The sequence below is a fragment of the Thiomonas bhubaneswarensis genome, from assembly GCF_001418255.1.
In the GTDB taxonomy this organism is placed as follows: domain Bacteria; phylum Pseudomonadota; class Gammaproteobacteria; order Burkholderiales; family Burkholderiaceae_C; genus Thiomonas; species Thiomonas bhubaneswarensis.
Genome location: NZ_LIPV01000001.1, coordinates 1 through 54,971 on the forward strand (window position 1 = coordinate 1; position 54,971 = coordinate 54,971).

Consider the following 54,971-nt stretch of genomic DNA (forward strand, 5'->3'; position numbering starts at 1 on the left):
CGAGATAGAGGAGTTTGCTCCTCCGAGCCGGTGGCCACCCCGGGGGAGTTTGCCTGCTCCTCGGCAAAACGCCGCGCATAGGCGCGGATCGTCTTGCGATCGATGCCGGTCACCCGGGCGATCTCTCGCTGGCTGGCACTGCCCTTGAGCAGCGTCCAGATAGTGGTTTGCAAATGCGGCTTCAAGACGTTCACTCCCGTGCCTCTCCCTCGTCGTTGAGGGAGGGGAAGGTAACGTCCTGCCAGACCTCTGGCTGCCGGCACGCGCCGACCCGTCAGCGCCTCATCGCGCCGCGGCCAGGGTGGGGGAATTTAGGTGGCCAAACGTGGGGGAGTTTGGGTGGCCATCGGGGCTGCTTTGTGAGCCGCTGATACTCCTCGAAGCTCATCAGCACATGGGCCGGTCGGCCTCGATCCGTGATTAATACCGGCCCGTTGTTTGCTGCCCGCTTTGCTTCGCTCGCCTTTTGGTTGAACTCGCGACTGGATAAGGTGGTAATGGTCATAACGGCACGTCCGAAATGTAGATTTGTAGGCACGTTACTACGTCACCAGCACAGATAAAACAGCCACGGCGAGCGCCACCACCCGAAACTCAAATCTCGGTCTCCCAGCCCTCCACACAAAGTGACTCGACGCACTCGAACTCAGTGCGGGGGGCGCCCCACTTCAGCGGTCATAGAGCTGGTCGCGCTGCCAAGTGCGGCTTCCAGTCAGCGCCTGGCCTTGCAAACGCTGCAACAACGCCTGGCGCGCCTTGCCACGGCCGGCTTTCGAGACCGCCACCACCCTTGCGACCGAGCGCCCACGGGAGACGATGAGCACATCTTCGCCTTCTCTCACGGTGCGCATGCAAACCATGATCGGATTCTGAGAGTCAAATTTCGCCCTCCCAGTTTTCCACGCGCAGAGATTCCACGCGCGCGAACTCACGCACATTTCGGGAAACAAGAGTCAACCCGCGCGCGCTGGCCTGACCCGCGATGAGCACGTCATATCCACCGATGGGAGTGCCCTGAGCCGCCAGCGCCGCACGAATTTCACCGGCACGGCGCGCATCGTCCTGATCGAACGGCACGACCTCGAAGCGCAACCGATCAACAAGGGCTAGATTTCGCTCTAAGCGCTGGCTCCTGAAAGCCCCGAAATACAACTCGTGCATCACAATGGATGGCAAGCCGATGTCCGCAGGCCGGTACTGCCGGATGCGCTGCGAAACCAAACCCCCTTGCGCATTGAGCAGAGCAATGACAGCGTTGGTGTCGAGCAGGAACAACATCAGGAAAACAGCGCGCTCAAATCCTGCCTTTCCTGGGACGCAGGCTGCTGCGTTGCGGCTTGCACAAAGTCAGCATCAAGCGCACCGCAAAGCGCATCAAGCCAAGCCCAGTCCGTCGGAACAGGTTCGAGAATCACAGACTCACCATGCCGCCGAATGCGGACCTCCTCGCCTTCAATGCGAAATGCTTTGGGAAGACGCACGGCTTGCGACCTGCCAGACCAGAACACCTTTGCCGTTTCCATAGGGCACCTCTTTTGATAGATACCAAAAAGATATGACAAAAAACCAGGAAAGTCAAAGACAATGGCCCAAGGTGGTGCGGCAGCAGGCGGGGCGGTGGATGGACGTCGCCACTTGAGACCAATACCACTTTGTTAGTGGACTTTCAGGAGCATGAATGGGCTGCTCGCTTGAGTGCTATACGCCAATGGCGCATCTCACCCGCACCATCATCTCGGTCGGCAACGGCGGGCGGCCACCGCGTTCACGCCCAGGCCTCGGCGCCGCCTCGTCGATCTCCGCGGCCAGCGCCGCGAAGTCCACATGCTCGGCCAGCTTGCTCAACGCGTCGCCGATCTTGTCCAACCTCGTCTCGCGCTCCTGCTCCGCGAACAGACTGACCTTGATCACTGCCATGCCATCATCAACTCATGCAGTCCACATCATGCCTGCGCCGCCGCCCGTCGACCAGGTTTTTCGAGGCGCCCGTATGGCGGCAACGTGTGCAGACGCGATCAGTCCACCATGGCTCAGTTCAGCCGCGCAGCATCGAATACTGCCTCCCAACTATGCCTTTTAGCAAAGGCAGTATCGAGAGCAGTGGTATCTGCCACGGCACGCGACGCAGTATCTGCCAAATTGCGGGAAACGTCTATCAGGTGAACGCCTGGCATATTTTTCCGGCTAGCCATCTCGCCAAAATCAGTCGAGAGTACTGGCACTCCGAGAGCACGATATTCGTAGTATTTGATCGGATCGACGCTATCCGTGAGTGAATTTCGTTTAAACGGAATCAAACCAACATCGAATTCATTCATAATCTGCAAAGCCAACGCGTGCGGCACGGGCGGATGTAATTCGATGTTGCTGGGCAGGCTCCTATTCGGTCCAACTTCAAGAGGACCAACCAGTCGAATGCGATCTTGTGGCCTTGCTCGTGCCAACGCGAAAATAATGTCCCAATCAAACCAGGCCGCCATTGTGCCAACATAGCCAAAAACCACTGGCGACGCCCGAACAATCGTACGCCTTCTGGGCACTGGCAATAATGCCGGGTCTAGCCCATTCGGAACGAGTTGCACATCACTACGCTGCTTTGACAGACGATGAACGAGTTTGCGGCTTGAAGCCCAGAGCGTATCGACTCTTGCTATCAACTGCATTTCGCGCGTACAGAGAGCTCGCTTAGCTAAGCCTCTATGAAAAGATGGAAAGTCGTCCATCGCGTCGTACATGCTGCAATGCCGTGAGAACTTGGCCAGAATGTCCAGAGCAAGCAATGATGGCTTTCCGCACACGATCATCGCATCGCCTGATCCAATAAACCGAGACACCTCGGCAACAATGCCAGTCCATAGCACCCGATTAAATTGAGCCAAGCCAGGTAACGGTTCGATTGGCAATGCTCTAGGGCGAATTATACTCAGCCAGGGTGGTATTTGCTCAGTGGGATAGGTGAGTGCTAACTGCTTGCGAACTCGTTCCCAATCGCTAATCCGCGGAAAACGCGCCGGATAAGGGTCGATCCAAAGCACGGGGGCTTGCGTGCGCAAGTGATACCAGCGGACGAACTTGTGGGGACGTTGTTCAAAACTAGACCAACTCACCGGAGAAAGATAAACAAGGCGCATCAGGCGAAATGCTCACGCAACGTCTTCACAATACGTTCAGCAGCACGACCATCGCCATAGGGCGACACACCCCGTGCCATGGACTTGTAAGCGGTTTCGTCATCCAGCAAGCGCTGCGCTTCTTCGACAATGCGTTCGTAGTTTGGCCCAACCAACTTGACCACACCTTGCTCAACAGCCTCCGGCCGCTCTGTCTCGTCACGCAGCACCAGCACAGGCTTACCAAGGGCCGGGGCCTCTTCTTGCACCCCGCCTGAGTCAGTCAGGATGAGGTAGGCGCGCTTCATCGCGGCGATGAACGGTGCGTAGTCCAGCGGTTCGCAAAGCGTGAAATTCTGCAGTCCAGCCAAGAACTCGTAGGCCACATCCTTGACGTTAGGGTTGGGATGTACCGGATAGAGGAACTGTACTGCGGGGTTACTCTCGGCGAGGGTACGCAGCGCACGACAAATGTTGCGGAACGGCTCGCCAAAATTCTCTCTACGGTGGGACGTCACCAAGACCAATCGTTTGGTGGGATCCAGCGGGACACCAAGCTCCAGATTCTTCGCAGCTGTCATCAACAATGCGTCGATGACGGTATTACCAGTCACGATAATTTCCGAATCCGGCACGCCCTCCTTCAGCAAATTCTGTCTTGAGCCTTCAGTGGGCGCAAAGTGCCAGCGTGCAAGCTTTCCTGCAATCACCCTGTTGGCTTCTTCTGGAAACGGGTTATGCATGTCCCAGGTACGCAATCCAGCCTCTACATGCCCAATTGGGATGCGGTGGTAGAAGCAAGCCAACGCAACGGTCATGACGGTGGTGGTGTCACCCTGCACCAAAACCGCATCCGGCTTCTCTGCTTGCAAGACATCATCAAGCTCAAGCAGCAACCGCGCCGTCAAAGTTGTGAGCGCCTGGTTCGGGCGCATGATGTTCAGATCGATATCAGGATCTATACCGAAGAACTCGTTTACTTGGTCCAGCATGTGCCTGTGCTGGGCTGTTGCAAGAACCCGTACATTTGCCCAGGCCTCATTTCTTAGCGCAAGAATAACCGGCGCCATTTTGATAGCCTCTGGTCTTGTTCCGATAACAGTTAATATGTTTCTCACGACTTTATCCCATTACTTCATTCAATAAACATTCCCAGTCTCTTACGAAGCGGTTTGCTGAAAAATCAACTCGCAGCTTCCGAAATACATCTTGTGTGTAGGAATGATTATCGATAACGTACTCGATACGGCAAGCTAGGGCGCTTACATCCCCAAGAGGGAAGGTATATAAATCACTAAAATCTCTGAACAAATCCAAATGAGCGTCTATATTAGACAATGCTGATGGCAGTAGCGACGAAATTGCCTCGGCTGCACTAAGGCCAAACGACTCACCCCACGATGGAGATACAAATACGCCCCCAGCCCTTCGTACGGAATCTATTAACGTTGATGCTGCGTGGAACGGTATCGGCGGCAACAAAACGGAAATTCCAGAAAGACCTCTGTTCGCTATTTCCCGCTCAATATCTATTTCAATAGACTTAGGTCCGCAGAATAGCAACATAAACTCACCCTGGCGCCGCCTTTCGATCAATTCAAATGCGTCAAGCAACGAAATTGGGTCTTTTAGTTTATCCATTCGACCAAAAAAAAGAATTGGTCTTCGCGTCCACTCCGGGAGAAAGACGTCTTTGTCGGCTTGATACTCATCTATATCCCAAGGTACGAAATTAGCAAGCTCCAGAATAGGCGCCTGTACTGTGGGAAATTCCTTGCTTAAGAGCTCTCGAAACCGAGCGGACGGCGCAGCAACAGCCCTACACTCACCCGGCAAAGTCGAGAGATACTGTCTGTTTTCGTCATATCCCGTGTGGCACTCAACGATATATCGCTGATTCGCCGCACTTAGCTTCCAGAGGAGCTGAGGGCAATCCACAAGGGACAGGAGATCGTATGAATCATCTAGCGAATGCACAACCGATGCAACATCTTCGAGGTTATATTTTTTGAGCGCAGCGCTAAAACTCTTAAGGCCCCCACCGTCAGAAAGAAATAAGAAGTCTACTTGAACTCCCGGAAGATATTTTTTAAATGCCATTGCACGATTAATAAAAACTCGCTCACAGCCGCCAAATGTTGCCCAAGGGTAAGCAAAGCAAATCTTAGTATTCATACAATACAAAAAGTCCTTTTTTTGCAGATACCAGAGTCATCAAGCTGTCAAAACGGGCTTCCCATGTCGTCTTACTTAGAAACGCCTCGAGCACATCCGCAGTTGTTGTATCAGCAAGCGCCTGAGCAATTACCTCTCGAATAGTCGAACTGGTAGCAAAATAGGTTTTTGGATAATATCTCAAGTGATCAATGCCCGTCACGACCACAGGCAGGCCGAAATATAAATACTCATAAATCTTTATTGGATCGACTGCATCCGACAAATCGCTTTGAACAAACGGAATAATGGCGACATTCCAGCGCGAGACATAAGCGTGCAAATTTGCAGGAAAAACTTTTCCAACCAGGGAAATGTTGTCAAATTGAGCAATTTTTCTTTGAACCCATTCTGGCTCGCCATATCCAATTATCTCAAAGTAATAATCGGCGGACTGTCTGGCCACGGAGAACAGAAGATCCCAGTCAAACCAAGCCTCGGTTAGATGGCCGAAATAGCCAATCACAATACAATCATCATGCCTTTTGCCTGCAATCCCCTTATTACTTACACCCAAAGTGCTTGGGGTATATCCATTGCCAATTACAGCTATATCTGTGCGGATATGCTGAAACTTCTGCTGGAGTTTAGGTGAAACTGCCGATACGAAATCTGCCTTGAGCACCAGTTCCAGTTCAAGGCTTTTATCATACCAAGGCGCCTGTCCTGCTCTGTTAAATTCCTCCCACTCATCCATGATGTCGTAAATAACGATGCCGCCATTTGATCGCCATGCATCAACGGTATTTGTGAATTGTCGAGCAGGCATTGTTATAATATAGTGACCGACTTTATTCTCCAAAGGAATATATCTATAACCCTTGAGAAACTCGTACAACGGCACTTGAATAACATTAGAAAAAACTTCACCCACCCCCTTTGAAAGACTTTCTTCAGGTGTCCACTGCCACGCAACATAAAGCACTAAGAACCCTTTTGCGGAATAGTGCTTTGCAGCGTTTATGGGTCGCTGATTCACCAGTTCATCAAACTCGAAGCCGCATGGAATAACTGCGATTTTGTTTTCTGCCAGTGCCCGTGCAACCCACGGCATCATATATGCGGCATCAACTGATCTCGTTTGGTCTGAAGCAACACAATTTTCTCCAAACGCACATAGACGCCTTGCAACAAAATTATGTCTGGGCTTATTCAGTAATATGCGCAATCGTTCTGGCAACCCCCAATAAATTGACTTTAAGAGCGCGTAGCGGGCGTCTTCGCGCGTAGATGCTAGTATTAACCTTCTCACCTGTCGAACAGGGGCAGTGATGCGCCATGAAGTTGACTGCCTTATTTTCATTACTTCGTGATTAAGTATAGAAATTTGCCCGTCGCGCTCTGCCACTGCATGGTTGAGACTGGCGATCTGCCCGTCGCGCTCTGCCACTGCATGGTTGAGACTGGCGATCTGCCCGTCGCGCTCTGCCACTGCATGGTTGAGACTGGCGATCTGCCCGTCGCGCTCTGCCACTGCATGGTTGAGACTGGCGATCTGCCCGTCGCGCTCTGCCACTGCATGGTTGAGACTGGCGATCTGCCCGTCGCGCTCCGTAATAGTTTGCTGGAGGCTGCCGATTTCTGACGTGTAATCTGTCTGCTCAATAGCTAAATTTTCCAAGGTCAATCCAAAACTATCAACCCAATCCTCCTTCGCAAAAACCAATATTATTTGCTCCCCACTCCATGCAGTGTTTTTAATATTACGACAGTCAATCACTCTTGACCAGACCAATCTAAATCCGTCACCAATTTTTGAGGGAATATTTCCAGGCAAAAAAGTATAAAAGTGCTCGTGATGTCGATCTAACTCACGATAAGGAATCGCAAGAATCAGGGCCTTCGTCGCTCGATTGCAGATTTCTTTAAGTACGGCATATGGCCTGTAGAAATGCTCGAGCGTATTAGAAGAGAACACTACATCGAAGACTGATTGTTTTTCTTCCCGGTCAGTCAGCCAATCCTCACAAAGAAATTGAATAGCTGGATATCGCTGTGCAGCCTGCTCAATCGCAATTGAGGAAAAATCGACCCCCGCAAGTCGCTCAGAGCCTATATAGCTTGCCCAAACATCTGTTCCGTCACCTTGGGCACAACCCCAGTCACACAAAGTCAAAGATTGACGCTGTAACTGGTCAGTCAGCCACTGCGGCAGGTTTTCGATGGCCAAGCGCGCAAAGAAGCGCGACTGCGCAGGTCCTTGGAATGCTTCCCAATTCTCCTCAAATCGATGGTTCCAATATATGCCAGAATTAATATTATTTTCCGCTTTCATATATTTATCTCAAATCACATGAATTAATATAATTTCGCCACGTTCATATTATTCGGCGCTCACGTTTGCGCGGACACCCCAAGAGCATAAGCTTGACCCAAAGGCGCAACAAACTCATGAGGTGCAAAAACCCAAAGTTGAGCGCTGAGTGACTTCTTCGTTGAGTCAAGTGAACAACTTTAGCTGTATCTACACGCCTTATGACCCAGCCGCTGCTCCACATACGCACCCCAAAATCCACATCCTCGCAATACAATCTAAACCCTTCGTCTAAACCACCGAGAGTTTGGTAAACGTCAGAGCGAATCAGTAGAAAGGCACCCACCAGCCATTCGGGCTCTGCAGGTGGCTTGTAGCCCGGAAGTCGGCGCCGAATAAGTTCCAGCGGCGTGACGACGCGCCGGTTGGGCTCGATATGCAGCGTGCCAGGCTGCACAAGGGCGGGCGCTACGGCGCCAATGCGCGAGTCATCGGTCAATGCCTTTAGAAGCACCGGAAGCGGATTGCCGTACTCAAATTTGATGTCGGGGTTCAGCACGCCGAAATAGGGTGTCTCGCAATGCGCGAAAGCTCGGTTGTGGTTTTCCGAGAAGCCAAGCGGCTTGACGTTTTTCAGCTGCACCAGTTCATAGCCTGCTTGATCTGGCTTGTCGAGAATCTCATCCGGCAGGTTGTGAGTGACCACCACCCGCCCCACATGCGCATCCGGAAGGTCCGCGAGCTGCCTCAGCAGCGATGCGACCATGTCCCGATGTCCATGCGAAACCACTGACACGGTGATATGCGGAAATGACAGCATTTTGTCGTGCTCGAGCATCTTTAACACCCTTCGATCCTTGTCAGGTTGGCGTGGTGGCGAACTTACTCTCGCTAGGAACAGCGATGAGCTTCACGCGACTACGCGCGGATTCATGGCGACCTCGTACTCCCCAAGTACCTCGCTGACTTCCCCAAACATCCTTGCCTTTCCCTTCTCCATCCAAAGCGTCTTGTTGCAAGTCTTTCGGATCGCTTCACTACTGTGAATGGCAAGCACCACAATCTCCGCTCGGGCATGCAGGTCTTGCAGACGTTTGTTGGCTTTCTCCTGAAAGCTGGCGTCGCCCACACGGAGCACTTCGTCGAGCAGCAGGATATCGGCCTCCACGGCGGTGGAAATGGCGAAAGCCAGGCGCACGCGCATGCCGCTGGAATAGGTGCGCAGCGGCAGGTCGAGGTAGTCGCCCAGTTCGGTGTAGGCGGCGACGCTATCAGCCTTGTGTTTGAGGCCCGTTTCCGTCATGCGAAGGCGCTGGTTAACTGCATCGAGAAGTCTTGGGGTGTGCCGGGTGCTGCTCGCGCGAGACGGGCCACAAACGGGTACCCGCGCCTCCGGAGAGGATGACTGGGAGGAGTTTTTGACAGGTCGTCATGATTCAGTTGGAAAAACACTCAGTCCGAGAGACTGTGCGGCAAGTGCCAGACGTTTGTCGAACACGGCGAAGACAAGGGCGTGTGATGCACCCAGTTTATGGTGCAACGCTTCGGCGGCGGCAAGGTGTACGGCATCGTAAGCGCGCAGCGATAGAAGATCGGCCAATTCGCCGGCACGGTGTAGCAAGGTTTGCACGGCACCAACGACATCGAGCTTGGGCCAGTCTGCTTCAAAATCGCGCCGCCAGCGCTGCAGGGCGTCTGCATCGGGCGCATCTGTGGCACGTCGCCTGAACGCCGCACGGGCTTCGACATATGCAATGCCGTGGGTCACCACGCGCTCAGCGTTCTCAATGGCATGCCGCACTTGGCCTGAGCCCTGCTCTTCGACGTAGAGCTTGATCAGTGCCGAAGTGTCGAGATACAGAATCAATCGCGCAACTCGCTGATGGTTTGCGCAAGGGAGGGCGTGCCAGCGCGCAGGCTGCTGGGATTGCGTGTGCCCTGCGGTTTTCCGCCCGAGCCAAGGCGCAGCCAGGGAAGTTCTTCAAGCATTGCAAGCGCATCTTTCGGCTCCAGCGCAGCCGCTGGGGGCTCGATGCGGGCGATATGCTTGCCGTGCGAGGTGACCACCATGGCAACGCCCGCGGACACGCGTTGCAAATAGGTGGACAGATGCGCCTTGAATTCCCTTACACCAACTTCTATCATGATTGCATCCGTTGATTGTGGTCACATTTTTGGATTGTAGACTCAAGATCGGCGCATACCCTGCAGATTGTTCACCACGATGCGCGGGTCGAATCAAGCAACGGGCTGAGCCGACTTGGCGCGCGTTTGTTTCCGCCGGGCGAATTGTTGGTTCGCTGTACGTTTGCGCAATGGTGTTTTGGTCTAAGTTTGTGGCGGGTTCATGGCCTCGTCGTAGGCGTTCACCACGTCCTCTACACCGCCAAACATTCTCAGCTTGCCGCGCTCCATCCACAGCACTTTATTGCACGTCTTGCGGATGGTGTCGCTGGAATGGATGGCAAGCACCACGATTTCCGCGCGGGCATGAAGGTCTTGCAGGCGCTTGTTGGCCTTCTCCTGAAAGCTGGCGTCGCCCACGCCGAGCACTTCGTCGAGCAGCAGGATATCGGCCTCCACGGCGGTGGAAATGGCGAAGGCCAGGCGCACGCGCATGCCGCTGGAATAGGTGCGCAGCGGCAGGTCGAGGTAGTCGCCCAATTCGGTGAACTCGGCGATGTCTTCGGTCTTGCGCTTGATCTCGGCGTCGGTCATGCCCAGTAGCAGGCCGCGCAGGCGGATGTTCTGGCGGCCGGTGGACTGGTCGTCCATGCCGAGGGCGATGTCGAGCAGCGGCACAGATTTGCCTTGCACGTCCACCGTGCCGCTGCTGGGCGGGTAGATGCCGGCCATCACACGCAGCAGGGTGCTCTTGCCAGCGCCGTTGTGGCCGATGAGGCCCAGGCGGTCGCCACTCTCCAGCTTGATGCTGAGGTCGTCAATGGCGCGCACTACGACCACGCCGGTGTTGTCTTCGGCAATGCGGTTTCGGCGCCCCATGCGCAGCACGCGCTTCTTGAGCGAAATGGCCGACACATCGAAGATGGGCAGGTCGAGGTGGACGTTTTGGAGGGTGATGCTGGCGGGCATGGGGTTGTTTGGCTCAGGCGTCACACCAGGGTGACGAGATCGCTTGAATACGCAGGCAATTGCCTATCGGCGGTGAGCAAGCGCAGCGGCTCTGAAAGGGCTTGCGCGATGAGTAGCCTGTCGAACGGATCTTTGTGATGATTGGGCAGCGAGCCGACTTTCAGGGTGTGCTGCCAGGTGACGGGTAACTCTTGAAACCCCGCCAAATGAAGCTGCCGGGTCAACTCGGGAATCTCGATCTCGATTTTCCCCAGGCCCGCCTTGATGGCGATTTCCCACAACGAGGCGGCGCTGACATACACCGCGTCTGCGGCTTGCATCTGCTCGCGCGCTGCACCCGACAGACGGGGATCGTCTGTCATGGCCCACAGCATCACATGGGTGTCCAGAAGCAATTTCAAATCTTCTGCCCTTCGGTGAAACCCTGCAGCACCTCGGCGGGCAAAGGATCGTCAAAGTCTTCAGCGATTTGAATTTGCCCTTTCATCAAACCGAGGCGCACGGTCGGCTTTGCTGTGGCCTGCAAGGCAGTCAGCCGAGCCACGGGCCTGCGCGCCCGGGCGATGATGACCTCTTCGCCATGCTCGACGCGCTCAATCAATTGAGACAAGGTGGTCTTGGCTTCGTGAATGTTGACGGTCTGCATGGCATTCGCAATTTTGCACGGAAATTGAGTCTAGTTTAGCCAACCTCAAATCAGATTCGAGCTTTGGAAAAAGTGGCGCACACCCGGCAGCCCCTCGAAGTCTGCGTCCAGAGTTCGGCACTGGCTTGTTGCGCCGTTGCGTCAATGAGGCTGCCTGTCATGGGGCTTTCAAGAGCACACCTCTCTGGATCGGAAGTTACACCCAATACGGAATGCGCCGGTGGTAGCGCCCGGTCATGCTCAGCGCCAGCAGCCAGCCGAGCACGGCCATGCCGATGGTGAGCCCCCAGGTGAAGGGCGGCGGCACTTCGCCCACCAGGGGCTGGCGCACGATGTCGATGAGGTAGGCCAGGGGGTTGTATTCCACGATCCACTGGTGTTTGCCGCTGAGCATGCCGCCATGAAACAGAATGGGGGTGACGTAAAACGCGACTTGCAGCAAGGCGCTCACAATCTGCGGCAGGTCGCGAAAGCGCGCCGAAACGAGGCCGACCACCGCCGCCATCCACATGGCGTTGAGCAAGAAGATCACCAAGCCCGGAATGAACAGCGGCAAGGTGGCCCAACTCTTCACGCCGAAGATCAAAAGGGTGATCAAAACGATGATGAAGTTGTGCGCGAAGATCACCGTGTTGCGCCATGCCGCCTGCAAGATGTAGATCAGCCGCGGTGTGTGCACCTGGCGGATGTAGTTGGCGCTGTTGATGTAGGCGGTGCTGCCTTCGTTGACGATGCTCGAGAACAGCCCCCACATGACGATGCCGATGGCCAGCATGGGCAGGTAATTGCTGAGGTCTTGCCCGAAGAGCGAGCCATACACCACGCCCATGGTGCCCACGAGCACGCCCATGCTGATGGTGAGCCAGAAGGGGCCGACCTTGGAGCGCGCATAACGCTGGCGAATCTCCAGCCAGCCCAGAAGGCTCCACAAACGCCAAGCGAGGATGCTGCGGGTGAGGTCGTCGAAGGCGGTGCGGAGTGCAGACATGTGCGGCAGCTGAGGGCTTGGAAGCGGCGATGTTACGTGACCCGTTAGGCAGTGAGATCAAGAAGCTGCGTCCGTGCGTTGTGGTCTCGCCCGCCGAGTTGAATGATCACCTGCGTACCGTCATCGTCGCGCCCATGACCTCCAAGGGTTTCGCGGCACCATTCCGGGCGCCAGTGACTCATGCAGGCAACTCAGGGCTAATCGTCCTCGATCAACTTCGTGCGGTCGACAAGGCGAGGTTGGTCAAGCGGCTGGGTGCCGTATCGGCAAGGACGCTGAGTGCCACACTGGCCACACTGCAGGAAGTCTTTGCGGTGTAGACCTGCGCAAGCACCTCTCCTGCTCAGCCCGCACTGGATTTGGCCTCGCCCGGCCGAAACTGCATGCGGTGCAGCTGGGCATAGAGCCCGTTTTTCTGCAGCAATTCCTCCTGGGTACCGAGTTCGATCAGACGACCTTCATCAAGCACCGCGATGCGGTGGCAGTGGGCTATGGTGGCCAGCCTGTGGGCGATGACGATGGTGGTGCGGCCTTCCATCAGGCGGTTGATGGCCTGCTGCACGAGGCGCTCGCTCTCGGCGTCGAGCGCGCTGGTGGCTTCGTCGAGGATGAGCAGCGGGGCATTGCGATACAGCGCGCGCGCGATGGACAGGCGCTGGCGCTGGCCGCCCGAGAGCTGCGAGCCGTTGTGGCCCACGGGCGCGGCAAGACCACCGGGCAGGCCGCGCACGAAATCGCCCAGCGCGGCAGCGTCGAGCGCGGCCCAGGCGCGGCTTTCGTCCACCTCGGAACCAAAGCTCACGTTGGCGCCAATACTGTCGTTGAGCAGCACCACGTCTTGCCCGACGTAGGCGATCTGTTCGCGCAGGCTGTGCAGACTCCAGTCGTGCAGCGGCACGCCGTCGAGGAGGAGTCGGCCCTGGGTGGGTTCGAGCAGACGGGGCACGAGGCGCATGAGCGTGGTCTTGCCCGCGCCTGACGGGCCAACCAGCGCCAGACTCTCGCCCGCGTGAACCTGCAGCGACACGCCGTCGAGCACGGGGCGATCCATCGCGTCGAGGGTGACGCCCACATCGTCGAAGGTCAGTTCGCCGCGCGCACGCTCGAACGCATGGGAGCCGGTGTCGCGCTCCTGCGGCGCATCGACGATGGACTGCAGCCGTTTGAGCGAGGACAGCGCCCGCACCATGGGCTGCACGATGTCGGCCACCCGGCGCAGCGGCGACAGGGTCATCATCATCGCGGTGATGAAGGCCACGAATCCACCCACGCTGTGCTGGCCCGAGACGTCGCTCTGCCACATGGCAAAGACGATGACCACCGACACCGCCAGCGCCGACAGCCACTGCGACACCGGCGTGGTGGTGGAGCCCGATACCAGCGTCTTCACCGTGGTACGGCGCAAGGCCTGGTTGATGCGGTCAAAGCGCGAGACGAACACGCCCTGGGCGTTGTGCACGCGGATGACCGGCGCCGCCAACATGCCCTCCTCCAGCGCGTAGGAGGTTTCCTCCGCCGTCTTCTGCATCTGCGCATTGAGCCGCTTGGCACGTCGGCTGATGATGCGCATGGTGAAAATCAGCGGCAACAAAATGCCCAGCGTCAGCAGCGTCAGGCTCCAGTTCACCCAGAGCAGATAACCGAACAAGGCGATGAGCGTGAAGCTGTCGCGCACCAGCGTGAGCAGCCCGGGAAAGATCATGCCCAGCGCCAGCTGCGCCTCGTACACCGAGGCGCCAATCAGGCTGCTGGCGCTCTCGCGCTGGAGTTGCGCGAGTTGCGCATGCACAATCTGCCCGTAAACCAGCTCACGCACCCGCGCGAGCACGTTCTGCGTCAACCACTGTGTGAGAAACTGCGAGGCCAGCCACGCCAGCCCACGTACCGTGAACAGCCCCATGAGAACGGCCGGCACCGCCCACAACGGAAAGTCTCGCTTCGCCGTGAAGCCGACATCGAGCACATGCTTCATCAGGGCCGGAAGTACCGGCTCGGTCGCTGCCACAATCGCGGCAAACAGCACGATGAGCAACGCCGCCGCTCGGTTGCGCGGATTGGCGTTGAACAGTTGCCTCAGCAGGCGCAACGCCGTATCTGGCGGTCTCGTATTTTTGCTGAACATATGGACCATTCATGTTTACAAAACAACGGAGCATAGCGCTCGGCAGTTCAAATGAAAATTCAACGTTTACGACTTTTGCGATTGTATTTGCCGCTGCTTCCACCCCACTTCCGACCGCGTGGGGTTCGATCTCGTTAGTCTTGCTTCTGGTGGCCTATTTTGCGCAGGCGTTCAAAAGCAGTACCTGGCTAAACATCAGCAATAGTCCGCTTTCATGGGCGTCCCTCGGCATTATGGGAGCGCTGGCAATCGGAATGCTCTATGGCAACACGCCTTTTTCGCAAGCATTTGAATTTTGGACTAAATATTTGAAACTTCTGGTCGTTCCCCTGATCATTGGCCTAGCCCCCAACGAAAGAACGAGGCATCTGGCAATCAATGCCGCACTTCTGGCAGTCATGGCATCAATCGTCGTTTCTTATGGCCGATATTTCGGCCTTGTCGCGCCATTTCCAGACCCCAATCAATCAAATATTGGATTTCAAAATCGAATTACTTTCGGTCTTTACACCTCTATCGCGAGTTATATATTTGCCTACCGCGCGCTGAAGCACAAACACAAGAGCACTCGATTGGCATATGCATTCCTTTTTATAATAACCTCATTCAATACACTGGCAATCAACAACGGGAGGACGGGCTACGTCATTTTTCTCGGCCTTGCCATTCTATTTCTTTATCGAAATGCGCGGCCCACATGGAGATTAGCCTCTATCGGCCTGACAGCATTCGCGATCATTGCGACATTACTGGTTTCCCCTGCATCACGCGACCGACTGGAGAGAACCCTTTCCAACGCCGAAGCATTACACAAAAACGACGCAAACAATCAAAGTTCGATCGTGATTAGATGGCAATTTTTAATCAATAGCCTGAACATCATACGAACCGCACCGATTTTTGGTCATGGCACCGGAAGTTTTCAATCAGAATATGCCAAGCGCATCGTTGGCAGCAATCAGGTTGGAAGCTCCAATCCACACAACGATTACCTACTAATTGCCGCCCAGCTTGGATTATTTGGACTGATTTTTGAATTTATATTGATAGGCATTATTTATAATGAGGCAAGCAAGGCGAGTGGTGACGCAAAGGAATTTGCCTACGCATTGCTAACTGCATTTATTTTATATTCCGCCCTGAACTCCACTTTACTGAATGCAGGCGAAGGGAGGTTTTTTCTTATCCTATTGGCGATCATTTTATCGACCAACACAAAGAGGGCAACCCACCCAGATGCCGCAGAACAATTTTCCCGCAAATGAAAAAATCAGAAAAATTGAGCCTTATAATAATCACAAAAAACGAGGCAAGAAATATTAGAAACTGCATTCATTCCGCAAGCGGCTTGGTTGATGAAATCATTGTATTTGATTCCGGCAGCACAGACGGCACACAGCTGATTTGCCGCGAAATGGGCGCATCAGTTTATGAGACCGACTGGCCCGGATTTGGCGTACAAAAAAACCGCGCACTAGAAAAGGCGACAGGTAATTGGGTATTATCGCTTGACGCAGATGAACAACTCAGTCAAGAATTGAAGAACGAAATCGAGAAAATACTATCCATCGACTCCGACGCCGCAGATTCATATTCAATTCCTCGAAAATCAAGCTACTGCGGTCAGTTCATGAAGCACAGCGGGTGGTGGCCCGACAGGGTTGTACGCCTCTTCAAAAAATCATCTGGAAGATTTAGCGACGACATAGTCCATGAAAAATTCATCTCCCCAGGAAAAACTGGCAGACTGAATAGCCCCATCATACACCACGCCATAACCAGCGTTGAGCAGTCCATTCAGAAAATGAATGCGTACTCCACAGCAGGGGCCGAAAGAATTTTTGCACGTGGTGAGCGTACATCCGTTACGAGGGCTTTCCTCAAGGGACTTTGGTCTTTTTTAAGAACCTATATTCTACGACTTGGCATTTTAGATGGCCGCATGGGATTGATACTAGCCATTGCCAACGCGGAAGGAACGTATTATCGCCACATCAAATTGTGGCTTAAACAGCGTGGTGAACATGGCGCCGATAAAACATAAGGCGAGCATCATTGTATTGACCTACAACCGCCCTGATGCACTTTTTGCTGTACTTTATGGTTTGGCACATCAGATCTTGCTCCCATGGGAAGTAATCATATCCGATGATGGCTCAACATCTGAAAACAAACAAGCGACCCTGACGCACCTTCAGAAACATCAATGGCCTTTCAAGATCAAATATCTTTGGCACCCTGATATCGGCTTCACAGCCTCCCGCGCCAGAAACCAAGGGGTTTTTTATTCGTCCGGCAACTATATCATTTTATTGGACGGAGATTGCGTACCAAGGCGCGATTTCATTTTCCAGCATCTACACATAGCAAGAGGCGGGGCCTTTGTCAACGGCAGCAGGATTTTATTAAATGCCAATCTGTCAAATATAGTCATTTCTTCGCCCCAGATCGTTGAAAATCATTCATTTTATTGGATGCTCCAAAAAGTCATGGGCAAAGCGAACAAATGGCCGATTCCACTTGTTAAAATCCCTAATCGCCTTCGCAAGGCTTCAGCTTCATTCCACTGGAAGGGCATCAGAAGCTGCAACTTCTCTCTCTGGCGAAGCGATTTCGACAAGATCAATGGATTTGATGAGTCATTCGTTGGATGGGGGCACGAAGATGCGGACTTCGTCTGGCGATTGCAACGAACCGGTTGTCGGCGTATCAACGGGTTCTGGGCAACAGAAGTGTTCCATCTTTGGCACCAAGAGGCCAGTCGAGATCGGGAATCTGCCAATGCATCTCGCTTGCATGAGCGCATGACCCGGCCTGATTCAAGCTACCTGGCTGCCAGGGGGATCAAGGATTCGACTTACGACGACTGTGAACTGGTCTACGCCAACTGAAGTGAGCAGGAACCAATCCCCCATTTGCAACTCAGTCTTCTCGTCGTCAAGTTCTGCTTCAATTGCGCAATGCAGCAAGACTTGCGAATTTTTACTCCGGCTGGGCACCTGCCCTTCTTAGAATTTCAACGCTGTGAACGCTTCGGCTGTGCTGAAGCGGCGCGGCCTTTCTCTTGAGACTCCATGCAGCGACGCCGATTCGTTTTAGGTTCTCTCTCTGCTCCGCTTCTGCGCGGGGCGGGTTCATTGGTCGGGCTTGCGGCGCTCTCCGAGTCGGCGCAGGCGCAGTTCAAGGTGGATGTCTCGGGCATCGGCGCCACGCAGATTCCGGTGGGCATCGGGGCGTTTCAAGACCCGAACCACTGCCCGCAGCCCATTGCCGACATCGTGCGCGCCGACCTGACGCGAAGCGGGCTGTTCGCCGTGAGCAACCTCGGCGGGCAGACGCTCACCCAGCAGGGTCCGCCCAACTTTGCGGCGTGGCGTTCGCAGAATCTGGAAGCTGCGGCCGGGGGCAGCGTGGTGCAGGTGGCCGGTGGACGCTGGCAGATTCAGTTCCGCCTGTGGGACGCGGTGAAGCAGGCCGACCTCGGCGGTCTGGCGCTGACGGTGATGCCGGGCGATCTGCGATTGGCAGCGCACAAGATCAGCGACTACATCTACCAGAAGCTCACCGGACAGCGCGGGGTGTTCGCCACGCGCATCGCCTACATCACCAAGGCCGGGCAGCACAATTTTTCGCTCAACATCGCCGACAGCGATGGCGCCAATCCGCAGTACGCGCTGCGCAGCCGCGAGCCGCTGCTGTCGCCGGTGTGGTCGCCCAACGGGCAGGATCTGGCCTATGTGTCGTTCGAGACGGGCAAGCCCGTGGTGTTCGTGCAGAACGTGCGCACTGGCGCGCGGCGCGCGGTGGCGAACTTCAAGGGCAGCAACAGCGCCCCGGCCTATTCGCCCGACGGCGGTACGCTGGCCGTGGTGCTCACGCTCACCGGGCGTTCGCAGATTTATCTGATGCCCAGCTCCGGTGGCACGCCGCGGCAACTGATGCGTTCGTATTCCATCGACACCGAGCCCGTGTTCGCGCCCGATGGCCAGAGCCTTTATTTCGTCAGCGACCGCGATGGCGGCCCGCAGGTTTACAAAGTGGGCCTCAACGGCGGCGGTGTGCAGCGCATCACCTACAGCGGCGGCTACAACGTCAGCCCCGCCATCAGCCCCGACGGCAAGACCCTGGCATACATCTCGCAGCAGGGCAACAGCTACCAGCTTTGGTCGATCAACCTCGCCAGCAATGCCACCCAGGTACTCGACGACGGCAGCGACTGCGGCCACCCCAGTTTCGCCCCGAACGGGCAGATCGTGCTTTATTCTGCGGGCGGGCGTGGCGGCGAAGTGCTCAAGACCGTGTCCATCGACGGTCGCGTGCGTTCCACCTTGTCGCAGGCCGGTGTGCAGGTGCGCGAGCCCAGTTGGGGGCCATGGACACCGGATCGCTGATCCGAACCGCCTCGCTGGTGCCACTCTTTCTTTCTTGTTTGAACCCTTTTTCCCACAACCACGTTTCGATCGGAGAAACTCGTGAACATGCGCTCAACCCTGGTTTTCACCGCTCTCGCCGCCGCCCTGGCTCTTGGTGGCTGCGCTTCACCCGTTCCTGTCAAGCAGGCGCCGGTCGAGTCCAAGGCGCCGACTGCCGTGGAGGGCAGCACCGCGGGCGCCAATGCCAATGGCGCCGGTCAGAATCAGGTCGCCGCGGTGCAGGCGCCTGCCGAAACCAACGCCGGTCCGGGCCCTGACGTACCCAAGAGCGTCTATTTCGCCTTCAACAGCTACACCGTCGAGAGCCAGTACACCCCGGTGCTCAACGCCAACGCCACCTACCTGACGCAACATCCCCAGGCCCATGTGCAACTGCAGGGCAATACCGATGCGCGCGGCAGCCGCGAGTACAACCTCGCCCTCGGCCAGAAGCGTGCCGACGCGGTGATGAAGGGCATGGAACTGCTCGGCGTGAAGCCCTCGCAGATGGAGGCCATCAGCTTCGGCAAGGAAAAGCCCAAGGCGTTGGGCAACACCGAGGCTGACTACGCCGAAAACCGCCGCGTCGACATCGTGTATCAGCGATGAGCGTGGGCCAGAAACCTCTGCGCGCCCTGCTGCCGGCCTCGCTGCTGGCGGCGGGTCTTGCCATCGGCCTAGCCGCGCCGGCCAGGGCTGACATGTTCCCGGACAACGAGGCGCGCCGTGCCATACTGGATCTGCGCGCGCAAGTGACGCAAAACCAGCAGAGCACGCAGAACCAGCTCGCGCAGCAGGCCCAGCAGATCCAGCAGATCCGCAATTCGCTGCTCGATCTGTCCACCCAGATCGAGCAGATGCGCAGCGAAATGGCGCAGCTGCGCGGCAAGCAGGACGCGGCCACGCAGCAGCTCAACGATGCGCTGAGCAAGCTGCAGACCAGCCAGCAGCAGCTCACCCAGCGCCTCAAGCCGCTGGAGCCGGTGCAGGTGCAGATCAACGGCCAGACCTACACGGTGCAACCCGCCGAGAAGGCCGCGTTCGATCAGGCGCTGGCCACGTTCCGCAACGGCGACTTTGCGGGCAGCGCCACGCAGCTCAAGGCGTTTCTGGCGCAATATCCGGCCAGCCCCTATGACGCCGATGCCCAGTATTGGCTGGCCAACGCCCAGTATGCGCAAAAGCAGTACAAGGACGCGATCGCCACGTTTCAGGGCCTGATCCAGAACAGCCCGAACAACCCGCGTCTGCCTGAAGCCATGCTGGGGCTGGCGAACTGCCAGATCGAAGTGCGGCAGATTTCCGCCGCGCGCAAGACCCTCAACACCTTGGTGCAGACCTATCCGCAGTCTGAAGCGGCCCAAGCCGGCCGCGACCGGCTGGCCAAGCTGAAGTGAACCCGGCTCACACCACGGCGGCACCTGCGGCCGTGGTGTTGCTTTCGGGCGGGCTGGACTCGGCCACGGTGCTGGCCCTGGCCCGCGAACAAGGTTTGCGCTGCTACGCCCTGTCGCTCGATTACGGCCAGCGCCACCGCGCCGAACTCGACGCGGCACGGCGGGTGGCCGCAGCCCTGGGCGCCGCCGGGCACGAGATCGTGCGGCTGGATCTGAGCCGCTTCGGCGGCTCGGCCCTCACCGATCATGCGCTGGACGTGCCCACGGACGGCGGCCACGATGGCATTCCGATCACCTATGTTCCGGCGCGCAATACCGTCATGCTTTCGCTCGCGCTGAGCTGGGCGGAAGTGCTGGGCGCGCAGCATTTGTTTTACGGCGCCAATGCGGTCGATTACTCCGGTTACCCCGACTGCCGACCGGAGTATGTGGCGGCGTTCGAGCGCATGGCCAATCTGGCGACGAAGGCAGCCATCGAAGGACGGCCAATCCGGGTGCAGGCGCCCATCATCGCGCTCCGCAAAGCCGAGATCATCCGCACCGGCCTGCGCCTCGGTGTGGACTACGCCATGACGGTGAGCTGCTATCAGGCCGACTCGCAAGGCCGTGCCTGCGGGCGCTGTGACGCCTGCCGCATCCGCGCCCAAGGCTTTACCGAAGCCGGGGTGCCCGACCCTACGCCTTATCAGCCATAACGAGCCATTACGCTGAGCAAGCGCGGGCTGCCGTGGAACAATAGCGCGTTGGCGAAGGACAAACGAGTCCCGCCCTTTTCCCGCAGCCTCCATGCCCTCCGTTTCCATTCCCGCCATCAACGCCACGGTTCTGTGGGGCGGCTTCGCCCTGAGCCTGGTGTTCGGCGCCATCATGCAGCGCACGCGCTTTTGCACCATGGGTTCGGTGAGCGACATCGTCAACATGGGCTCGTGGATGCGCATGCGCATGTGGGTGCTGGCCATCGCCACGGCCACCATAGGTTTCAACCTGCTGGCGGCCGGGGGCGTGATCGATGCGTCCCAGACCATCTACACCACCTCCAGGGTGCTGTGGCTCTCGGCCCTGGTGGGGGGATTGCTGTTCGGCTTCGGCATGGTGCTGGCGTCGGGCTGTGGCAGCAAGACGCTGGTGCGCATCGGCGAGGGCAATCTGAAGGCCGTGGTCGTGTTCGTGATGATCGCGGTGTTTGCCTACATCACCCTGCGCGGCATCACCGCCGAGGTGCGGGTGCGGCTGTTCGACAAAGTGGCGGTCAACCTCTCGGGCCCGCAGGATCTGCCTGCCATCGTCGCCCACGCCACCGGCCTGCCGCTGCCGGGCCTGCAGTTGGCGCTCGGTCTGGGCGTTGGGCTGTTGCTGGGCATCTGGGCCCTGAGCGCGCGCGAGTTTCGCACCGCGAACAACCTGCTGGCGGGCTTCGGGCTGGGCGCCGTGATCGTGGGCGTGTGGTTCGTGTCGGGCAAGCTTGGCTTCCTGGCTGAAGACCCGCATACGCTGCAGGCTGCCTACATCGGCACGCAGAACAACAAGATGGAATCGCTGAGTTTCGTCGCCCCGCTGGCCTACACCCTCTTCTGGTTCATGATGTACAGCGATGCGAGCAATGTGCTCACTCTGGGCATCGTCTCGGTGTTCGGGGTGATTGCGGGCTCGGCCGGCATGGCGCTGATCACCCGGCAGTTCCGCTGGGAGGGTTTTCGTGGTGCGGAAGACACGGCCAATCATATGGTCGGCGGGGCGTTGATGGGCATAGGCGGCGTCACGGCGCTGGGCTGCACCATCGGCCAGGGCATGAGCGGCGTGTCCACGCTGTCCATCACCAGTTGGATCGCCTTTCTCTCCATCGTCGGCGGCGCGGTGCTGGGGGTGAAGTACCAGGCCTGGCGTGTCGAACGCTCGGCCTGAAGCCTTCGGCCCGATGTCCACTTCCGCCCCATCCATTTCCGCGGCTGAACCCGAAGCTCCCGACCTGAGCCGACGCTTCGGTGGCGTGGCCCGCCTTTACGGCGACGATGGCGCAGAGCGCATCGCCCGCTCGCATGCGGTCGTTGTCGGCGTCGGTGGCGTGGGGTCGTGGGCGGCAGAGGCCCTCGCCCGCTGCGGTGTGGGGCGGCTCACCCTGATCGATCTCGATCATGTCGCCGAATCCAACATCAACCGGCAGATCCAAGCGCTGGACGGCACCCTGGGCCAGTCCAAGGTCATCGCACTCGGGCAGCGGTTCGCGCAGATCAACCCGGCCTGCCACATCACCTGCGTGGAAGAATTCGTCGATGCCGACAACGCAGACACGCTGATTCCGCCGCAGGCCCAACTGGTGCTCGACTGCTGCGATCAGGTGCGCGCCAAGGCAGCCATCGCCGCGCTGTGTCTGCAACGCCGACAGCCCTTGTTCATGGCCGGGGCAGCCGGCGGCAAGCGGCACGCCGACGCCCTGCAATGCGCGGATCTCTCCGAGGTCACGCATGACCCGCTGCTGGCCAATGTGCGCTACCAGCTGCGGCGCCAGCATGGCGCGCCCCGCAGCGGCCACATCGGCGTGCTCTGCGCCTTCAGCAAGGAAGTCATCGTCCGCCCGAAATCGCAAGCCTGCTCCGCGCCGGGGGAGGCTAGCACCCAGCCCGACAACAGCCTGAACTGCGCAGGCTTCGGCTCCAGTGTGATGGTGACCGCCTCCATGGGCATGACCTTGGTCGCCCGCGCGCTCGACGCCGTGCTATGATTTTGGGCTTGATTTCTGTGGGGGTCGTTAGCTCAGTCGGTAGAGCAGCGGACTTTTAATCCGTTGGTCGCGTGTTCGAGTCACGCACGACCCACCAAAATGGGGTTTGCGCGGCGTCAGCTAAGATCACCCCAGTGACGAAATCGTAGCCAATACCGGGTTGTTAGCTCAGTTGGTAGAGCAGCGGACTCTTAATCCGTAGGTCGACAGTTCGAGCCTGTCACAACCCACCAATTCATGAAAAAGCCCGCTGCAGCGGGCTTTTTCATTCTCGGCGCGGCTTTCCCGCCAAGGTCATTCAGCGGGCGCGATCCCGGGTCAGGTATTGCCGGATACCGTACACGGCCCCGCCAATCAAGCCCATTTTCAGCAGGCGGGCGAAAAGCGAGCGCGCCAGGCGCTTGCGCAACAGCAGCGAGAACACAGACCCCATCAGTGAGCCGAGGTAGGGGTGACCGCGGGAGAAGTCGAGCAAGCGCAGCACCACGCTTGCGGGGTTGAGCGAGCCCAGCATCGAGCGCGATACGGCCTTGCGCACCATGCTCGCGGGGCGGATGTTGTCGCGGAATTGTTCGACGGCCTGCACGAACTCGACCCGCTCGACGGCGATGCGCGCCACCAGCAATTGCTTGCGTACCGAGGGCGGCAAGGTGCGGGAGAATTCGGAGGAAGGCATGATCTTGTAGGCGAGAGCCTCAGGAACGGGAGCGCCACACGGCCGCATCCTTCGCCAGTTCGGCCCGGGTGGTGGCAAACGGCACGGGCGCGTGCAGGGTGGCCTGGCGGATGCGATACAGACAATAGGCCGCCACGCCAAAGTAAAGCACGCAGAGCGCCGTGAGCACCGCCCAGTGGCTGCGATCCCAAAAGAGGATGACCAGCAGCGCTGTCAGACTGCCCACGGCGAGCAGGCCGAACAGCACGGCAACCGCGCCGAGCACAGCCAAGGCAAGCAGCCGCTGGCGCTCCTCAGCCAGCTCGATGCTGGCCAGCTCGATGCGGCTTTGCAGCAACGACGCCGCGCTTGCCGTCAGGCGCTGCCATGCCGCGCCCAGGCCATCGGGCTGGCTGCTGTGCTCGTCGTTGGACATGGCCTCGCGAGGTCAGCGGCCGCGGTTGATCAGCAGGCCCACAGCCAGGCCGATGGCTGCCGCCATGCCGATGGCTTTCCACGGATGGTCGTGGACATAGTCGTCGGTGGCCTGAGCGGCGGCCTTGCTGCGCTCGACGACGGCATCCTGCAGATCCTGGGCCTTCTCGGCGGCCTGGCGCAGCAGATTCATGCCGCGACGCTGCAGTTCGGCAGCCTGCTCACCGGTCGTTGCCGCAGCCTGTTTGAGCAGATCTTCGGCATGGTCGATCACGAGGGCGACGTCGGATTTGATCTCTTTGGCGGACTTGGTCATGGTGAGCTCCTTGAAAGGGTGAAAAAACGCGTCTTGCTGCAAACATGGTAAACCGCAATGCAACCAAGGGCATGATCCACGGCAAGACTCACGGCCGCAGTGCGGCAACCAGTCTTTGGGGATGCAGGAACAGGTCGAGCGCGGCTCGAATATCTGGCACGACGATCTGCGCCGCCGTCAGCGCCTGGGCGTGGGCGCCCTCCGGCCCGAGCACGGCCACCCCGAGGGTGGCCAGGCCGAGCATGTCCACATCGTTGCGGCCGTTGCCCACGGCCGCCACCCCGGACGCCACCAAGGCGCGAGTGCGCGCGGCCTTGTCGGCACCGGAGACCACCACGGTGTGACGCACCGGCAGGCCCGCGAGCGCGCGCTCGACCGTGCCGTAGGTGTCGCCCGTGAGCACCTCGATGTCGAGCGTCGCACTGAGCGCGATCAGGCGCTCGGAGACGCCGTCGATCAGGGCGCCGTCATAAGCCAGCGTGCCGTTGAAATCGAGCAGCAGATGCCGCAAACCCAATGTCGCCGCTCCAGGAACGGCAATGGTCAAACCTGCGCGCGTCATCATGCCGACCCGCCGCGAATGCGCTCGACCAGCGCGGTGGTGGAGCGGCCTTCGACAAAGGGAATGGCCACGGCACGCCCGCCCCAGGTCTGCACCAGCGCGGTTTCGGCCAGGGTGGCCATGTCGTAGTCGCCGCCCTTGACGTAGATGTCGGGTCGCACGCGCTCGATCAGCGCCAGCGGCATGCGCTCGTCGAACAGGGTGACGAGGCTCACGCTCTCCAGCGCGGCGAGCACGGCGGCGCGGTCGTCCTGCGTGTTGAGCGGTCGCTCGGGCCCCTTGCCGAGCAGGCGCACCGAGGCATCGGTGTTCAGCCCGAGCACCAGACTGGCACCGAGCGCGCGGGCTGCAGCCAGATAAACCACATGGCCCCGGTGCAGGATGTCGAATACCCCGTTGGTGAACACCATCGGACGCGGCAGGGCTGCAAGCCGGGTGTCGAGTTGGTCTGCGGAAACGATGTTGTCGAGAAAGTGCATGGCACGAAGCTTAGCCGCAGCCCGTCCAGTCGGTCGAAAGCCCCGTCACGATTGTTCACGCCTGCGCGGGGTGGATGCCGATATGATTTTGATCGATCCATATGTCATCATCCATCGACAGGCCTGCAAGTCAGGCCCATCGGGAAAGTGAGTCCCCCTGTGACGTCCGCCTTGCTCGGCCGCCTGCGTCTGTTCTGGCACAACCTCGATCCCATGGTGCCCATGACCCTGGTCGGCGCGCTGGTCGGGTTCATCAGCGCCATCGCAGTCGAGGGCTTCCGCCAGGCGATGTACGCCATCATGCGGCTCTATTCGGAGCAGGAGCATCTGGTGGCCGCCGCAACCGGCCTGCCGCTATGGGCGCGGGTGGTCATCCCCACGGTGGGCGCCACGCTGGGCGGACTGGTGATGTGGGCCGGACATCGCTGGATCAAGCGGCCGCGCGGGCCTGAATACATGGAGGCGGTGCTGGTGGGCGACGGAAGGCTGCCGCTGGGGCCGAACCTCACGCGCACGCTGTCGTCGCTGGTGGGGGTGAGCAGTGGCATCACCATCGGCCGCGAGGGCACCATGATCCAGTTCGCGGCGTTGGTGTCGTCGCTGCTCGGGCGCATCGGCAAGACCGATGCCGCGCACCGCCGCCTCATCGTCGCCTGTGGCGCGGCTGCGGGTTTTGCCGGCGCTTATCACGCCCCGATCGCCGGCACCCTGTTCGTCGCCGAGATCATTCTGGGCGGGCTGGCGCTGCGCGAGATCGCCGCGGTGCTGGTGGCCGCGGTGATGGGCGAACTCACCACGCAGGCACTGTTCGCCACCGGGCCGCTGTACCTGTCGCACACCATTCCCGTGGTGGGCTTTTCTGATCTGCTCGATGCGGTGTTCATCGGCCTGATCGCCGGCCTGCTAGGCCCGGCGTTTCTGTGGCTGCTCGACAACGCGCGCCGTCGCTACCAGCCGCTGATCGGCTTTCTGCCGCTGCGCATGGGACTGGCCGGACTGCTCATCGGCCTGCTGTCGATGATTCGCCCCGAGGTCTGGGGCAACGGCTACAGCGTGGTGCAGTCCATGCTGGTCGATCACTGGGCGCTGTCCACCCTGGCTCTGGTGTTCGTGCTGCGCATCATCGCGGTGACGGCGGCCAGCGCGGCGGGCATTCCCGGCGGCGTGCTCACCCCCACCCTGATGCTTGGCGGCGCCATCGGCCTGATGGTGCAGCACACCCTGCTGCTGGGCGATGCCACGCATGCGCAGGCGCTGTGGGTGCTGGTGGGCATGGGCAGTCTGCTGGCGGCCACCACGCATGCGCCGGCCATGTCGGCCATCATGGTGTTCGAGATCACCCGCAACTACAACGTGGTGCTCGCGGCCATGCCGGCCTGCGTGGTGGCCTCGGTCATCGGCAGCCTGCTGCACGAGCGCTCGGTGTATGCCGAGGCGCTGGGGCTGAAGGAGGAGCAGGGCGGATCGAAGACGTCGCTGTTCCAGGCCATCACCGGACGCAAGCCCGCACCGCAAGCGCCGGACGACGCGGCCGAAGGCCCACCGTCGGGCCTCGACCCGCAGCGGCCCGTTCAATCGCGCGACTGAGGCGGCAGCAGCAGATCGGTGGTGGACGGGCTGCGGTGGCGCTCGCGCCAGTCGTGCACCGCGGGCGCCAGATCGCTCAGCGACGCCGTGACTCGCACCCCTTCGGGCAGGCGCTTGCGCAGCGCCGGGTTGGAGCCGCCCACCCAGAGCTCCACCTGCTGCGGCAGACGGCTGCGCAGATCGGCCACGGCGTCGAGCACCTGCGCGGGCTGCAGCAGGGACGAAAAGCTGAGCACCAGCACGTCCGCCGCATGGGCGCGCACCGCCCTCGCGATGTCGCTGAGCGGAAGCTGCGCGCCGAGTTGCACGCAGCGGCAGCCCTCCAGCGCCAGCATCGCCTCGGCCATCAGCAGGCCCAGAACATGCGGCTCCTGCGGCACCGTGGTCATCAGCACCCTGGGGCGTGACTGCGCGGCATCGGCCAGCGGTATGGCGCTGATGGCGGTGCGCATCGCGCGCTGGATCACCTCGGAATACAGATGCTCTTCGAAGACTTCGAGCGTTCCGCGCATCCACGCCTGGCCGACGCCGGTGTTGAGCGGGGCCACGATGTCGGTGACGAAGCGGTCGAGGCCCATGCGCATGACGTCCTGCTGCAGGGCGCGGCGCAGGCGCTCGGCGTCGTGCTGCTTGATCAGCGCGATGTAGGCGCTGACCAGTGGGCTGTCGGCGGGTTCGGCCGTGAGCGCGCCGGTTGCGGCAGCCGAGCTGGCCTCGGTCAGCAGCCCGGCGCCGCGCGTCAGCACGTCGAGCCTCTCGAACGGCAAGGACACGACCTGCGCCGGACGGTGCCCGGCATCGAGCAGACGCTTGATCAGCCGCAGCCGCTCCACCTGCTCCGCCGGATAGAGGCGGTCGCCCGCAGCGTCGCGCTCGGGCTGCGGGAAGCCGTAGCGTCGCTCCCACACCCGCAGCGTGTCCTTGCCGATGCCGGTCTCCCGCTCGACGGCGGCAATGCCCAGCGGCTTCGCTGGGTTGAGGGTGAGGTCATTCATAAAAAGTCATGTCTTGGACAAGAACGGATTGAATTGCAGAGCCCGGCCTCACCAGGCCCTTGAAAACCCGCTGAATCCGCTCTGCGTCGCTTGTCGTATGACTATGTTAAGCGGCCCGCTGAAAATCTGATAACCCTGATGTTGTCCAGGACAAACAGGGCGATGCTTGGTCTGTTCATGGAACTCAAGCATCATTGTCCTAGACAAACCGAAATCACTACTGGAGTTGTCCATGTCTCTCTTTGCCTCCTTCCGCCCCTTCCCCGCAGCGCTGTTTGCGGCCGTGTCGTTCACTCTGGCGCCCGCAGTCAAGGCCGCCGAGCCTGCACCCGCGGCGCCAGCCACCTGCCCCTCGCTGCTCAACAAGACCTTCCCCCGGCTGCAGGACGACAAGCCCGAAAGCCTTTGCCAATACGCGGGCAAGGTCATCCTGGTGGTGAATACAGCAAGCTATTGTGGCTTCACGCCGCAATACAAGGGACTCGAGGCGCTGTACCGCGAGTACGGCAAGCAGGGCCTGGTGGTGCTGGGCTTTCCGTCGAACGACTTTCACCAGGAGATGGACAACAACGCCAAAATCGCCGCGTTCTGCAAGGACACCTACAACGTTCAATTTCCGATGTTCGCGCCCTCGCATGTAACCGAGCCCAAGCCCAACGCGCTATATGAAAAGCTCATCCTGGCCACCGGCGATCAGCCCAAGTGGAATTTCTACAAATACCTGATCGGGCGCGATGGCAAGGTTGTCGGCGTCTATCCCAGCCTGGTCACGCCGGACAACAAAGACTTCGTCGCCAAGATCAAGACCCTGCTCGCGCAGAAGCCCTGAGAGTTTCGCCCCCCGCCGCATCTCCTCCTCACCCCGCCTGAAAGGTCCGCCATGAACGCCCCGGAAAAACTGTTTACCCAGGCCGCAGCCGCCGCCATCCTTCCCGACGTGCAAGCCACGCCCGATCTGCGCCACATCGCTATTCAGCAGGTCGGGGTGCGCGATGTGCGTTACCCGGTGCAGATCCGTTCCGCGCAGGGCGCGCAGCCCAGCGTGGGCACCTTCGAGATGACGGTGGCGCTGCCGCCCGAGGTGAAGGGCACGCACATGTCGCGCTTCATCGAAATGCTCGAAGCCCACCCCGAGCCGCTCGACGCCCGGCAACTCGGCGTCTTGCTGCAGCACATGCTGGTGCGCCTGCAGGCCACCGAGGGCGCCATCACGGCGAGGTTCACCTACTTCGCCCGCAAGGCTGCTCCGGTCTCGGGCGTGGAGAGTCTGATGGACTATGAAGTCACGCTGCGCGCCGAACAAAAAGCCGGGGCGACGACGCTGGTGCAGAAGGTGCAGGTACCGGTCACCAGCCTGTGCCCGTGCTCGAAGGAAATCTCCAACTACGGCGCGCACAACCAGCGCTCGCACGTCACCATAGGCGCCACGCTGCGCGGCGACCTGGGGCTGGACGAGCAGATCCGCATCGCCGAGACCGCGGCCTCGTGCGAGCTGTGGGGCCTGCTCAAGCGGCCCGACGAAAAGTACGTCACCGAGCGGGCCTACGACCATCCCAAATTCGTCGAAGACCTGGTGCGCGACGTCGCGGTGGCGCTGGAGCGCGACGACCGCGTGGCCGCCTACACCGTGGAATCGGAGAACTTTGAATCCATCCACAACCATTCGGCGTATGCCTTGGTGGAAGGCCGCAAACTCTGACGACGCGGCCCGGGAGCCAAGATCATGCGCATTGCCATCATCGGAACCGGTATTTCAGGCCTTGGGGCGGCGTGGGCGCTGCGCCATCGTGCGCAGATCACGCTGTTCGAGGCCGGCTCGCATTTCGGCGGCCACACTCACACGGTGGATGTCGACCTGCCCGGCGAGTTGCCCTTCGCCGTGGACACGGGCTTTCTGGTGCTCAACGAGCGCACTTACCCCAGGCTACAGGCGCTGTTCGCCGAGTTGAATATTCCACTGGCAACGTCCGACATGTCGTTCTCGGTGCAGACCCCGCTGGCGGGCGGTGACACGCTGGAGTGGAGTGGGTCGAATCTGGACACGGTGTTCGCCCAGCGGCGCAACCTGGCGCGGCCTGCCTTCTGGCGCATGCTACGCGACATCCTGCGCTTCAACCGCGAGGCCACGGCGCTGGCGCGGCGTCCCGACGCCGAACTCGACGCCGATCTCACCGTGGGGCAGTACCTGCGGCGCGAAGGCTACGGCGACACCTTTCTGCACTGGTATCTGCTGCCGATGACCGCGTGCATCTGGTCGTGCCCCCCGGGGCAGATGCTCGACTTTCCGCTGGCCACCCTGGTGCGCTTCTGCGACAACCACGGCCTGCTGCAGGTCAACGACCGGCCGCAGTGGTTCACCGTGCGCGGCGGCGCCCGGCAGTATGTGCAGGCCATGCTCGCCCAACTGCCCGACGCGCGGCTGAACACGCCCGTCCACCGGGTGACGCGGCATGACGACGGCGTCGAGGTCCACACCCATGAAGGCCCGATCTGGTTCGACCGGGTGATCTTCGCCTGCCACAGCGATCAGGCGCTGGCCCTGCTCGATGCGCCCAGCCCGGCCGAGCAGGAGGTTCTGGGCACCATACGCTACCAGCCCAACCGCGCCCTGCTGCACACTGACACCCGCCTGCTGCCGCGAGCGCGTCGCGCCTGGGCCTCGTGGAATTACGAAAGCGGCGCCGCCACGGGCGCGCAGGCGCCCACCGTGTGCCTGCACTATCTGCTCAACAAGCTGCAACCGCTGCCCACCCAGCGCCCCATCGTCGTCTCGCTCAACCCGCTGCGCGAACCGGCGCCGCACACCGTGCTGCGCGAGATTAGTTACGCCCATCCGATCTTTGACCGGGCCGCGATCACCGCGCAGCGGCGCGTGCCCGAGCTGCAAGGCCGACAGCACAGCTATTTCTGCGGCGCCTGGTGCGGCTACGGCTTCCATGAAGACGGCCTGAAATCGGGCTTCGAAGCCGCGCAGGCCTTGCTTTCCGACCTGGATGCGCAGGGCGCGTACCGGGCTCTTGCAGCGTGAGGGCAGCCGCCATGATCTCGGCCAGGACCATGCGCAGCGGGCTGGAAACCAGGCCTGCGCCCAGCCGTTTGAGCAACGATGAGCCCACGCCGCTGCGCCAGGACATCGCGTTGAACCGGCCGCTGCTGGGCAGCGGGCCGGTGCGGCACCGTCGGCTGCGGCCGGTGGAGCATGCGTTCAGCTATCGCGCGATGTTCCTGTTGTTGCCCATGCGCAGTCTGGCCCGCGATGCAGGCCTGCTGCCCATCGCCCGCAACCGCTTCGGCGCCATGAGTTTTTACGACGCCGATCACGGCGATGGACGCAGCGACAGTCTTGCGTGGATCGAGTCGCTGCTGGCCGCCGAAGGCATCACCGACGCCGACGGCGAGATCTGGCTGCAGACCTTTCCGCGCGTCTGGGGCTATGTCTTCAAGCCCGTGAGCCTGTGGTACTGCGAGCGCGCCGATGGCAGCCTGCGTTGCGCGGTGGCCGAGGTGAATAACACCTTCGGCGAACGCCATTGCTACCTCCTCACCCCCGAGCCGGGCAGCGACCGGCTGCAATGGGGCGCGTCCTACACGGCCCGCAAGGTGTTTCACGTGTCGCCGTTTTGCACAGTGGAAGGCGCCTATCGCTTTCGCTTCCTGCGCAGCACCACGACCACGCCGCCGCGTCTCATCCTGCGCATCGACCATGACGACGACGCAAGCCCGCTCATCGAGACCAGCCTCAGCGGCGAGCTGACGCCGCTTACCAAAGCGAGCGCCCGCAAGGCCCTGCTGCGCCACCCGCTGCACAGCTTCGGGGTCATCGCCCGCATCCACTGGCAGGCGCTCAAGCTGTGGCGCAGCCGCGTGCCCTTTCATGCCAAGCCTCTCCCTCCAGACTCCTTCACGACCTGATCATGAGCGCCAGCGACCGCACCCTCTCTTCGCTTTCCCCAGCCCCCGCGGGCATGTCCGCCGCGAGCCGCAGAAGGCCGAAGCCGCCGCTTGCCGCGCGGGGTGTGCTGCGTCTGCTCGAACGCCTGCAGATCGGTCGGCTCGACCTGTTCGGGCCCGACGGCGTCTGGCGTCACTACGGCCACGACACAGGCGGGCTGCATGCCCAAGTCACGCTGCACGACTGGCGGGTGATGGCCGAGGTGCTTCGCCGCGGCGACATCGCTTTCGCCGAAGCCTGGATGCGCCGCGCCTGGGACACGCCCGACCTACCCGCCCTGCTCGAATTGCTGGTGGCCAACCGCGACATCATCGCCCGCGCCCTGCACGGCAGCGCACTCGCGCGGCTGCCCGACCGTATTCGCCACCTTCTGCGCCGTAACAGCCGCGCCGGCAGCCGCGACAACATCCACGCGCATTACGACATCGGTAACGCCTTCTACCGTCTCTGGCTCGATCCGAGCATGACCTATTCCAGCGCCCTGTTCAGCGGCAACGCCGCGCAGACGCTGGAACAGGCCCAGACCGCCAAATACGAGCGCGTGCTCGACCAGCTGCAACTGCAGCCCGGCGCGCGCGTGCTCGAAATCGGTTGCGGCTGGGGCGGGCTGGCCGAGGTCGGCCAGCAGCACGGGCTGCACATGGACGGTATCACCCTGTCCACCGAACAGTTGGCCTACGCACGCGACCGGCTCGCTGGCGGCAGCCCCAGGCCGCGCCTGGAACTGTGCGACTACCGCGACCTTGACAGGCTCGCGCCGCCCGAGGGATATGACGGCATCGCCTCCATCGAGATGTTCGAGGCTGTGGGCGAGGCCTATTGGCCGGGTTTTTTCCGCGCCTTGTCGCGCCATCTCAAGCCCGGAGGGCGCGCCTGCATTCAGACCATCACCATCGCTGACGACCTGTTCGCCGACTACCGTCGCGGCACCGATTTCATCCAGCGCTACATCTTTCCTGGCGGCATGCTGCCCTCGCGCATGGCCTTCATCGCCCAGGCCGAGGCGGCGGGGCTGGAAGTCGTCGAGGAACTGGCCTTCGGCACCGACTATGCGCGTACCCTGGCCTTGTGGCGCGAGCGCTTCACCGCCCAGCTCGACGCGGTGCGCGCCCAGGGTTTCGACGATCGCTTCGTGCGGCTGTGGACCTTTTACCTCGCCTACTGCGAGGCCGGTTTCAGCCGGGGCTCGACCAATGTCTGGCAGTTCACCCTGCGCCATGCCCGGCCGCAATGAGTCTCATCGCCTGAACCTGACGCGCCGCGGTCTGCTGCAGGCCGCTGCCGCGTGCGCGCTGGCCTTGCCCAGCCTGTCGCGCGCCGCGACCGACATCCCCGCCGAGGTTCTTGCCGCGATGCCCGACGCCCGGCTTTCGGGCAGTGGCGAGTTTCGCTACTTCGGCTTTCTGGTTTACCGCGCCACCCTCTGGGTCGGGCCGCAAGGGCTGGGCTCACGCCTGGGCGAGACGCCCTTCGCCCTGCAACTGCGCTACGCCCGCAGCCTCGACGGTGGCGACATAGCCGCGCGCTCGGAAGAAGAGATGCGCAAGCTCGACGAAGGCAGCCCGCAGCAGCGCAGCGCCTGGCTGGCCGCCATGCAACGCATCTTCCCCGACGTGACCGACGGCGACACCTTGACCGGCGTGTTCACCCCCGGCGGTGATGGCGCGGCGTCGGCACAGACCCGCTTTTACTTCAACGGCAAGCTGCGCGGATCGGTGCCCGGCACCGCTTTCGCCCGGGCGTTTTTCGCCATCTGGCTCTCGCCCCGCACACCCGCGCCCGGGCTGCGCGACGACCTCCTCGCCAAGGCCTTCAGCGCGGCCAGCACCCCATGAACCCGCCGCCCTGCAGCCTTCCCGCCAACGTAATGGGCGCAGCCGGTTCCGCCCCGCTGCATGCCCTGGCGCTGCTGCGCTACGGGGCGCCGAGTCTGGCGTTTGCCTTCGTCGCGCTGCCGCTTTATGTCTACCTGCCCGAGCACTACGCCACGCGCTATGCGGTGCCGCTGGGCTATCTGGGCGCGGTGCTGCTCATCACCCGGTTTGCCGATGCGCTGTTCGACCCCTGGCTGGGACGGCTGGCCGATCATCTGCTGCGCCACGGCCTGGCCAAGCCCGCGCTCACCGCCGCCAGCGTGCTGATGTTCACCGGGTTTGCCGCGCTGTTCGCCCTGCCCGCGCTGCTGCCCTTCGAGGCCGATCCGGCGAGATTCACCCTGGGTTTCGTCGGCGCGCTGCTGCTCACCTATCTGGGCTTCAGCGCCGCGTCCATCGTGCATCAGGCCTGGGGCGCCATGCTGGGCAGAAACGAGACCGAGCTTGCCCGCACCGTGGCCTGGCGCGAGGGTCTGGGGCTGGCCGGGGTGCTGCTGGCGGCCCTCGTGCCGCAACTGGGCGGAGCCCCCGCGCTGGTCGTGGTGTTCGCCTTCGCGCTGCTGGCCGGGCTGGTGCTGTTGTGGCGCGCGCCCGATCCGGCACCGCACCGCGCGGCAACGCATGCGCTGCACTGGCGCAGCCTGCTTGCGCCGCTGCACAACCCGCGCTTCGTCGCGCTGCTCGCGGTGTTCGTCACCAGCGGCATCGCGGCGGCGATTCCGGCCACGCTGGTGCTGTTCTTCATCCGCGACCGGCTCGATGCGGCGGCGCTGGCCGGCGTCTATCTGTTTGCCTATTTCGCCGCGGCCGGGCTGCTGGTGCCGCTCTGGTTGCGCGCCGTGCCCCGCCTGGGCGCGGCGCGCTGCTGGCTGCTGGGCATGGCAATGGCGGTGGCGGCCTTCGTCTGGGCCGCGCTGCTGCAGCCGGGCGACCGCTGGGGCTATGCGCTGGTGGTGGTGCTGTCGGGCGCGGCGCTCGGCCCCGATCTGGTGATGCCGCCTGCGCTGCTGGCCGGGGTCATTCGCGCGGGTGGCCACGGCAACCGGTTCGAAGGCGCCTACTTCGGGCTGTGGAACTTTGCGACCAAGCTCAACCTCGCACTGGCTGCGGGGCTGGCGCTGCCGCTGCTGGCGCTGTTCGGCTACAGGCCAGGCACGCTGGAGACCGGCGCGCTGCCGCCGCTGGTGGTGGCGTACTGCCTGCTGCCGTCGCTGCTCAAGCTGGTTTCTGCCGGTCTGCTCTGGCATTTTTTCGTCCGCGGTCGGCCGGGTCTGGCCGCGTCCGCTTCCTGAATGGAGAGTGTTCCCATGTTGTCGTCCACCTTGCGTTCCTGGCTGTCCTTTCGCCGTGGCTGGCTGCTCGCCGCCGTTCTGGGCATCAGCCTGCTGTCGGGCTGCGCCAGCGTCACGCCGCTGGACTACCGCGGACAGACGCCCACCTTCGATCTCAAGCAGTATTTCAACGGGCGGCTCACCGCGGTGGGCATCGTGTTCGACCGCTCGGGCAAGATGACGCGGCGCTTTCACGTCACCATCGACGCATCCTGGAAGGGCGATGTCGGCACGCTCGACGAGCATTTCGTCTACCACGACGGCGCCAAGCAGGAGCGCATCTGGACCATCCGCGAGCTGCCCGAGAAAGACGGCGAGAAGCGCTACGTGGGCACCGCGGGTGACGTGATCGGCGAGGCCATCGGCCGCGCCGCCGGCAATGCGCTGAACTGGCACTACACCCTGGCGCTGCCGGTCGATGGCACGATCTATCACGTGCAGTTCGACGACTGGATGTACCTGATGGACGACCACACCCTGCTCAACCATTCGGTCATCACCAAGTTCGGCTTCAAGGTGGGCAGCGTATTCCTGTCCTTCCACAAATCCTGAGCGCCATGCCGCTGAACCCGCGCATCGAGGGCTGGAAAGGGCGGAGGGTCTGGGTGATCGGCGCCTCCACCGGCATAGGCCGCGCCTGCGCGGTGGCGCTGCTGCAGCGTGGCGCCCAGGTGGCCGTCTCAGCGCGCGATGCGCAGGCCCTGCAGACCGTAGGCGGCGCATTGGCCTTGCCGCTGGACGTCACTGATACCGCGGCGCTGCAGGCCGGCATGCAGACCCTGCAGCAGCAATGGGGCGGACTCGACCTGCTGCTCTATTGCGCCGGCACCTACCGCCCCATGCGCGCCACCGCCTTCGACCTGGCCTCGGCCCTGCAGCATGACGAGGTCAACTACCGTGGCGCGCTGCGCGCCCTCGGTGCGGCGCTGCCGGTGTTCAACGCGCAGCGAGCGGGCCATGTCGCCCTGGTCAGCAGCGTGGCGGGCTTCGGCGGATTGCCGCAAGCGCTGGCCTACGGCCCGACCAAGGCGGCGCTCATCAACCTGGCCGAAACGCTTTACCTCGATCTGCGCCCCATGGGCATCGGCGTGAGCGTCATCAACCCCGGCTTCGTCGAAACCCCGCTCACCCGCCAGAACACCTTCGCCATGCCCGCGCTCATCACCCCGGAGCAGGCAGCTGGCGCCATCGTCTCCGGCCTGGAAGCGGGACGCTTCGACATCCACTTCCCCCGCCGCTTCACCCTGTGGCTCAAGCTGCTGCGCCTGCTGCCGCGCGGACTGTATTTCCACATCGTCAGCCGCTTCACCGGGATGTGAGGCGGCATACCCTTGGCTGTATGCGATCCCCAATGGGGCGTCATGTAGGTTTTCATTAGTCTTTGTTGCACAACGTAACGGGCCGCGACCCCAGGCGACGGCCTTTCCATCCCGAGGAGGAAGACCCATGAACCTACGCATGCATCGCCGCGAGTGGCTGGCGCTTTCCGCTGCAGGCGCTGCGGCCTGGATGACCCGCCCGGCCTGGGCCGTGGTGGCCGCACAGGCCGAAGACCCACTCGTTTCGTTCACTGGGCCGCAGGCCAATCCGTACTGGAACAATGTCGGGCCTTACGTCACCTACCCGCAGAAGGCACCACTGCTGCGGCTGACCGATCGCCCCATTCAGCTCGAAACCCCGCGGTATTACTTTCGCACCGCGCTCACGCCCAACGAGGCGTTCTATGTGCGGTACCACCTGCCCGACATTCCCAACGCCATCGACCTGAAGCAGTGGCGGCTGATGCTGTCGGGCAACTTCAAGAAGCCACTGGAGCTGAGTTTCGATCAGCTCCAGCGCGAATTCCACCCGGTCACGCTGGCCGCGGTGAATCAATGCTCGGGCAATTCGCGCAGCCGCTTTCAGCCGCGGGTTCCGGGCGGGCAATGGGGCAATGGCGCGATGGGCTGCGCCGAGTGGACGGGAGTCAGGCTGCGCGACGTGCTCGATCGCGCGGGCATAGCCCCCGGCACGGTACAGATCCAGTTCGAGGGACTCGATCACGGGCCTGGCCCGCAGGGCAAGGGCTCGCACCGTTTTCTCAAGTCGTGGGAGTTGCATGAGGCGATTCTGAACGAATCCATCATCGCGTACGCGATGAATGGCCAGCCCCTGCCCATGCTCAACGGCTTTCCGGTGCGGCTGGTCATGCCGGGCAAGTTCGCTACTTACTGGACCAAGCATCTCACGCACATCCGCGCCCTGACCGAGCCCGACACCAATTTCTGGATGAAACCGGCTTATCAAGTTCCGGACACGCCGGGCGGCAACACCACGCCCGAAGCGCTCAAGGAGGGCAAGGTGAAGATGGTGCCCATCGGCCATGTGAACATGCCGGTGCGCAGTTTCATCGTCGATCCCGACGACAGTGTGGCGGTGATGCGCGGTCACCCCATGGTCGTCCGTGGCATTGCGTTCAGCGGCATGGGCGGCATCCGCAAGGTGGAGGTTTCCACCGACGACGGCCAGACCTGGAAGCCGGCGCGGCTGGGCCGCGACCTCGGCCGACACGCGTTTCGCGAGTTTCAGTTTGTCTGGACGCCCACCTTGGCGGGCTTGCAGACCATCGCCGTGCGCGCCACCGACTCCACCGGACACACCCAGCCGGATGCCGGGGTCTGGAACCCCGGCGGCTACCTGTGGAACAAGATCGAGCGCCAGCAGGTTCTGGTGCTCTCGGCCTGAGAGGAGACAGCATCATGCGCAAATTTCTCGTCCTCACGCTGACCGCCCTGGCCGCGCTGGTCGGCTCCGTTCAGGCCGACACGCCACGCCCCGGCCTACTCGATTCAGGAGACTACGCCGGTGGGCCGCTGGGCAGTGCGCTGCAACCGGCGCGCGTCATCCCCGGCAACGGCGATGTGTACAAAGTGGGCAAATGGCCGACCTACACCGCCGAGTTGGCCGCAGGCCCCGGCCGGGATACCGTGCTGGGTCACTGCAGCATGTGCCACAGCGTCACCTACATCACCATGCAGCCGCCATTGCCTGCGGCCACATGGGACGCCGAAGTCCACAAGATGATCAAGACCTTTGGCGCCCCCATCGACGAGGCCACGGCCAAGGACATCATCGCCTATCTGCAAGCGCACTACACCCCGCAGACGCGCAAGCAATAAAGAGCCTCGGCCCGCCGCTGCGATCAGCCGTTGTTGATGCGGCTGACCACCGCGGCGGTGAAGGCCTCTGTATTGGCCCGGCCGCCCAGATCGCCGGTGCGGATGTTGTCGATGTTCAGGGTGTCCGATAGGGCCTGGCGCAGGCGGCCCGCCTTGTCGTGCTCGCCGACGTGGTCGAGCATAAGGGCTGCGGCCAGCATCAGCGCCGTGGGGTTGGCGATGCCCTTGCCTGCGATGTCGGGCGCGCTGCCGTGCACGGCCTCGAAGATGGCAGCATCCTGGCCGATGTTGGCGCCGGGCGCCATGCCCAGGCCGCCCACCAGCCCGGCGGCCAGATCCGACAGAATGTCGCCGAACAGATTGGTCGTCACCAGGGTGTCGAACTGCCACGGGTTGATGACCAGCTTCATGCAGCAGGCATCGACGATCACGTCGTTGAGTTCGATCTGATCGGCGTACTTTTCCTTGTGCAGCAGATAGGCGGTTTCGAGGAAGATGCCGGTGAGCGCCTTCATGATGTTGGCCTTGTGCACCACCGTGACCTTCTTGCGCCCCAGCGCGATGGCGGTGCGGAAGGTGTAGTCGAGGATGTTGCGCGCGCCCTGCCGCGTGTTCACCCCCGTGGCGATGGCCACGGCGTGCGGATCGCCGTCGATGGGGATGTAATGTTCATAGCCCATGTACAGACCTTCGACGTTCTCGCGGAACACCAGCAGATCGATGTCGTCATAGCGCCCGCCGGGGATCAGCGTCTTGGTCGGGCGCATATTGGCATAGAGCTTGAACGCCTCACGCAGCCGCACGTTGCTGGAGCGGTAGCCGCCGCCTGAGGGCGTTTCCAGCGGCCCCTTAAGCGCCAGCCGGGTGGTGCGGATGCTTGCCAGCGTGGCCGCGGGCAGCGGGTCGCCCGCAGTCTTCACCCCACCCAGCCCGGCGACCTGCGAATCCCACTCGAAGGGCGCGTCGAGCGCGTCGAGCACCTCCAGGGTGGCGTCCATGATTTCGGGGCCGATGCCGTCTCCGGCGATCAGGGTGGCGGGAATGCGCATGCTCATCGAAGTCTCCGGTCGAGGGGGGTCATCCCATCTAGCAAGGGTCGTGCCGTGTGGCGTGTGATTCCCTAAACTGTAGCGAACCCAAATCGACAAAAGGGAGCCGACATGAATCTGCGAAGTGGCCTGGTCATTCTGGTGATGGTGCTCATCGCCGCGTTCTCTGCACTGAACTGGAGCGTGTTGATGGCGCCCACCGATCTATCGCTGGGCTTTGCTCCGGTCAAAGCCCCGCTGGGGCTGATCATGCTCGCGCTCATCGTGGCACTGGCCGCCGTGTTCCTGATCTACATCGTGGTGCTGCAGGCGGGGATGATGAGTGAATCGCGCCGCGTGGCCAAGGAACTCAAGGCGCAGCGCGAACTTGCCGACAAGGCCGAAGCCTCGCGCTTCGACGAGTTGCGCCAGTTGCACAGCGCCGACATGCAAAAGCTGCTGGACCGCATCGACCAGCTCGACCGCGAAATGCGCAGCGCCATCGAGGCCAACGCCAACGGCATCAACGCCACCCTGGGCGAGCTCGACGACCGGATTCAGCGCGCAGGCACGCCGCGGCTGATGGGCTGACGGGGCTGGGGCCTGTTAACGCTATGGAGTGGTTTGGGGTGGAGCAACGGCAGGCGCGGCCAGCGACATCACGCTTGGCGCCAGGCAAGTCATGGCGTTGCAGGCCTGCACCCGCAGCGCCAGCTTGTTGCGTTGTGCGGGCGACAGGGCGGGTAACTCCAGGCTCACCTGCCCTTCCCACACCGCGATGCCCTGCGGCGCGAAAGCGGGGCGAAACGACTGCGGCGACGGGTAACGCACCCCAGCCAGCGACTGCCCCTCGGCCAGCACGGTGGTGGCGATCAGATTCGGCGCCGAAGCCGGGTTGGCGTTGATGTGAAAATCCGGTGCGATACGCAGTTGCAGCACCCAGCCCGTCGCGGTTCGCCTCCACTGGGTCTGCACACGGTCTGCAGAGCATGCACCCTGCGGCAGGTCGGCACAGTCGGCTGGCCGTACCGGTGACGCGGCAGGCGGCTGCGACCAGACCGCATGTCCGGCAGCACTGTCCAACGTCTGCAGCAGATCGGGCCAGTCCAGCGGGCGGGTGGAGACCTGCAGGGCCATGGGCCGCAACGCGCGCCGCGCCGCGTCGGCCCAATGCGGCTGCCCCGTTTGCTGCGCCAGATCGACCAGCACCGCGATGGCCGCGCTCTGCCCGGACGGCCGGTGCACATCGCCCTGCAGCGGCGTGGGAAAGGGCAAGGCATCGGACGTCGGCGCAGACCGCAGGCTGCCGTCGGGTGCGGCAAAGCGCGCCAGCATCGCCTCGGCGAGTTCGCGGGCGCGCTGGCTCCAGCGGGCGTCATGCTGGGTGCTCGCCAGCACGAGGTAGGCGCGGGCGAGTTCGGCGTAGTCGTCGAGAAAGCCGGGGTTGCCTGCGCGCCCGCCGGCCCACTGGTGCAGCAGCAGGCGCTGCTGTGGATTCCAGGCATGCTGCCAGACCCAATCGGCCGCGCGCACCGCGGCTTGGGTCAGAGCCGTATCGTCCAGCACCATGCCGGCCTGTGCCAGCGCGCGAATGCCCAGGGCGTTGTCGGCAATGACGATCTTGTCGTCGCGCCGGGGCTGCGTGCGACGCTGGCGTGCGGCCAGCAGGGCGCGGCGCTGCGGGGCGAGCTCCTGCAGCCGCGCGGCCAGACGCCCTTCGCGCAGCAGCGCCTCGGCCACGTCGCGCCGCTGCCGCAGCACGCCCTCGGCGCCGCCCGGATGCAGCGGGGTGAGGGCATAGAGCGCAAACCATGCGTCGGCCCCGCGCTTGCCGAGCACGCTGTCGATCTGCGCGCGCGTCCACAGATCGGTGGCGCCTTCGACCCCGCCGGTTTCGGCGGCGATGGACGTGGCGAACACGCCCTGAGGCAGGCGCAGATCGCGCAGCAGGGAGTCGGCGGTGCGCTGCGCGGTCCAGCGCAGATCGGGCAGCCGGGTCTGCGCGTAGGCCCGGGCGTAGGCCGCGAGCAGCTGGGCGTTGTCGGCCAGCATCATCTCGAAATGCGGCACCGACCAAGCGGGATCGACGGCATAACGACGGAAGCCGCCGCCGAGTTGGTCCATGATGCCCCCCTGCGCCATGGCCTGCAGCGTGAACACCGCCGCATGCTGCGCCTGAGGGTGCCCAGCCGCACCGCGCGCCAGCAGCCAGGCCAGCAGCGGCGGCTGTGGAAAGCGCGCAGCCGAGGTGGCCGGGGAGAACCCGCCGTCGAGGGCATCGAAGCGCCGCAGGGCTTCGGTCTGCGCGGTCTGCGTCCAGGCGGCAACGTCGATCGGCACCTGGGCATCCGACCCGATCGCCGCCGACTGCATGGCCTGCGCGATCTGCGAGGCGATGCGCTTGACCTCGGCCGGATGCTCGGTCCAGTTCTTGTGCAGCGTGGCCAGCAGAGTGGGAAAGCCCTCCTGCTGCGCCGTGGCTTTGGGCGGGAAGTAACTGCCGATGTAGAAGGGCTGAAGATCGGGAGTGAGAAAGACGTTGTTCGGCCAGCCGCTGTCGCGCGTCATGATCTGCCGCGCCAGCATGTAGATGTGGTCGATGTCGGGCCGCTGTTCGCGGTCGACCAGCACATTGACGAACCAGCGGTTCATCAGCGCGGCGATTTTCGGGTCGCGGTAGAGCTCGCGCTGCGCCACATGGCACCAGTAGCAGGCGGAGTAGCCGATGGACAGATAGATGGGCTTGTTCTCGCGCCGCGCCCTATCCAGCGCCTGCGGGCCCCACGGATACCAGTCCACCGGGTCGTGGGCGTGTTCGAGCAGATAGGGGTCGTGCGTTTCGGCCAGACGGTTCGCGGCAACGGCCTGCTGGCTCGCAAGAGTGCCGCAGCCTGCAAGACCCAGCAGCAGCGCTGCCAGCCGCAGCAAGTTGCGCATCAGCCTTGCTCCGCGGCCGCGAGCTGGTGCGCAATGGCCTGTTCGCGCGCAGCCTGCACCGCCTGCGCAATGGCTGCGGCCTTGCCGCCCGATCGCGCGACCTGCTGCGCGATCGCCCCGGCATCCACGCGCTGTGCCGCCGCCAGCGCGTCGAGCAGCCGCGCGCGTTGCGGATAGGGCTGCTGCGGAAAATCGCCGCCGCGTCCGCGATGATCGGCTTCGCAGGCCAGCAGCGTCAGGGCGAAGCGCTCAGGTCGGCGCAGCGCGTCGCAGCGCTGCAGCAGGCGCAGCGTGGCCTCAGCGCTGAAATCCAGGCAGCGGTGGATGTTGCCGTGTTCGGCGGCGACGACCGCGGCCAGCTCGGCGCAGTCGGTCGGCACCCGCAGCCTACGCGCCACCGCCGCCGCCAGCGCCACGCTGCGCTGCTCGTGACCAATGTGGCGCGGCAGAACCTCCGGCGGCGTGGAGCCCTTGCCCAGATCGTGCATCAGGCAAGCCCAGCGCACCGCCAGAGGTGCATCGAGGCCCACTGCGGCCTGCAACACCATCATGACGTGCACGCCGGTGTCGATCTCAGGGTGATAGTCGGCGCGCTGCGGCACGCCCCACAGGCGGTCGAGTTCCGGCAGCAGCCGCGCCAGCGCGCCGCAGTCGCGCAGCACCGCGAACAGGCGCTGCGGCTGCGGCTCCATCAGGCCGCGCGCCAGCTCCTGCCAGACCCGCTCGGGCACCAGCGCGTCCACCTCGCCGACCTGCACCATGTGGCGCATCAGCTCCAGCGTTTCCGGGGCGACGGAAAAATCGGGCAAGCGTGCGGCGAACCGCGCCAGCCGCAGAATGCGCACCGGATCTTCGGCAAAGGCCGACGACACATGGCGCAACACCTTCGCCTGCAGATCGCGCTGACCGCCGTAGGGATCGATCAGCGTGCCGTCGGCCGAGCGCGCCATGGCGTTGATGGTCAGATCGCGGCGCAGCAGATCGTCTTCGAGCGTGACCTCCGGCGCCGCATGCACCACAAAGCCCCGATACCCCGGCGCCGTCTTGCGCTCGGTACGCGCCAGGGCGTATTCCTCGTGGGTCTGCGGGTGCAGAAACACCGGAAAGTCGCGCCCCACCGGCAGGAACCCCGCATCGAGCATCTGCTGCGCCGTCGCCCCCACCACGACCCAGTCGCGGTCGCCATGCGAGCGCCCAAGCAAGGCATCACGCACCGCCCCGCCGACGACGTAGGGCTGACCGGGGGGATGAACGGCAGAAGAAGTCATGACGTTCAGTGTAAGAGCCGACGCCGAAAACGACGCAGGCCGCGCGAGGCGGCCTGCATCAATTCAAGTCAGGCAGACATCACGGCAAGGTAGCATCCCACTTCCCGAAGTCCGTATTCTGGCTGTTCTGCCACGTCCCCGCAGCAGACTTGTTCGTGGCATCAAATTTGCCGATGTAAGTCGCGCCGGTATTCGTCGTTCCAACGAAATACCCTTGGTCGTTCAAGGCACCGGTCAGTGTGAATGATCCCGACAGATTCGACTTGCAGTTGTCCAAATTCTGCGAGGGGTCGATCACCCCGGACGTATTCACCACAACTGTGCAACTGCCTGAGTCTCCCCCTGTCAACGGCGATGTGTACGTCGCCGACCAGGTTCCCGCGAAAGCAGCAATCGACGAAGTGGTCCCGGGATTCAGATTCACTCCGGTCGCGGGCTGACCGGGTGTCCAGCTGTTGACCACGGTGCTACCGCCCGCCGGGGCTGTGACGACCACGGCGCCTCCCCCGCACGAACTGGTCGACAAGCTGTAACTGCCGTCGCTGCCGGTGACGCTCGTCGACGTGGAACACACCTGACCTGTGGTCGGATTGGTGGCCGTGACATACACCCCTGACACACCGCCGCCAGATCCGTCCGAGACCTGACCTGAAATGCAATCCGCCGTGCATGTCGCAGCAGTCGATCCGCCGCCCCCACCGCACCCCGCCAGCAAGGCCACCAGGCCCAGCGCGGCTGCGTGTCGGTAACGCCATAGTCCGTTGTTCATATTCCCCTCCGAGAGTGTTTGGGTCTTTGTTGCATCATCCCCGAGCGAATCGGGGACGTTGTGCTGAGCATTGTCCAACTTTGATCCAGGCTGTTTTTCGGCCGTTTCAAAAATTGACACTTTTTTGTGAAATCGTGCGCAATAAGCCCGCTGCGGTGTGGCTTGCTTTAGACTTTACAAATGCACATCTGCTTATATGAATGAAGTTGATGCTCGCGCCGCCGAGCCATCAGCCGTCTCACTTCCGCACCTTTCAACAGGACATTACGGCGCATGGCATCCGACAACCCGTCTATGAAGGCTCAATCCTGGTGTCATGACATTGCTCGGTGGGCGGAACATTTGCCGTTGATGGCGGCCTGCTTCGATGCGCAGAGCAGCCTGTTGTATTGCAACACCGCCTATGCCCACTGGCTGGGGCGTTCGCCCGATGCTCTGCATGGCCAGTCGCTGGAACAGTTGGTGCCGGCGGCGGAGATGCCATCCATCGCGCCGCACGTCGAAGCGGTGCTGCGTGGCCAGATCAGCCAGTACGAGCGTCAGTCGGCTCTGACCGGTCTCCAAGGTGGCGCCTGGCTGCAGGTGCGGCTGGTGCCCTTTCCGCCCGATGAACACGGGGCGGTGGACGGCTATTTCTGCTTCATGCAGGACACCACCCGCCTGCATGCCAGCGATTCTTCGCTCGACCTGCTTCGCACCAGCCCGGGCCTGACCATCTGGGATCTCGATCTGCTGAGCGGGCAGCTGCACGCCGAGCAGAACTGGCTCGACGAAGCGCACCGCTACCAGCCCAAGACCTTCACCATCCCCGAATGGATGGGCCATGTGGTGCCCGCCGACCTGCCGGCGCTGGAGCAGGCCATCGCCCGCATCAGCGCGCCCGGCGGATTTGCACAGACGGTGGAGACGCGCTTCATCCGCGTCGATGGTCAGATGGTGACGACGATGAACCACGGCATGGTGCGCGAGCGCAACGCCGACGGCGTGGCCACGCGCATCTTCGGCCTGACCTGGGACATCACCGAACTGCGGCAGACGCAGAAGCGCCTGCACCGCAGCGAGAGCCGTTTTCGCATGCTGGCCGAGCTGTCGAACGAATGGTTCTGGGAGTCGGACGCCGAGGGCGTGCTCAGCTATATCTCGCGCAGTTCCCGGCGCTCCGAAGCATCGCCCCTGGCCCGCCTGAACCTGATCGGTGCCAACCTCGCTGCGCTCTACCCAGGCCAGGAGTTCTCGCCCGAGTGGGCGCAGTTGCGTTTTCTGATGGAGGAGCGCGAGGAGATCCGCGATCTGATCGTGCCCTTCCGACTGGAGACTGACGCCGCTCTGCTGTGGTGGCGCATCGACGCCGCGCCCATCATCGATTCCCTCGGCTTGTTCCAGGGCTACCGGGGTGTGGTGCGCGACGTCACGCAGGCGCATCAGGCTGAGGAGAAACTCGAACTCGCCGCCTACCGCGACGCCCTCACCGGCCTGGCCAATCGCACCCTGTTCGAGAAGCACGTCGAAGACGCCATCGCCGTCACCCCGCCGGGACAGAGCTTCGCGGTGCTGTTCATCGGCCTCGATCGTTTCAAGCTGATCAACGACGCCCTGGGCCATGCGGTGGGCGATCAGACCTTGATCGAGACGGCCAAGCGCCTGGTGCAGCTCGCCCGCCCCAACAACACGGCCGCCCGCTTTGGCGGCGATGAATTTCTCATTCTGGCGCGGGACGCGCACGATGCGGCGCAAGCCATGCAACTGGCGAAATGGGTGCAGGACACACTTAGCGAGCCCATCGAGCAAGGCGGACGTACTCTGCAGTTCAGCGTCAGCATCGGCGTGGCGGTGTTTCCGCAGCATGGCACGACCACCGCCGAGTTGCTGGGCCGGGCCGACGCGGCGCTGCACGAGTCGAAGACGCTGGGGCGCAATCGCGTGGAGTCGTTTTCGCTTGCGCTGCAACTGCGCAGCGAGCGGCGCTCGCAGCTCGAAGAGGAATTGCGCGCCGCCATCGCCCATCATCGTTTCGAGGTTCACTTCCAGCCGATCTGGTCACGCAAGCAGAGTGTGCTGCTGCACGACGAGTCGGCCAGTGTCGAGGTCCTGCGCGGCGCTTATCAGATCACCAGCTTCGAGGCCCTGGCCCGATGGACGCGCGGCAACGGCGAGCGCGTGCAGCCCGATGAGTTCATCTCCATCCTTACCGACAGCGGCATGCTCGACAGCTTCGGCCCGGTGATGATGGAGATCGCGCTGGAAGGTTTCGCCCGGCTGCGCAAGGAGCAGGGCTTCGAGGGCACGATGGCGTACAACGTGTCGCCGCGTCAGTTGCACGTCAACGCCTGCGTGCCATGCTTGTCGGGGGCGGCAGAGGGTCTAGGCATCCCCGCGGACAGGCTGGTGCTCGAACTCACCGAAAACGTGGAGATCGAGCACAACCCCGACCTGCTAGCCGTGCTCGATGCGTTCCGGGGCCTGGGCGTGCAGCTCGCGCTCGACGACTTCGGCGCGGGCTATTCCAACCTGGGCTATCTCACCCGCCTACCGGTCAACCAGATCAAGCTCGACCGAGCCATTGCCGCCGGGGTGAGCACCGACCGTTTCAAGGCGGCGATCGCGCGCGCCACGCTCACTATGGCCAAGACGCTGAGTCTGGAAGTCGTGGCCGAAGGCGTGGAGACCCTGGCCGATCTGCTGTGGCTGGAGCGCGCCGGTTGCCCCTTGATTCAGGGCTGGGTGTTTTCGCGCGCGCTCAACGTGCAGCAGGCGCTGAACCTGCTGCGCGAGCTGCGCGAACCCAAGTCGCTCTGAGTGCCCCCAGGGTCGGCTCTCCGACCCGCCCCCCGTGGGGGATGAGGCCCGCGGCTCCAAGCTGCCCTGCGGCAGCTTGGACGGAGCCGAATCCGAGCGGCTTGCAAGCCGCGAGGTGGACAAGGAAACTTGGGGCGGCCCTGCGTTTTCTTCAGAGAGGTTATGACCACCGAGCGACCTGCCCGGTTCACGGACGCAGTTCTCGCCGCAGGATCTTGCCCACCGGCGTCTTGGGCAAATCGCCGCGGAATTCGATGAATTTCGGCCGCTTGTAGCCGGTAAGCTGGTCGTGCAGAAAGTCGCGCAGCTGCTGTTCGGTCAGCGCGGGGTCTTTCTTCACCACGAACAGCTTCACCGCCTCGCCGGAATTCGCATCGGGCACGCCCACGGCGGCAGCTTCGAGCACGCCCGGGTGCATCACCGCCACGCCCTCGACCTCGTTGGGATAGACGTTGAAACCCGACACCAGAATCATGTCCTTCTTGCGGTCGATGATCTTCACATAACCCTGGGCATCGACCTCGCCGATATCGCCGGTGCGCAGAAAACCGTCGGCAGTGAAGGTCGCGGCAGTCTCGTCAGGGCGGTTCCAGTAGCCGCGCATGACCTGCGGTCCGCGCAGCGCGATCTCGCCGGGCAGGCCCGGAGCCACTTCTCGACCAGAGTCGTCCACCAGTTGCAGCTCGGTGGACGGGATCGGCATGCCGATGGTGCCGCTGTAGCGGTCGGTGTCGGTGGGGTTGCAGATCGCCGAGGGCGAGGTCTCCGACAGGCCGTAGCCCTCGCAGATCGGGCATCCGGTGCGCTGCAGCCAGCGCTGGGCCACGGCTTCCTGCACCGCCATGCCGCCGCCCACGCTGAGCATCAGCGTGCGCCAGTTCACCTTGTCGAAGTCGGGGTGGTTGAGCAGGCCGTTGAACAGGGTGTTCACCGCGGGGAAGGAATGCACCTCGTATTTCGCCAGTTCCTTGAGCGTGGCCGGAAGGTCGCGCGGATTGGGGATCAGAATCATCATGCCGCCCTCATAGGCACTGAGCATCATGATGACGGTGAAGGCGAAGATGTGATAGAGCGGCAGCGCGCAGATGGTGTTGAGCTGCTGTCCCTTGGGCAGCTTACCCAGCGCCGGGCCATACCAGGCCGCCGACTGGACGATGTTGGCGACGATGTTGCGGTGCGTCAGCGTCGCCCCCTTGGCCACGCCGGTGGTGCCGCCGGTGTATTGCAGCAGCGCCACGTCGTCCGCACTTATCAAAGGAGGGTTGAACGGCCGTTGTGCGCCCGCTTTGAGCGCCGCTTTCCACATCACATGGCCGGGCAGCGACCAGGATGGCACCAGCTTCTTCTTGTGTCGCACCACATAGTTGACGATGGCCCCCAGAGGAAAGCCCAGCGTTTCACCCATGCTCGCCACTATCACATGCCGCACCGAAGTGCGTGCGATGACCTGCTGCAGGGTGTGGGCGAAGTTCTCCAGGATGACGATGGCCACCGCGCCGCTGTCCTTGAGCTGGTGTTCGAGTTCGCGCGGAGTGTAGAGCGGGTTGACGTTGACCACCACGAAGCCCGCACGCAACACCGCCGCCACCGCCGCGGGGTATTGCGGCACGTTGGGCATCATCAGCGCCACGCGGTCGCCCTTGTTCAGGCCGAGCGACTGGAAATACGCCGCCAGCGCCCTGCTCTGCTGATCCCACTGCGCATAACTGGTTTTGTGCCCCATGAAGGCGTAGGCAGGTCGATCGGCATAGGCCTTGAAGCTGCGCTCGAGCAGCGCACCGACATTGGAAAAAAGGTCGGGATCGATGTCCGCAGGCACGCCTGCGGGATAGTTCGCCAGCCAGATCCGCTCCATGAAGAGTCTCCTGCGTTTTGTGGATTGCAGCGTAACGGGAAAAAGCACGCCCGTTCGTTTTTTCGGAACATAGCCGATTCGGGGCGTTTCGGCTAGGTCTGGCCCGCACCGATCAGGGTTTCGCCTCAGCACTCTCCTCGGCAGCCGCCCCCAGACGACTGCGCAGGGCGGCGATGCGGGCCATCGCGGCATCCTTGTTGCTCACCTTGGGCTGGCCGGTCTGCATTTCGTCGATGAAGCGGCTGGGCGTGCGCCCCGCGGCGCCGCGGCCCTGCTTGCGCTTCTGGCACCAGCTCAGCACCAGGGTCTGGCGAGCCCGGGTCACGCCCACATACATCAGGCGGCGCTCCTCTTCCAATGCCGCAGGCGTGAGCGGGCGATCCTCGGTGAAAAACGGCAGCAAGCCTTCCTCGCATCCAGCCAGCACCACGTGCGGCCACTCCAGCCCTTTGGCAGCGTGCAGGGTGCACAGGGTCACGGCGTCGCGCTGGTCGCCGCGCTCCTGCAACTGGGTGATGAGCGACACGGTCTGGGCGATCTGCGTCAGGCCGACCTTGTCTTCTTCGGCCTTGCGCTCGATCCAGCCGCAGAAGTCGTCGACGTTCTTCCAGCGCTGCTCGGCCTCGCGCGGGTTGTCGCTGTGCTCCTCCAGCCAGGCGCGAAAGCCGATGGTCTCGAGCATTTCGCGCAGCAGTTCACCGGCCGGCGCGGTGCGGGCACGCCACTCGATGTCGTGCAGCAGACGCCCGAACTCGCGCAGATGATCGGACGGGCGCGCACCTACCGCAGCGGGCATGGAATCGCGGGACAGCGCCTCGAACAGCGAGATCTTCCATTGCCCGGCAAAGCTGCTCAGCGCCGCCAGGGTCTGCGGCCCGATACCCCGGCGCGGCGTGGTGACGGCGCGCAGAAAGGCGGGATCGTCGTCGGGATTGGCCAGCAGCCGCAGATAGGCGCAGACATCCTTGATCTCGGCGCGGTCGAAAAAGCTCTGCCCGCCGCTGACCACATACGGAATGTTGGCACGGCGCAGCGCCTGCTCCAGCGGGCGCGACTGGTGATTGGCGCGGTAGAGCACGGCGATGTGCGCCAACTCGGCGTTGCGCCCGCTGCGCAGCGCCTGGATGCGCGCGGCCACCATCTGCGCCTCTTCGTCTTCGTTCTGCGCGGCGCGCACCTCCACCGCCTCGCCCTCGCCGTGCTCGCTCCACAGACTCTTGGGATAGAGCTTGGGGTTGCTCTGGATGATGGCGTTGGCCGCCCGCAGAATGGCGTTGGTCGAGCGGTAGTTCTGCTCCAGCTTGATGACTTCGAGCGTGGGCCAGTCCGTCTCCAGACGGCGCAGGTTGTCCAGCGTGGCGCCGCGCCAGCCGTAGATGCTCTGGTCGTCGTCGCCCACCGCGGTGAAGCGCCCCTTGTCGCCCACCAACAGCCGCAGCAGGTCGTACTGCGCGGCGTTGGTGTCCTGGTATTCGTCCACCAGCAGGTAGCGCAGCTTGCTCTGCCAATGCTCGCGCACCTCGGCATGCTGCTGCAGCAGGGTGACAGGCAGCCAGATCAGATCGTCGAAATCGACTGCCTGATAGGCCTGGAGCATGTCGGCATAGCGCGCGTAGACCTTGGCGGCCACGCGCTCGTCGTCGTTCTCGGCCACGCGCGCCGCCGCCTCGGGCGTGAGCATGGCGTTTTTCCACAGGCTGATGGTCCACTGCCAGCGACGAGCCTGGGCGTTGTCGGTGGTGGCGCCGGCATCGCGCAGCAGACCGGTGACGTCGTCGGCGGCGAGGATGGAAAAGCGAGGCTTGAGCCCCAGCGCCTCGCCGCTTTCGCGCAGCATGCGTACGCCCAGGGCGTGGAAGGTGGAAATGGCGAGCTTGCCGGCCACGCCGCGCTTGTCCACCAGTTGCGCCGCACGCTCGCGCATTTCGGCCGCGGCCTTGTTGGTGAAGGTGATCGCCGCGATCTGCTCGGGCTCAAGCCCGGCGCGCAGCAGCCGCGCAATCTTGTGCGTGATCACCCGCGTCTTGCCGCTGCCCGCCCCGGCGATGACGAGGCAAGGCCCGGAAAGATGGGCGACGGCACGTTCCTGGGCGGCGTTGAGCATGGGGCTGTGGGTGAGGCAAAGCGCAGAAGTCTAGTCGCAGCCTCTTCCCCTCACCGCCTCCCCTGCGGGGTGGGGCGTCTTTAGCTTTGGCGGTAAGGCTCGTGCTCAGGCAGAAACACCCGCTCGGCCTTGCCCTGTTGCACCCAGGCATCCACCGCCGGATGGGCCGCCACGGCCTGCACATAGGCCCATGCCCAGTCCGGCAACTCGGGCCGGTAGGTGAGAAAACGCATGCACACCGGGGCGTAGAACGCATCGGCCAGACCGAAGGCGCCGAACAGGAAGGGGCCGCCGCTGGTCTGCAAGGCGTCGTGCCACATGCGCAGGATGACCTCGATGTCGCGCTGCACCTCGGGATTCCAGCCTCGTCCGGGCAGCTCGGCCTCGATGTTCATGTTCATGCGCTCGCGCAGCGCCATGAAGCCGCTGTGCATGCTGGCGCACAGGCTGCGCGCACGGGCGCGGGCCGCGGTCTCGCGCGGCCAAAGAGCGTGCTGCGGGGATTGCTCGGCCAGATGTTCGACGATGGCCAGTGAATCCCAGATGCGCAGTGCGCCGTCTTCCAGAATGGGCACCCGAGCCACCGGAGAGAGCGGCGCCAGCCCGGCGGCGAACCCAGGCGTATCGAGCCAATGCAGGCGCTCCTCGAAGGGAATGCCAAAGGCGGTCATCGCCACCCAGGGGCGCATGGACCAGGACGAGTAATTCTTGTTGCCGATGTGGAGAATGAGCATGACGATCTGCTGCTGACGTGAGAGGCCGCCATTCTCCCGCGACGCCGAACGGTTGCCAAACCGGTTTTTTGCATGGCCGCCATGAGGACGGCGCATGCTTCGGTGTCGGCTTCAGCGCCCGGCGCTCGCCCTCATCTGGCCGTATTCCGACTCCTGACGCCTCGGGTCGATGTAGGTGGGGGCGATGGCTTCCAGCGACTCGGGGTGCGGCACGCCAAGCGCGGGCACGAAGCCGGGCAAGGCGCCGTTGCACACGCTGTCGACCTTCATGGAGTCGAGGTTGTCGCGGCTCATGAGCGGCTCGCCGGGAGCCAGCTCCATCAACATGGCCTGCAGACGCCCGAGCGCGTCGGGCAGGGCGATGACCGGCCGGCCGCAGCCCCCGTCCACCCGGGCCCAATGACCCGCCAGACGCACCAGTTCGGCCAGGGTGTAGGTCTTGGGGCCGCACAGCTCGTAGGTCTGACCCAACGTGTCGCGCACCTGCGGCCCGACCAGACTGTTGACGAAGGCCGTGACCACGTCGCCCACATAGACCGGGGCGAAGCGGGTTTTCGCCCCGGCCAGCGGCACGATGGGAAACACGCGCTGCAGGCGGGCGAAGGTGTTGAGGAAGTTGTCTTCAGGGCCGAACACCACCGAGGGCCTGAACACCGTGAGGTCCAGCCCCGATTGCGCGCGCAGCGCGGCCTCACCCGCGCCCTTGGAGCGCAGATACATCGACGGTCCATCGACATCTGCGCCCAGCGCGCTCATGTGTACCAGCCTGCGCACACCGTGCTGCGCGCAGGCTGCGGCGAGGCGGCGCGGCAAGTCCACATGCGCGCGGGCGAAGTCTGGGCCGTAGGGCTGGCCGCGCCTGCCGTGCAGAATGCCCACGAGGTTGACCACGGCATCGCGCCCGGCGACCAGTTTGGACAGCTTGACGTCGTCGTGCACATCGCACTCGACCACATCGACCAGCGGCAGTTGCACCAGATGGCGTGCACGCTGGCGGCGGCGCGTGGGCACGGTGACGAAATGATTGGCCAGCGACAGGGCGTTGACCAGACGGCTGCCGATGAAGCCGCTGCCGCCGATGACGAGGATGTTCCGTTGCATGAGAGAAGTCCGGGAATTCAACGACAGCCCAAGTTTGCCAGAAGCAAGCCGCAAAATACCTGTCTAGGCTCAGACAGTCCGTTCATCGCTGATTGCTCGCCAGCATGGCGTCGGGCGATCCGACATCGCCCAGGCGGGCCTTGAGCGACTGCGGCTTGCCGCTGAGGATGGCCGCATACACCGTGGCATTGGCCAGCACCCTTTTGACGTAATCGCGGGTTTCGGGAATGGGGATGTTCTCGGCAAAGACGGCCCCCGGCAACAGCGGCCGATCAGGCAGGCCCATATTGCGCCAGCGCAGGGGCCGCCCCGGCCCGGCGTTGTAGCCCGCCGCGGCGAGCGCCTCGGAACCGTCGAACTGTCGCAGCAAACCGCCGAGGTAGGCGCTGCCGAGCTGCACGTTCACGCCCACGTCGGCGATCTGGTCATGGCTGTAGTCGGTCAGGCCGATCTTGCGCGCCACCAGTTTGGCCGTGGCCGGCATGAGCTGCATCAGCCCCGAAGCGCCCACCCACGACTTGATGTTGGCGATGAAACGCGACTCCTGGCGGATCAGGCCGTAGAGGAAAGCCTCGTTCACGTCCTCGGCCTTGGAGGCCTTGCCGATGGCCTCTCGATACGGCATGACGTAGCGCTGGGCGATATCGACCCCGCCCTTGACCCGCTCGCTGGTGTTGATGCAGCGATCCCAGACCTGCTGCTGGCAGGCCAGTTCGGCGGCCGCCTGCATCTGGTTGTTGTCGAGCCCGCGCAGCGAAAAATTCCACTCACGCACGGCATCGAAACGCAGATCGAGGCCGAACAGTGCCAGCGAACGCTGCAGCCCCGGACGCGAGGCCTGCTGCGCCACAGCAGCCATCGGCGCGGGCGGCAGCGAGGCGGGCAGGCTGACCTTCATGCCCAGGGCGTCGGTGGCGAGCTGGCCGTAGAAATCCCAGGGGTTGGCGATCTCGGCCAGCAGCGCGCGGCCCTCGATGGGATGTCCCAGTTTTTCCAGCGCCATGGCATGCCAGTAGGGCCAGGCCGGATCGGAGTCGCCCCGGTCGATCAGGGTGCGGGTGGCGCTACGCACTTGCGCCCAGTCTTGCGCCCGCAGCGCGGCGCGGGCCTGCCATTGCAGCACCGTGTCTGAGGGCGCGTAGGTCGGATCGGCCTGAGCCATGCGGGCAAACCAGCCGACCGCCTCGGGCTGCAGACTGAGCGCGGCCGACAGACCGATGCGGCCCCAGATCTGCGCCCGGTCCGGCGCGGGCAGTGCGGAGAAGCTGTCCTGCAGCAGCCGCGCGGCCTGACCCGGGTCTTGCCGCGCCATGCTCAGCAGCGCCAGCACCAGGTATTGACGCTGATCGGCGTTGGCGATGGCTGCCTGTGGGCCGCGGCGCACCAGGTCGAGCAGATAGCGCACTGAATCGGTGTCGGTCTGCGCCAGGATGCGCCAGCTCCCGGGCGGCAGGAAGGGTGCGAGCAGATCGCGCGCCTGCTTGGCGCGGCCGTCGTCGTAGAACCGCCGCATGCGCTGCCACAGCATGTCGCGCGGCATGGCGCCGTCCTCCAGCAGGGCAGAGGCCGCGCTGTTGCAGCCGGGGCCGCCGGTGCGCTGATCCATCCACAGCTTGAACACCTGCGCGGTCACGTCGGCATGCTGGGTCACGTACTGGCTCTGCAGGTCGTAGCACTGCACCTGCGGATCGTCGCGCATGATGAAGTGCGGATAGACGCGGTTGAAGTCGGCCCAGTCCTGGCGCCTGCCCAGTTCGAGCAGCCAGTCGTTGCGCAGGCGGTCGAGCACATAGGTATGCGGGTAGGCGCGGGCGAAGGCGTCGAAATCCTGCTGCGTGGCCTTGGTCAGCGTGGGCTTGATCGCCCAGTAGGCCACCCACGGTTCGAGCAGCGTGCCCTTGAGCTGCGGCAGGGCGTCGAGCGCGGGCTGCGGGTCGCCGCGCTGCGATGCCTTTTGCGCTGCCACGATCAACTGTGCCTGATCGACGGGAATGACCGGCATCGTCGGCATGACCACCGGCCGCATCGCCACACTGGCCTGCGCCACCGGAGCCGCGCCACTGGCAGCGACCGGTGCCGA

Annotated in this window: 56 protein-coding genes, 2 tRNA genes and 3 pseudogenes (1 of these 61 running past the window's edge); 26 read left to right on the forward strand and 35 right to left on the reverse strand. The window is 62.8% G+C overall.

Features of this window, described 5'->3' with window-relative positions:
* The 19 genes and pseudogenes from ASC45_RS00005 to ASC45_RS00075 form a co-directional block, all read right to left on the reverse strand.
* Positions 1–194: pseudogene (locus tag ASC45_RS00005) on the reverse strand (IS21 family transposase); the annotation flags it as partial.
* A gap of 152 nt (positions 195–346) precedes the next feature.
* Positions 347–505: pseudogene (locus tag ASC45_RS15340) on the reverse strand (type II toxin-antitoxin system Phd/YefM family antitoxin); the annotation flags it as partial.
* Positions 506–668: 163 nt separating this feature from the next.
* Positions 669–851 (reverse strand): type II toxin-antitoxin system Phd/YefM family antitoxin, encoded by a 183-nt coding sequence (locus ASC45_RS00010; protein WP_055448999.1) that lies wholly within the window; start codon positions 849–851, stop codon positions 669–671.
* Between the two features lie 25 nt (positions 852–876).
* On the reverse strand, positions 877–1,278 hold the full coding sequence (locus tag ASC45_RS00015; RefSeq protein WP_055449000.1) for a type II toxin-antitoxin system VapC family toxin: 402 nt from the start codon (positions 1,276–1,278) through the stop codon (positions 877–879).
* Positions 1,278–1,523 (reverse strand): antitoxin, encoded by a 246-nt coding sequence (locus ASC45_RS00020; protein WP_055449001.1) that lies wholly within the window; start codon positions 1,521–1,523, stop codon positions 1,278–1,280. Before ASC45_RS00020 ends, ASC45_RS00015 begins: the two co-directional genes overlap by 1 nt.
* 175 nt (positions 1,524–1,698) lie before the next feature.
* Positions 1,699–1,917: a transposase gene (locus ASC45_RS00025; protein ID WP_055449002.1), complete on the reverse strand. Its 219-nt coding sequence runs from the start codon at positions 1,915–1,917 to the stop codon at positions 1,699–1,701.
* A 113-nt stretch (positions 1,918–2,030) separates the two neighbouring features.
* Positions 2,031–3,131 carry a glycosyltransferase family protein gene (locus tag ASC45_RS15345; protein WP_072242926.1) on the reverse strand — a complete coding sequence of 367 codons (1,101 nt, stop codon included), beginning with the start codon at positions 3,129–3,131 and terminating at the stop codon, positions 2,031–2,033.
* Positions 3,131–4,228, reverse strand: coding sequence for a non-hydrolyzing UDP-N-acetylglucosamine 2-epimerase (wecB, locus tag ASC45_RS00030; protein ID WP_072242927.1), 1,098 nt, complete (start codon positions 4,226–4,228; stop codon positions 3,131–3,133). The genes ASC45_RS15345 and wecB overlap by 1 nt, the downstream gene beginning before the upstream one ends.
* A gap of 4 nt (positions 4,229–4,232) precedes the next feature.
* Positions 4,233–5,285, reverse strand: a complete 1,053-nt coding sequence (locus ASC45_RS15350) for a glycosyltransferase family 4 protein (protein ID WP_072242928.1) — start codon at positions 5,283–5,285, stop codon at positions 4,233–4,235.
* Positions 5,275–7,599, reverse strand: coding sequence for a methyltransferase domain-containing protein (locus tag ASC45_RS15355; RefSeq protein ID WP_072242929.1), 2,325 nt, complete (start codon positions 7,597–7,599; stop codon positions 5,275–5,277). Before ASC45_RS15355 ends, ASC45_RS15350 begins: the two co-directional genes overlap by 11 nt.
* Before the next feature lie 43 nt (positions 7,600–7,642).
* The gene (locus ASC45_RS00040) at positions 7,643–8,416 is read right to left on the reverse strand and encodes a glycosyltransferase family protein (RefSeq protein WP_055449005.1); all 774 of its coding nucleotides are present in this window, start codon (positions 8,414–8,416) and stop codon (positions 7,643–7,645) included.
* A gap of 72 nt (positions 8,417–8,488) precedes the next feature.
* Positions 8,489–8,842, reverse strand: a pseudogene (locus ASC45_RS00045) (ABC transporter ATP-binding protein); the annotation flags it as partial.
* Between the two features lie 52 nt (positions 8,843–8,894).
* A complete protein-coding gene (locus tag ASC45_RS16215; RefSeq protein WP_072242930.1) occupies positions 8,895–9,011 on the reverse strand; it encodes a sugar phosphate nucleotidyltransferase in 117 nt (38 codons plus the stop codon).
* Positions 9,008–9,445: a type II toxin-antitoxin system VapC family toxin gene (locus tag ASC45_RS00050; protein WP_055449006.1), complete on the reverse strand. Its 438-nt coding sequence runs from the start codon at positions 9,443–9,445 to the stop codon at positions 9,008–9,010. Before ASC45_RS00050 ends, ASC45_RS16215 begins: the two co-directional genes overlap by 4 nt.
* Positions 9,442–9,723 carry a type II toxin-antitoxin system Phd/YefM family antitoxin gene (locus ASC45_RS00055; protein WP_072242931.1) on the reverse strand — a complete coding sequence of 94 codons (282 nt, stop codon included), beginning with the start codon at positions 9,721–9,723 and terminating at the stop codon, positions 9,442–9,444. The genes ASC45_RS00050 and ASC45_RS00055 overlap by 4 nt, the downstream gene beginning before the upstream one ends.
* A gap of 183 nt (positions 9,724–9,906) precedes the next feature.
* Positions 9,907–10,671 (reverse strand): ABC transporter ATP-binding protein, encoded by a 765-nt coding sequence (locus ASC45_RS00060; protein WP_055449008.1) that lies wholly within the window; start codon positions 10,669–10,671, stop codon positions 9,907–9,909.
* 20 nt (positions 10,672–10,691) lie between these two features.
* Positions 10,692–11,072 carry a type II toxin-antitoxin system VapC family toxin gene (locus ASC45_RS00065; protein ID WP_055449009.1) on the reverse strand — a complete coding sequence of 127 codons (381 nt, stop codon included), beginning with the start codon at positions 11,070–11,072 and terminating at the stop codon, positions 10,692–10,694.
* Positions 11,069–11,317, reverse strand: coding sequence for a type II toxin-antitoxin system Phd/YefM family antitoxin (locus ASC45_RS00070; RefSeq protein WP_055449010.1), 249 nt, complete (start codon positions 11,315–11,317; stop codon positions 11,069–11,071). Before ASC45_RS00070 ends, ASC45_RS00065 begins: the two co-directional genes overlap by 4 nt.
* A 196-nt stretch (positions 11,318–11,513) precedes the next feature.
* On the reverse strand, positions 11,514–12,305 hold the full coding sequence (locus ASC45_RS00075; protein WP_055449011.1) for an ABC transporter permease: 792 nt from the start codon (positions 12,303–12,305) through the stop codon (positions 11,514–11,516).
* Between the two features lie 29 nt (positions 12,306–12,334).
* On the opposite strand from ASC45_RS00075, the gene ASC45_RS00080 reads away from it, so the two are divergent.
* Positions 12,335–12,625 carry a type II toxin-antitoxin system PemK/MazF family toxin gene (locus tag ASC45_RS00080; protein WP_055449012.1) on the forward strand — a complete coding sequence of 97 codons (291 nt, stop codon included), beginning with the start codon at positions 12,335–12,337 and terminating at the stop codon, positions 12,623–12,625.
* 23 nt (positions 12,626–12,648) lie between these two features.
* Here ASC45_RS00080 and ASC45_RS00085 read toward each other — a convergent pair whose 3' ends face one another.
* Positions 12,649–14,427 carry an ATP-binding cassette domain-containing protein gene (locus ASC45_RS00085; RefSeq protein WP_055449013.1) on the reverse strand — a complete coding sequence of 593 codons (1,779 nt, stop codon included), beginning with the start codon at positions 14,425–14,427 and terminating at the stop codon, positions 12,649–12,651.
* An 11-nt stretch (positions 14,428–14,438) separates the two neighbouring features.
* On the opposite strand from ASC45_RS00085, the gene ASC45_RS15360 reads away from it, so the two are divergent.
* From ASC45_RS15360 to ASC45_RS00125, 11 genes are all read left to right on the forward strand, one after another.
* Complete coding sequence (locus ASC45_RS15360) at positions 14,439–15,692, forward strand: O-antigen ligase family protein (protein ID WP_072242932.1); 1,254 nt, start codon at positions 14,439–14,441, stop codon at positions 15,690–15,692.
* Positions 15,689–16,471, forward strand: coding sequence for a glycosyltransferase family 2 protein (locus ASC45_RS15365; protein ID WP_072242933.1), 783 nt, complete (start codon positions 15,689–15,691; stop codon positions 16,469–16,471). The genes ASC45_RS15360 and ASC45_RS15365 overlap by 4 nt, the downstream gene beginning before the upstream one ends.
* A gap of 16 nt (positions 16,472–16,487) precedes the next feature.
* Complete coding sequence (locus ASC45_RS15370; RefSeq protein ID WP_082454190.1) at positions 16,488–17,318, forward strand: glycosyltransferase; 831 nt, start codon at positions 16,488–16,490, stop codon at positions 17,316–17,318.
* Between the two features lie 183 nt (positions 17,319–17,501).
* Positions 17,502–18,818, forward strand: a complete 1,317-nt coding sequence (tolB, locus tag ASC45_RS00090; RefSeq protein WP_055449014.1) for a Tol-Pal system beta propeller repeat protein TolB — start codon at positions 17,502–17,504, stop codon at positions 18,816–18,818.
* Positions 18,819–18,905: 87 nt separating this feature from the next.
* A complete protein-coding gene (pal, locus tag ASC45_RS00095; protein ID WP_055449444.1) occupies positions 18,906–19,448 on the forward strand; it encodes a peptidoglycan-associated lipoprotein Pal in 543 nt (180 codons plus the stop codon).
* Entirely contained in the window at positions 19,445–20,236 is a 792-nt protein-coding gene (gene ybgF / locus ASC45_RS00100) for a tol-pal system protein YbgF (protein ID WP_055449015.1), read from the forward strand. Before pal ends, ybgF begins: the two co-directional genes overlap by 4 nt.
* The gene (queC, locus tag ASC45_RS00105; protein ID WP_055449016.1) at positions 20,233–20,931 is read left to right on the forward strand and encodes a 7-cyano-7-deazaguanine synthase QueC; all 699 of its coding nucleotides are present in this window, start codon (positions 20,233–20,235) and stop codon (positions 20,929–20,931) included. Before ybgF ends, queC begins: the two co-directional genes overlap by 4 nt.
* A gap of 91 nt (positions 20,932–21,022) precedes the next feature.
* Positions 21,023–22,138: a YeeE/YedE family protein gene (locus tag ASC45_RS00110; RefSeq protein ID WP_055449017.1), complete on the forward strand. Its 1,116-nt coding sequence runs from the start codon at positions 21,023–21,025 to the stop codon at positions 22,136–22,138.
* 13 nt (positions 22,139–22,151) lie between these two features.
* On the forward strand, positions 22,152–22,955 hold the full coding sequence (locus ASC45_RS00115) for a tRNA threonylcarbamoyladenosine dehydratase (protein ID WP_055449018.1): 804 nt from the start codon (positions 22,152–22,154) through the stop codon (positions 22,953–22,955).
* Between the two features lie 21 nt (positions 22,956–22,976).
* Positions 22,977–23,052 (forward strand) — tRNA-Lys (locus tag ASC45_RS00120).
* Positions 23,053–23,112: 60 nt separating this feature from the next.
* A tRNA-Lys gene (locus ASC45_RS00125) sits at positions 23,113–23,188 on the forward strand.
* 65 nt (positions 23,189–23,253) lie between these two features.
* Here ASC45_RS00125 and ASC45_RS00130 read toward each other — a convergent pair.
* From ASC45_RS00130 to rfaE2, 5 genes are all read right to left on the reverse strand, one after another.
* The gene (locus ASC45_RS00130; RefSeq protein ID WP_055449019.1) at positions 23,254–23,631 is read right to left on the reverse strand and encodes a hypothetical protein; all 378 of its coding nucleotides are present in this window, start codon (positions 23,629–23,631) and stop codon (positions 23,254–23,256) included.
* 19 nt (positions 23,632–23,650) lie between these two features.
* Positions 23,651–24,046, reverse strand: coding sequence for a phage holin family protein (locus ASC45_RS00135; protein ID WP_055449020.1), 396 nt, complete (start codon positions 24,044–24,046; stop codon positions 23,651–23,653).
* 12 nt (positions 24,047–24,058) lie between these two features.
* Positions 24,059–24,361: an ElaB/YgaM/YqjD family protein gene (locus tag ASC45_RS00140; protein WP_055449445.1), complete on the reverse strand. Its 303-nt coding sequence runs from the start codon at positions 24,359–24,361 to the stop codon at positions 24,059–24,061.
* Between the two features lie 88 nt (positions 24,362–24,449).
* The gene (locus ASC45_RS00145) at positions 24,450–24,926 is read right to left on the reverse strand and encodes an HAD family hydrolase (protein WP_245609889.1); all 477 of its coding nucleotides are present in this window, start codon (positions 24,924–24,926) and stop codon (positions 24,450–24,452) included.
* Positions 24,923–25,402 (reverse strand): D-glycero-beta-D-manno-heptose 1-phosphate adenylyltransferase, encoded by a 480-nt coding sequence (gene rfaE2, locus ASC45_RS00150; RefSeq protein ID WP_055449021.1) that lies wholly within the window; start codon positions 25,400–25,402, stop codon positions 24,923–24,925. Before rfaE2 ends, ASC45_RS00145 begins: the two co-directional genes overlap by 4 nt.
* 159 nt (positions 25,403–25,561) lie before the next feature.
* Here rfaE2 and ASC45_RS00155 point away from each other — a divergent pair, with 159 nt between their 5' ends.
* The gene (locus tag ASC45_RS00155) at positions 25,562–26,989 is read left to right on the forward strand and encodes a chloride channel protein (protein WP_055449022.1); all 1,428 of its coding nucleotides are present in this window, start codon (positions 25,562–25,564) and stop codon (positions 26,987–26,989) included.
* On the opposite strand, the gene ASC45_RS00160 is transcribed toward ASC45_RS00155, so the two are convergent.
* A complete protein-coding gene (locus tag ASC45_RS00160; RefSeq protein WP_055449023.1) occupies positions 26,974–27,984 on the reverse strand; it encodes a MerR family transcriptional regulator in 1,011 nt (336 codons plus the stop codon). The two genes, ASC45_RS00155 and ASC45_RS00160, sit on opposite strands and share 16 nt — an antisense overlap.
* Positions 27,985–28,216: 232 nt before the next feature.
* On the opposite strand from ASC45_RS00160, the gene ASC45_RS00165 reads away from it, so the two are divergent.
* The 11 genes from ASC45_RS00165 to ASC45_RS00215 all read left to right on the forward strand — a co-directional run bounded on the left by ASC45_RS00165 (position 28,217) and on the right by ASC45_RS00215 (position 38,299).
* Positions 28,217–28,813, forward strand: coding sequence for a glutathione peroxidase (locus ASC45_RS00165; RefSeq protein ID WP_055449024.1), 597 nt, complete (start codon positions 28,217–28,219; stop codon positions 28,811–28,813).
* A gap of 51 nt (positions 28,814–28,864) precedes the next feature.
* Positions 28,865–29,683 (forward strand): GTP cyclohydrolase FolE2, encoded by an 819-nt coding sequence (folE2, locus tag ASC45_RS00170; RefSeq protein ID WP_055449025.1) that lies wholly within the window; start codon positions 28,865–28,867, stop codon positions 29,681–29,683.
* Positions 29,684–29,707: 24 nt separating this feature from the next.
* Positions 29,708–31,012, forward strand: a complete 1,305-nt coding sequence (locus ASC45_RS00175; protein ID WP_055449026.1) for an NAD(P)/FAD-dependent oxidoreductase — start codon at positions 29,708–29,710, stop codon at positions 31,010–31,012.
* A gap of 11 nt (positions 31,013–31,023) precedes the next feature.
* A complete protein-coding gene (locus ASC45_RS00180; RefSeq protein WP_245609890.1) occupies positions 31,024–31,896 on the forward strand; it encodes a DUF1365 domain-containing protein in 873 nt (290 codons plus the stop codon).
* Between the two features lie 2 nt (positions 31,897–31,898).
* Complete coding sequence (locus ASC45_RS00185) at positions 31,899–33,170, forward strand: SAM-dependent methyltransferase (RefSeq protein WP_055449027.1); 1,272 nt, start codon at positions 31,899–31,901, stop codon at positions 33,168–33,170.
* Positions 33,154–33,771, forward strand: coding sequence for a chalcone isomerase family protein (locus ASC45_RS00190; RefSeq protein WP_055449028.1), 618 nt, complete (start codon positions 33,154–33,156; stop codon positions 33,769–33,771). The genes ASC45_RS00185 and ASC45_RS00190 overlap by 17 nt, the downstream gene beginning before the upstream one ends.
* Complete coding sequence (locus ASC45_RS00195; protein ID WP_055449029.1) at positions 33,768–35,102, forward strand: MFS transporter; 1,335 nt, start codon at positions 33,768–33,770, stop codon at positions 35,100–35,102. Before ASC45_RS00190 ends, ASC45_RS00195 begins: the two co-directional genes overlap by 4 nt.
* 15 nt (positions 35,103–35,117) lie before the next feature.
* On the forward strand, positions 35,118–35,693 hold the full coding sequence (locus ASC45_RS00200; RefSeq protein WP_055449030.1) for a DUF3833 domain-containing protein: 576 nt from the start codon (positions 35,118–35,120) through the stop codon (positions 35,691–35,693).
* A gap of 5 nt (positions 35,694–35,698) precedes the next feature.
* Entirely contained in the window at positions 35,699–36,460 is a 762-nt protein-coding gene (locus ASC45_RS00205) for an SDR family NAD(P)-dependent oxidoreductase (RefSeq protein ID WP_055449031.1), read from the forward strand.
* Positions 36,461–36,587: 127 nt separating this feature from the next.
* Entirely contained in the window at positions 36,588–37,865 is a 1,278-nt protein-coding gene (locus tag ASC45_RS00210; RefSeq protein WP_055449032.1) for a molybdopterin-dependent oxidoreductase, read from the forward strand.
* Between the two features lie 14 nt (positions 37,866–37,879).
* Positions 37,880–38,299, forward strand: a complete 420-nt coding sequence (locus ASC45_RS00215) for a hypothetical protein (RefSeq protein ID WP_055449033.1) — start codon at positions 37,880–37,882, stop codon at positions 38,297–38,299.
* A 23-nt stretch (positions 38,300–38,322) separates the two neighbouring features.
* On the opposite strand, the gene ASC45_RS00220 is transcribed toward ASC45_RS00215, so the two are convergent.
* Positions 38,323–39,354, reverse strand: coding sequence for an isocitrate/isopropylmalate dehydrogenase family protein (locus tag ASC45_RS00220; protein ID WP_055449034.1), 1,032 nt, complete (start codon positions 39,352–39,354; stop codon positions 38,323–38,325).
* A gap of 105 nt (positions 39,355–39,459) precedes the next feature.
* Between ASC45_RS00220 and ASC45_RS00225 the strand changes: the two genes are divergently transcribed.
* Positions 39,460–39,918, forward strand: coding sequence for a hypothetical protein (locus ASC45_RS00225; RefSeq protein WP_055449035.1), 459 nt, complete (start codon positions 39,460–39,462; stop codon positions 39,916–39,918).
* A 21-nt stretch (positions 39,919–39,939) separates the two neighbouring features.
* Here ASC45_RS00225 and ASC45_RS00230 read toward each other — a convergent pair whose 3' ends face one another.
* The 3 genes from ASC45_RS00230 to ASC45_RS15655 form a co-directional block, all read right to left on the reverse strand.
* Positions 39,940–42,264 carry a thioredoxin domain-containing protein gene (locus ASC45_RS00230; protein WP_082454152.1) on the reverse strand — a complete coding sequence of 775 codons (2,325 nt, stop codon included), beginning with the start codon at positions 42,262–42,264 and terminating at the stop codon, positions 39,940–39,942.
* Positions 42,264–43,532: a multifunctional CCA addition/repair protein gene (locus ASC45_RS00235; RefSeq protein WP_055449036.1), complete on the reverse strand. Its 1,269-nt coding sequence runs from the start codon at positions 43,530–43,532 to the stop codon at positions 42,264–42,266. The genes ASC45_RS00230 and ASC45_RS00235 overlap by 1 nt, the downstream gene beginning before the upstream one ends.
* 79 nt (positions 43,533–43,611) lie before the next feature.
* On the reverse strand, positions 43,612–44,301 hold the full coding sequence (locus ASC45_RS15655; protein WP_141655699.1) for a hypothetical protein: 690 nt from the start codon (positions 44,299–44,301) through the stop codon (positions 43,612–43,614).
* Positions 44,302–44,595: 294 nt separating this feature from the next.
* Between ASC45_RS15655 and ASC45_RS00245 the strand changes: the two genes are divergently transcribed.
* Positions 44,596–47,097 (forward strand): sensor domain-containing protein, encoded by a 2,502-nt coding sequence (locus tag ASC45_RS00245; protein WP_245609891.1) that lies wholly within the window; start codon positions 44,596–44,598, stop codon positions 47,095–47,097.
* Positions 47,098–47,284: 187 nt separating this feature from the next.
* Here the strand turns inward: ASC45_RS00245 and ASC45_RS00250 are convergent, their stop codons facing one another.
* From ASC45_RS00250 to ASC45_RS00270, 5 genes are all read right to left on the reverse strand, one after another.
* Entirely contained in the window at positions 47,285–48,952 is a 1,668-nt protein-coding gene (locus ASC45_RS00250; protein WP_055449039.1) for a long-chain-fatty-acid--CoA ligase, read from the reverse strand.
* A gap of 112 nt (positions 48,953–49,064) precedes the next feature.
* Positions 49,065–51,056: an ATP-dependent helicase gene (locus ASC45_RS00255; protein ID WP_055449040.1), complete on the reverse strand. Its 1,992-nt coding sequence runs from the start codon at positions 51,054–51,056 to the stop codon at positions 49,065–49,067.
* Between the two features lie 80 nt (positions 51,057–51,136).
* A complete protein-coding gene (locus tag ASC45_RS00260; protein WP_055449449.1) occupies positions 51,137–51,790 on the reverse strand; it encodes a glutathione S-transferase family protein in 654 nt (217 codons plus the stop codon).
* A gap of 111 nt (positions 51,791–51,901) precedes the next feature.
* A complete protein-coding gene (locus ASC45_RS00265; protein ID WP_055449041.1) occupies positions 51,902–52,891 on the reverse strand; it encodes a complex I NDUFA9 subunit family protein in 990 nt (329 codons plus the stop codon).
* 82 nt (positions 52,892–52,973) lie between these two features.
* Positions 52,974–54,971: the 3' portion of a lytic transglycosylase domain-containing protein gene (locus tag ASC45_RS00270; RefSeq protein ID WP_082454154.1), read on the reverse strand. 99 nt of this gene lie beyond the right edge of the window; 1,998 of the gene's 2,097 nt are visible here — the last part of the coding sequence; its start codon lies off the right edge, out of view — the gene reads right to left on this strand; the stop codon is at positions 52,974–52,976.

Bases quoted from the DNA above. Each gene is read 5' to 3' on its own strand.
- ASC45_RS00110 (WP_055449017.1), top strand. From the start codon at position 21,023: ATGCCCTCCGTTTCCATTCCCGCCATCAACGCCACGGTTCTGTGGGGC.
- ASC45_RS15360 (WP_072242932.1), top strand. From the start codon at position 14,439: ATGTTTACAAAACAACGGAGCATAGCGCTCGGCAGTTCAAATGAAAAT.
- ASC45_RS00175 (WP_055449026.1), top strand. From the start codon at position 29,708: ATGCGCATTGCCATCATCGGAACCGGTATTTCAGGCCTTGGGGCGGCG.
- ASC45_RS00040 (WP_055449005.1), bottom strand. From the start codon at position 8,416: ATGCTCGAGCACGACAAAATGCTGTCATTTCCGCATATCACCGTGTCA.
- ASC45_RS00255 (WP_055449040.1), bottom strand. From the start codon at position 51,056: ATGCTCAACGCCGCCCAGGAACGTGCCGTCGCCCATCTTTCCGGGCCT.
- ASC45_RS00025 (WP_055449002.1), bottom strand. From the start codon at position 1,917: ATGGCAGTGATCAAGGTCAGTCTGTTCGCGGAGCAGGAGCGCGAGACG.
- ASC45_RS00075 (WP_055449011.1), bottom strand. From the start codon at position 12,305: ATGTCTGCACTCCGCACCGCCTTCGACGACCTCACCCGCAGCATCCTC.
- ASC45_RS00185 (WP_055449027.1), top strand. From the start codon at position 31,899: ATGAGCGCCAGCGACCGCACCCTCTCTTCGCTTTCCCCAGCCCCCGCG.
- rfaE2 (WP_055449021.1), bottom strand. From the start codon at position 25,402: ATGCACTTTCTCGACAACATCGTTTCCGCAGACCAACTCGACACCCGG.
- ASC45_RS00230 (WP_082454152.1), bottom strand. From the start codon at position 42,264: ATGCGCAACTTGCTGCGGCTGGCAGCGCTGCTGCTGGGTCTTGCAGGC.
- ASC45_RS00130 (WP_055449019.1), bottom strand. From the start codon at position 23,631: ATGCCTTCCTCCGAATTCTCCCGCACCTTGCCGCCCTCGGTACGCAAG.
- ASC45_RS00210 (WP_055449032.1), top strand. From the start codon at position 36,588: ATGAACCTACGCATGCATCGCCGCGAGTGGCTGGCGCTTTCCGCTGCA.
- ybgF (WP_055449015.1), top strand. From the start codon at position 19,445: ATGAGCGTGGGCCAGAAACCTCTGCGCGCCCTGCTGCCGGCCTCGCTG.
- ASC45_RS00190 (WP_055449028.1), top strand. From the start codon at position 33,154: ATGCCCGGCCGCAATGAGTCTCATCGCCTGAACCTGACGCGCCGCGGT.
- ASC45_RS00020 (WP_055449001.1), bottom strand. From the start codon at position 1,523: ATGGAAACGGCAAAGGTGTTCTGGTCTGGCAGGTCGCAAGCCGTGCGT.
- ASC45_RS15350 (WP_072242928.1), bottom strand. From the start codon at position 5,285: ATGAATACTAAGATTTGCTTTGCTTACCCTTGGGCAACATTTGGCGGC.
- ASC45_RS15355 (WP_072242929.1), bottom strand. From the start codon at position 7,599: ATGAAAGCGGAAAATAATATTAATTCTGGCATATATTGGAACCATCGA.
- tolB (WP_055449014.1), top strand. From the start codon at position 17,502: ATGCAGCGACGCCGATTCGTTTTAGGTTCTCTCTCTGCTCCGCTTCTG.
- ASC45_RS00180 (WP_245609890.1), top strand. From the start codon at position 31,024: ATGATCTCGGCCAGGACCATGCGCAGCGGGCTGGAAACCAGGCCTGCG.
- ASC45_RS00265 (WP_055449041.1), bottom strand. From the start codon at position 52,891: ATGCAACGGAACATCCTCGTCATCGGCGGCAGCGGCTTCATCGGCAGC.
- ASC45_RS00225 (WP_055449035.1), top strand. From the start codon at position 39,460: ATGAATCTGCGAAGTGGCCTGGTCATTCTGGTGATGGTGCTCATCGCC.
- ASC45_RS00200 (WP_055449030.1), top strand. From the start codon at position 35,118: ATGTTGTCGTCCACCTTGCGTTCCTGGCTGTCCTTTCGCCGTGGCTGG.
- ASC45_RS00260 (WP_055449449.1), bottom strand. From the start codon at position 51,790: ATGCTCATTCTCCACATCGGCAACAAGAATTACTCGTCCTGGTCCATG.
- ASC45_RS00115 (WP_055449018.1), top strand. From the start codon at position 22,152: ATGTCCACTTCCGCCCCATCCATTTCCGCGGCTGAACCCGAAGCTCCC.
- ASC45_RS00145 (WP_245609889.1), bottom strand. From the start codon at position 24,926: ATGATGACGCGCGCAGGTTTGACCATTGCCGTTCCTGGAGCGGCGACA.
- ASC45_RS00080 (WP_055449012.1), top strand. From the start codon at position 12,335: ATGTTACGTGACCCGTTAGGCAGTGAGATCAAGAAGCTGCGTCCGTGC.
- ASC45_RS00055 (WP_072242931.1), bottom strand. From the start codon at position 9,723: ATGATAGAAGTTGGTGTAAGGGAATTCAAGGCGCATCTGTCCACCTAT.
- ASC45_RS00015 (WP_055449000.1), bottom strand. From the start codon at position 1,278: ATGTTGTTCCTGCTCGACACCAACGCTGTCATTGCTCTGCTCAATGCG.
- ASC45_RS00215 (WP_055449033.1), top strand. From the start codon at position 37,880: ATGCGCAAATTTCTCGTCCTCACGCTGACCGCCCTGGCCGCGCTGGTC.
- ASC45_RS16215 (WP_072242930.1), bottom strand. From the start codon at position 9,011: ATGACGACCTGTCAAAAACTCCTCCCAGTCATCCTCTCCGGAGGCGCG.
- ASC45_RS00140 (WP_055449445.1), bottom strand. From the start codon at position 24,361: ATGACCAAGTCCGCCAAAGAGATCAAATCCGACGTCGCCCTCGTGATC.
- pal (WP_055449444.1), top strand. From the start codon at position 18,906: ATGCGCTCAACCCTGGTTTTCACCGCTCTCGCCGCCGCCCTGGCTCTT.
- ASC45_RS00250 (WP_055449039.1), bottom strand. From the start codon at position 48,952: ATGGAGCGGATCTGGCTGGCGAACTATCCCGCAGGCGTGCCTGCGGAC.
- ASC45_RS00160 (WP_055449023.1), bottom strand. From the start codon at position 27,984: ATGAATGACCTCACCCTCAACCCAGCGAAGCCGCTGGGCATTGCCGCC.
- ASC45_RS15655 (WP_141655699.1), bottom strand. From the start codon at position 44,301: ATGAACAACGGACTATGGCGTTACCGACACGCAGCCGCGCTGGGCCTG.
- ASC45_RS00245 (WP_245609891.1), top strand. From the start codon at position 44,596: ATGAAGGCTCAATCCTGGTGTCATGACATTGCTCGGTGGGCGGAACAT.
- ASC45_RS00085 (WP_055449013.1), bottom strand. From the start codon at position 14,427: ATGTTCAGCAAAAATACGAGACCGCCAGATACGGCGTTGCGCCTGCTG.
- ASC45_RS00060 (WP_055449008.1), bottom strand. From the start codon at position 10,671: ATGCCCGCCAGCATCACCCTCCAAAACGTCCACCTCGACCTGCCCATC.
- ASC45_RS00070 (WP_055449010.1), bottom strand. From the start codon at position 11,317: ATGCAGACCGTCAACATTCACGAAGCCAAGACCACCTTGTCTCAATTG.
- ASC45_RS00205 (WP_055449031.1), top strand. From the start codon at position 35,699: ATGCCGCTGAACCCGCGCATCGAGGGCTGGAAAGGGCGGAGGGTCTGG.
- ASC45_RS15345 (WP_072242926.1), bottom strand. From the start codon at position 3,131: ATGCGCCTTGTTTATCTTTCTCCGGTGAGTTGGTCTAGTTTTGAACAA.
- ASC45_RS00165 (WP_055449024.1), top strand. From the start codon at position 28,217: ATGTCTCTCTTTGCCTCCTTCCGCCCCTTCCCCGCAGCGCTGTTTGCG.
- ASC45_RS00235 (WP_055449036.1), bottom strand. From the start codon at position 43,532: ATGACTTCTTCTGCCGTTCATCCCCCCGGTCAGCCCTACGTCGTCGGC.
- ASC45_RS00195 (WP_055449029.1), top strand. From the start codon at position 33,768: ATGAACCCGCCGCCCTGCAGCCTTCCCGCCAACGTAATGGGCGCAGCC.
- ASC45_RS00010 (WP_055448999.1), bottom strand. From the start codon at position 851: ATGCGCACCGTGAGAGAAGGCGAAGATGTGCTCATCGTCTCCCGTGGG.
- ASC45_RS00220 (WP_055449034.1), bottom strand. From the start codon at position 39,354: ATGAGCATGCGCATTCCCGCCACCCTGATCGCCGGAGACGGCATCGGC.
- ASC45_RS00135 (WP_055449020.1), bottom strand. From the start codon at position 24,046: ATGTCCAACGACGAGCACAGCAGCCAGCCCGATGGCCTGGGCGCGGCA.
- folE2 (WP_055449025.1), top strand. From the start codon at position 28,865: ATGAACGCCCCGGAAAAACTGTTTACCCAGGCCGCAGCCGCCGCCATC.
- ASC45_RS15365 (WP_072242933.1), top strand. From the start codon at position 15,689: ATGAAAAAATCAGAAAAATTGAGCCTTATAATAATCACAAAAAACGAG.